The organism is Buchnera aphidicola (Periphyllus testudinaceus), assembly GCF_964059035.1.
In the GTDB taxonomy this organism is placed as follows: Bacteria; Pseudomonadota; Gammaproteobacteria; order Enterobacterales; family Enterobacteriaceae; genus Buchnera_J; species Buchnera_J aphidicola_BN.
The window spans coordinates 403,701-458,468 of sequence record NZ_OZ060380.1 but is presented as its reverse complement, the minus strand read 5'-3'; the positions used below and the strand labels follow the sequence as shown (position 1 = coordinate 458,468).

Annotated in this window: 56 protein-coding genes and 8 tRNA genes (1 of these 64 cut by a window edge); 41 read left to right on the top strand and 23 right to left on the bottom strand. The window is 19.7% G+C overall.

Annotation, left to right across the window (positions count from 1 at the left end):
- Positions 1-104: 104 nt before the first annotated feature.
- Together AB4W45_RS02265 and der are read left to right on the top strand one after the other, a co-directional pair.
- Positions 105-629 (top strand): hypothetical protein, encoded by a 525-nt coding sequence (locus tag AB4W45_RS02265; RefSeq protein WP_367671239.1) that lies wholly within the window; start codon positions 105-107, stop codon positions 627-629.
- A 61-nt stretch (positions 630-690) separates the two neighbouring features.
- The gene (gene der, locus AB4W45_RS02260; RefSeq protein ID WP_367671237.1) at positions 691-2,064 is read left to right on the top strand and encodes a ribosome biogenesis GTPase Der; all 1,374 of its coding nucleotides are present in this window, start codon (positions 691-693) and stop codon (positions 2,062-2,064) included.
- 30 nt (positions 2,065-2,094) lie between these two features.
- On the opposite strand, the gene fdx is transcribed toward der, so the two are convergent.
- From fdx to AB4W45_RS02240, 4 genes are all read right to left on the bottom strand, one after another.
- Complete coding sequence (fdx, locus tag AB4W45_RS02255; RefSeq protein WP_367671235.1) at positions 2,095-2,421, bottom strand: ISC system 2Fe-2S type ferredoxin; 327 nt, start codon at positions 2,419-2,421, stop codon at positions 2,095-2,097.
- Positions 2,422-2,491: 70 nt separating this feature from the next.
- Positions 2,492-2,995 carry a Fe-S protein assembly co-chaperone HscB gene (gene hscB, locus AB4W45_RS02250; RefSeq protein WP_367671234.1) on the bottom strand — a complete coding sequence of 168 codons (504 nt, stop codon included), beginning with the start codon at positions 2,993-2,995 and terminating at the stop codon, positions 2,492-2,494.
- 67 nt (positions 2,996-3,062) lie between these two features.
- The gene (gene iscU / locus AB4W45_RS02245) at positions 3,063-3,452 is read right to left on the bottom strand and encodes a Fe-S cluster assembly scaffold IscU (RefSeq protein ID WP_367671233.1); all 390 of its coding nucleotides are present in this window, start codon (positions 3,450-3,452) and stop codon (positions 3,063-3,065) included.
- Positions 3,453-3,491: 39 nt separating this feature from the next.
- A complete protein-coding gene (locus AB4W45_RS02240) occupies positions 3,492-4,709 on the bottom strand; it encodes an IscS subfamily cysteine desulfurase (protein ID WP_367671232.1) in 1,218 nt (405 codons plus the stop codon).
- A 247-nt stretch (positions 4,710-4,956) separates the two neighbouring features.
- On the opposite strand from AB4W45_RS02240, the gene AB4W45_RS02235 reads away from it, so the two are divergent.
- From AB4W45_RS02235 to AB4W45_RS02200, 8 genes are all read left to right on the top strand, one after another.
- A tRNA-Trp gene (locus tag AB4W45_RS02235) sits at positions 4,957-5,029 on the top strand.
- A gap of 63 nt (positions 5,030-5,092) precedes the next feature.
- On the top strand, positions 5,093-6,955 hold the full coding sequence (ilvD, locus tag AB4W45_RS02230) for a dihydroxy-acid dehydratase (protein ID WP_367671230.1): 1,863 nt from the start codon (positions 5,093-5,095) through the stop codon (positions 6,953-6,955).
- Positions 6,956-7,006: 51 nt separating this feature from the next.
- A complete protein-coding gene (gene ilvC / locus AB4W45_RS02225; RefSeq protein ID WP_367671229.1) occupies positions 7,007-8,482 on the top strand; it encodes a ketol-acid reductoisomerase in 1,476 nt (491 codons plus the stop codon).
- Between the two features lie 319 nt (positions 8,483-8,801).
- On the top strand, positions 8,802-9,134 hold the full coding sequence (gene trxA, locus AB4W45_RS02220; RefSeq protein WP_367671228.1) for a thioredoxin: 333 nt from the start codon (positions 8,802-8,804) through the stop codon (positions 9,132-9,134).
- Between the two features lie 92 nt (positions 9,135-9,226).
- Positions 9,227-10,486: a transcription termination factor Rho gene (gene rho / locus AB4W45_RS02215; protein WP_367671227.1), complete on the top strand. Its 1,260-nt coding sequence runs from the start codon at positions 9,227-9,229 to the stop codon at positions 10,484-10,486.
- 218 nt (positions 10,487-10,704) lie between these two features.
- Positions 10,705-10,778 (top strand) — tRNA-Arg (locus AB4W45_RS02210).
- Positions 10,779-10,863: 85 nt separating this feature from the next.
- A tRNA-His gene (locus tag AB4W45_RS02205) sits at positions 10,864-10,939 on the top strand.
- 57 nt (positions 10,940-10,996) lie between these two features.
- Positions 10,997-11,070, top strand: a tRNA-Pro gene (locus tag AB4W45_RS02200).
- An 18-nt stretch (positions 11,071-11,088) separates the two neighbouring features.
- Here the strand turns inward: AB4W45_RS02200 and cyaY are convergent.
- Positions 11,089-11,439, bottom strand: coding sequence for an iron donor protein CyaY (cyaY, locus tag AB4W45_RS02195; protein ID WP_367671226.1), 351 nt, complete (start codon positions 11,437-11,439; stop codon positions 11,089-11,091).
- Between the two features lie 171 nt (positions 11,440-11,610).
- Between cyaY and dapF the strand changes: the two genes are divergently transcribed.
- Both dapF and AB4W45_RS02185 read left to right on the top strand, forming a co-directional pair.
- Positions 11,611-12,453, top strand: a complete 843-nt coding sequence (gene dapF, locus AB4W45_RS02190; protein ID WP_367671224.1) for a diaminopimelate epimerase — start codon at positions 11,611-11,613, stop codon at positions 12,451-12,453.
- 95 nt (positions 12,454-12,548) lie between these two features.
- Entirely contained in the window at positions 12,549-13,784 is a 1,236-nt protein-coding gene (locus AB4W45_RS02185; protein WP_367671223.1) for an MFS transporter, read from the top strand.
- Between the two features lie 33 nt (positions 13,785-13,817).
- On the opposite strand, the gene AB4W45_RS02180 is transcribed toward AB4W45_RS02185, so the two are convergent.
- Complete coding sequence (locus AB4W45_RS02180; RefSeq protein WP_367671222.1) at positions 13,818-14,492, bottom strand: class I SAM-dependent methyltransferase; 675 nt, start codon at positions 14,490-14,492, stop codon at positions 13,818-13,820.
- 207 nt (positions 14,493-14,699) lie between these two features.
- Between AB4W45_RS02180 and AB4W45_RS02175 the strand changes: the two genes are divergently transcribed.
- Positions 14,700-15,737, top strand: coding sequence for a hypothetical protein (locus AB4W45_RS02175; protein ID WP_367671221.1), 1,038 nt, complete (start codon positions 14,700-14,702; stop codon positions 15,735-15,737).
- Between the two features lie 141 nt (positions 15,738-15,878).
- On the opposite strand, the gene AB4W45_RS02170 is transcribed toward AB4W45_RS02175, so the two are convergent.
- The 3 genes from AB4W45_RS02170 to hslV form a co-directional block, all read right to left on the bottom strand.
- On the bottom strand, positions 15,879-16,631 hold the full coding sequence (locus tag AB4W45_RS02170) for a ferredoxin--NADP reductase (protein ID WP_367671219.1): 753 nt from the start codon (positions 16,629-16,631) through the stop codon (positions 15,879-15,881).
- Between the two features lie 228 nt (positions 16,632-16,859).
- A complete protein-coding gene (gene hslU / locus AB4W45_RS02165) occupies positions 16,860-18,191 on the bottom strand; it encodes an HslU--HslV peptidase ATPase subunit (RefSeq protein ID WP_367671217.1) in 1,332 nt (443 codons plus the stop codon).
- A 9-nt stretch (positions 18,192-18,200) separates the two neighbouring features.
- Positions 18,201-18,731 carry an ATP-dependent protease subunit HslV gene (hslV, locus tag AB4W45_RS02160; RefSeq protein WP_367671216.1) on the bottom strand — a complete coding sequence of 177 codons (531 nt, stop codon included), beginning with the start codon at positions 18,729-18,731 and terminating at the stop codon, positions 18,201-18,203.
- A 233-nt stretch (positions 18,732-18,964) separates the two neighbouring features.
- On the opposite strand from hslV, the gene rpmE reads away from it, so the two are divergent.
- A complete protein-coding gene (gene rpmE / locus AB4W45_RS02155) occupies positions 18,965-19,168 on the top strand; it encodes a 50S ribosomal protein L31 (protein ID WP_367671215.1) in 204 nt (67 codons plus the stop codon).
- Positions 19,169-19,658: 490 nt separating this feature from the next.
- Here rpmE and AB4W45_RS02150 read toward each other — a convergent pair.
- Positions 19,659-19,731 (bottom strand) — tRNA-Gly (locus tag AB4W45_RS02150).
- 81 nt (positions 19,732-19,812) lie between these two features.
- A complete protein-coding gene (gene orn, locus AB4W45_RS02145; RefSeq protein ID WP_367671213.1) occupies positions 19,813-20,394 on the bottom strand; it encodes an oligoribonuclease in 582 nt (193 codons plus the stop codon).
- Positions 20,395-20,570: 176 nt separating this feature from the next.
- Here orn and pgi point away from each other — a divergent pair, with 176 nt between their 5' ends.
- The 8 genes from pgi (at position 20,571) to dut (ending at position 28,339) form a co-directional block, all read left to right on the top strand.
- Entirely contained in the window at positions 20,571-22,226 is a 1,656-nt protein-coding gene (gene pgi, locus AB4W45_RS02140) for a glucose-6-phosphate isomerase (protein WP_367671212.1), read from the top strand.
- Positions 22,227-22,288: 62 nt separating this feature from the next.
- Positions 22,289-23,230: a tRNA (adenosine(37)-N6)-dimethylallyltransferase MiaA gene (gene miaA / locus AB4W45_RS02135; RefSeq protein ID WP_367671210.1), complete on the top strand. Its 942-nt coding sequence runs from the start codon at positions 22,289-22,291 to the stop codon at positions 23,228-23,230.
- 62 nt (positions 23,231-23,292) lie between these two features.
- Positions 23,293-24,600, top strand: coding sequence for an adenylosuccinate synthase (locus tag AB4W45_RS02130; RefSeq protein WP_367671208.1), 1,308 nt, complete (start codon positions 23,293-23,295; stop codon positions 24,598-24,600).
- Positions 24,601-24,810: 210 nt separating this feature from the next.
- Entirely contained in the window at positions 24,811-26,343 is a 1,533-nt protein-coding gene (locus AB4W45_RS02125) for a ribonuclease R family protein (protein ID WP_367671206.1), read from the top strand.
- A 251-nt stretch (positions 26,344-26,594) separates the two neighbouring features.
- Complete coding sequence (gene rpsF / locus AB4W45_RS02120; protein WP_367671204.1) at positions 26,595-26,966, top strand: 30S ribosomal protein S6; 372 nt, start codon at positions 26,595-26,597, stop codon at positions 26,964-26,966.
- A 78-nt stretch (positions 26,967-27,044) separates the two neighbouring features.
- A complete protein-coding gene (rpsR, locus tag AB4W45_RS02115) occupies positions 27,045-27,272 on the top strand; it encodes a 30S ribosomal protein S18 (RefSeq protein ID WP_367671203.1) in 228 nt (75 codons plus the stop codon).
- 67 nt (positions 27,273-27,339) lie between these two features.
- Positions 27,340-27,795, top strand: a complete 456-nt coding sequence (rplI, locus tag AB4W45_RS02110; protein WP_367671201.1) for a 50S ribosomal protein L9 — start codon at positions 27,340-27,342, stop codon at positions 27,793-27,795.
- 88 nt (positions 27,796-27,883) lie between these two features.
- Positions 27,884-28,339, top strand: coding sequence for a dUTP diphosphatase (gene dut, locus AB4W45_RS02105; RefSeq protein WP_367671200.1), 456 nt, complete (start codon positions 27,884-27,886; stop codon positions 28,337-28,339).
- A gap of 168 nt (positions 28,340-28,507) precedes the next feature.
- On the opposite strand, the gene AB4W45_RS02100 is transcribed toward dut, so the two are convergent.
- A tRNA-Ile gene (locus tag AB4W45_RS02100) sits at positions 28,508-28,581 on the bottom strand.
- A 148-nt stretch (positions 28,582-28,729) separates the two neighbouring features.
- Between AB4W45_RS02100 and AB4W45_RS02095 the strand changes: the two genes are divergently transcribed.
- A tRNA-Asn gene (locus tag AB4W45_RS02095) sits at positions 28,730-28,802 on the top strand.
- Positions 28,803-29,075: 273 nt separating this feature from the next.
- Positions 29,076-30,515: an exodeoxyribonuclease I gene (gene sbcB / locus AB4W45_RS02090; RefSeq protein WP_367671198.1), complete on the top strand. Its 1,440-nt coding sequence runs from the start codon at positions 29,076-29,078 to the stop codon at positions 30,513-30,515.
- Here sbcB and AB4W45_RS02085 read toward each other — a convergent pair.
- Both AB4W45_RS02085 and mutY read right to left on the bottom strand, forming a co-directional pair.
- A complete protein-coding gene (locus tag AB4W45_RS02085; protein WP_367671197.1) occupies positions 30,512-30,751 on the bottom strand; it encodes an oxidative damage protection protein in 240 nt (79 codons plus the stop codon). The genes sbcB and AB4W45_RS02085 overlap by 4 nt on opposite strands.
- A 10-nt stretch (positions 30,752-30,761) precedes the next feature.
- Positions 30,762-31,790, bottom strand: a complete 1,029-nt coding sequence (gene mutY, locus AB4W45_RS02080; RefSeq protein WP_367671523.1) for an A/G-specific adenine glycosylase — start codon at positions 31,788-31,790, stop codon at positions 30,762-30,764.
- A gap of 121 nt (positions 31,791-31,911) precedes the next feature.
- Here mutY and trmB point away from each other — a divergent pair, with 121 nt between their 5' ends.
- The gene (gene trmB / locus AB4W45_RS02075) at positions 31,912-32,595 is read left to right on the top strand and encodes a tRNA (guanosine(46)-N7)-methyltransferase TrmB (protein ID WP_367671195.1); all 684 of its coding nucleotides are present in this window, start codon (positions 31,912-31,914) and stop codon (positions 32,593-32,595) included.
- Positions 32,596-32,622: 27 nt separating this feature from the next.
- On the opposite strand, the gene hemW is transcribed toward trmB, so the two are convergent.
- From hemW to dusA, 5 genes are all read right to left on the bottom strand, one after another.
- Positions 32,623-33,756: a radical SAM family heme chaperone HemW gene (hemW, locus tag AB4W45_RS02070; protein WP_367671193.1), complete on the bottom strand. Its 1,134-nt coding sequence runs from the start codon at positions 33,754-33,756 to the stop codon at positions 32,623-32,625.
- 167 nt (positions 33,757-33,923) lie between these two features.
- On the bottom strand, positions 33,924-34,346 hold the full coding sequence (ruvX, locus tag AB4W45_RS02065; RefSeq protein WP_367671192.1) for a Holliday junction resolvase RuvX: 423 nt from the start codon (positions 34,344-34,346) through the stop codon (positions 33,924-33,926).
- Position 34,347: 1 nt separating this feature from the next.
- Positions 34,348-34,923 carry a YqgE/AlgH family protein gene (locus AB4W45_RS02060; protein WP_367671191.1) on the bottom strand — a complete coding sequence of 192 codons (576 nt, stop codon included), beginning with the start codon at positions 34,921-34,923 and terminating at the stop codon, positions 34,348-34,350.
- A 96-nt stretch (positions 34,924-35,019) separates the two neighbouring features.
- Positions 35,020-36,414: a replicative DNA helicase gene (gene dnaB, locus AB4W45_RS02055; protein ID WP_367671189.1), complete on the bottom strand. Its 1,395-nt coding sequence runs from the start codon at positions 36,412-36,414 to the stop codon at positions 35,020-35,022.
- A 35-nt stretch (positions 36,415-36,449) separates the two neighbouring features.
- Positions 36,450-37,418, bottom strand: a complete 969-nt coding sequence (gene dusA / locus AB4W45_RS02050; protein WP_367671188.1) for a tRNA dihydrouridine(20/20a) synthase DusA — start codon at positions 37,416-37,418, stop codon at positions 36,450-36,452.
- A gap of 113 nt (positions 37,419-37,531) precedes the next feature.
- Between dusA and ssb the strand changes: the two genes are divergently transcribed.
- A complete protein-coding gene (gene ssb / locus AB4W45_RS02045) occupies positions 37,532-38,035 on the top strand; it encodes a single-stranded DNA-binding protein (RefSeq protein WP_367671186.1) in 504 nt (167 codons plus the stop codon).
- A 102-nt stretch (positions 38,036-38,137) separates the two neighbouring features.
- Here the strand turns inward: ssb and AB4W45_RS02040 are convergent, their stop codons facing one another.
- On the bottom strand, positions 38,138-38,890 hold the full coding sequence (locus AB4W45_RS02040; protein WP_367671185.1) for an alpha/beta fold hydrolase: 753 nt from the start codon (positions 38,888-38,890) through the stop codon (positions 38,138-38,140).
- Positions 38,891-39,052: 162 nt separating this feature from the next.
- Between AB4W45_RS02040 and AB4W45_RS02035 the strand changes: the two genes are divergently transcribed.
- Positions 39,053-39,625: a NifU family protein gene (locus AB4W45_RS02035; RefSeq protein ID WP_367671184.1), complete on the top strand. Its 573-nt coding sequence runs from the start codon at positions 39,053-39,055 to the stop codon at positions 39,623-39,625.
- A gap of 88 nt (positions 39,626-39,713) precedes the next feature.
- On the opposite strand, the gene ansA is transcribed toward AB4W45_RS02035, so the two are convergent.
- Positions 39,714-40,721 (bottom strand): asparaginase, encoded by a 1,008-nt coding sequence (gene ansA / locus AB4W45_RS02030; protein ID WP_367671183.1) that lies wholly within the window; start codon positions 40,719-40,721, stop codon positions 39,714-39,716.
- A 211-nt stretch (positions 40,722-40,932) separates the two neighbouring features.
- On the opposite strand from ansA, the gene AB4W45_RS02025 reads away from it, so the two are divergent.
- The 3 genes from AB4W45_RS02025 to deoD all read left to right on the top strand — a co-directional run bounded on the left by AB4W45_RS02025 (position 40,933) and on the right by deoD (position 44,661).
- A complete protein-coding gene (locus tag AB4W45_RS02025) occupies positions 40,933-42,537 on the top strand; it encodes a peptide chain release factor 3 (RefSeq protein WP_367671182.1) in 1,605 nt (534 codons plus the stop codon).
- Positions 42,538-42,658: 121 nt separating this feature from the next.
- A complete protein-coding gene (locus AB4W45_RS02020; RefSeq protein WP_367671181.1) occupies positions 42,659-43,918 on the top strand; it encodes a phosphopentomutase in 1,260 nt (419 codons plus the stop codon).
- A 35-nt stretch (positions 43,919-43,953) separates the two neighbouring features.
- A complete protein-coding gene (deoD, locus tag AB4W45_RS02015; protein ID WP_367671180.1) occupies positions 43,954-44,661 on the top strand; it encodes a purine-nucleoside phosphorylase in 708 nt (235 codons plus the stop codon).
- A gap of 54 nt (positions 44,662-44,715) precedes the next feature.
- On the opposite strand, the gene AB4W45_RS02010 is transcribed toward deoD, so the two are convergent.
- Positions 44,716-44,800: transfer RNA gene (locus AB4W45_RS02010), tRNA-Ser, on the bottom strand.
- 250 nt (positions 44,801-45,050) lie between these two features.
- On the opposite strand from AB4W45_RS02010, the gene aroK reads away from it, so the two are divergent.
- From aroK to trpS, 4 genes are read left to right on the top strand one after another with little or no spacing between them, the layout of a single operon-like run.
- Positions 45,051-45,569, top strand: a complete 519-nt coding sequence (gene aroK / locus AB4W45_RS02005) for a shikimate kinase AroK (protein WP_367671522.1) — start codon at positions 45,051-45,053, stop codon at positions 45,567-45,569.
- Between the two features lie 38 nt (positions 45,570-45,607).
- Positions 45,608-46,705 carry a 3-dehydroquinate synthase gene (gene aroB / locus AB4W45_RS02000; RefSeq protein ID WP_367671179.1) on the top strand — a complete coding sequence of 366 codons (1,098 nt, stop codon included), beginning with the start codon at positions 45,608-45,610 and terminating at the stop codon, positions 46,703-46,705.
- 53 nt (positions 46,706-46,758) lie between these two features.
- On the top strand, positions 46,759-47,442 hold the full coding sequence (gene rpe / locus AB4W45_RS01995) for a ribulose-phosphate 3-epimerase (protein ID WP_367671178.1): 684 nt from the start codon (positions 46,759-46,761) through the stop codon (positions 47,440-47,442).
- Between the two features lie 35 nt (positions 47,443-47,477).
- Positions 47,478-48,494 carry a tryptophan--tRNA ligase gene (gene trpS / locus AB4W45_RS01990; protein WP_367671177.1) on the top strand — a complete coding sequence of 339 codons (1,017 nt, stop codon included), beginning with the start codon at positions 47,478-47,480 and terminating at the stop codon, positions 48,492-48,494.
- 66 nt (positions 48,495-48,560) lie between these two features.
- Here trpS and tsgA read toward each other — a convergent pair whose 3' ends face one another.
- Positions 48,561-49,727 carry an MFS transporter TsgA gene (gene tsgA, locus AB4W45_RS01985; RefSeq protein ID WP_367671176.1) on the bottom strand — a complete coding sequence of 389 codons (1,167 nt, stop codon included), beginning with the start codon at positions 49,725-49,727 and terminating at the stop codon, positions 48,561-48,563.
- Between the two features lie 237 nt (positions 49,728-49,964).
- Here tsgA and tusD point away from each other — a divergent pair, with 237 nt between their 5' ends.
- From tusD to tuf, 7 genes are all read left to right on the top strand, one after another.
- Entirely contained in the window at positions 49,965-50,354 is a 390-nt protein-coding gene (gene tusD / locus AB4W45_RS01980; protein WP_367671175.1) for a sulfurtransferase complex subunit TusD, read from the top strand.
- Positions 50,355-50,383: 29 nt separating this feature from the next.
- Positions 50,384-50,743: a sulfurtransferase complex subunit TusC gene (tusC, locus tag AB4W45_RS01975; RefSeq protein WP_367671174.1), complete on the top strand. Its 360-nt coding sequence runs from the start codon at positions 50,384-50,386 to the stop codon at positions 50,741-50,743.
- A 12-nt stretch (positions 50,744-50,755) separates the two neighbouring features.
- Complete coding sequence (gene tusB, locus AB4W45_RS01970) at positions 50,756-51,046, top strand: sulfurtransferase complex subunit TusB (RefSeq protein WP_367671173.1); 291 nt, start codon at positions 50,756-50,758, stop codon at positions 51,044-51,046.
- A 70-nt stretch (positions 51,047-51,116) separates the two neighbouring features.
- Positions 51,117-51,491: a 30S ribosomal protein S12 gene (rpsL, locus tag AB4W45_RS01965; RefSeq protein ID WP_367671172.1), complete on the top strand. Its 375-nt coding sequence runs from the start codon at positions 51,117-51,119 to the stop codon at positions 51,489-51,491.
- A 43-nt stretch (positions 51,492-51,534) separates the two neighbouring features.
- Positions 51,535-52,005, top strand: a complete 471-nt coding sequence (gene rpsG / locus AB4W45_RS01960) for a 30S ribosomal protein S7 (protein ID WP_367671171.1) — start codon at positions 51,535-51,537, stop codon at positions 52,003-52,005.
- Between the two features lie 22 nt (positions 52,006-52,027).
- Positions 52,028-54,136, top strand: a complete 2,109-nt coding sequence (gene fusA, locus AB4W45_RS01955) for an elongation factor G (protein ID WP_367671170.1) — start codon at positions 52,028-52,030, stop codon at positions 54,134-54,136.
- Between the two features lie 46 nt (positions 54,137-54,182).
- Positions 54,183-54,768, top strand: the 5' portion of a protein-coding gene (gene tuf / locus AB4W45_RS01950) for an elongation factor Tu (protein ID WP_367671169.1). Its footprint extends 599 nt past the window's final position; only the first 586 of its 1,185 coding nucleotides appear in the window; it begins with the start codon at positions 54,183-54,185; the stop codon falls past the right edge of the window.

The window sequence follows — 54,768 nt, the reverse complement described above, 5'->3', positions numbered from 1 at the left end:
AATGTTCTTAAAATATTTTTTTTAATAAACTATTGATTTAAAAAATAAAACATATATATTTATTATATAAAAAATTTTAATTTATTCAGGTTTTTAAATTTTCTATGAATTTTAAAAAAATCAAAAATTATAAGTTCTTTTTTTTTATTTTTTTTCTTTTTTTATTTTTTTTAATATCTTTATTTTTTTTAAAAAAAAATATTGTTTGTAATAAAAAAAAAATAGATTTTATTACTTATAAAAATTATATAGACTATGCTAGTAAAAAAAAATTACAAATATTTTTTAAAAAACAAAAAGGAACTTATAAATTTTTATCTTTATTAAAATATACACATAAACATTTAAAAAAAAATGATATACTATATATAGTAAAATATTTTAAAAATAATAAAGTTCTTACAAAAAATAATTTTATAAATAATATTTTATATTTTCGAATTTCTAGAATGCAATTTTTTTTAAAAAAAGATAATTTAGCCTTTGAAAACTTAAAAAAAATAAAAGATTATCCATGGATTAATTTTTCTAAATTATATAGTAAAAATATTTTTAAAAATAAATTATCTCATAAAAAATATTTTTTTTATTGGGTAAAAAATCCAATTTTTAAAAATTTTTTTTATTAAATTTTTAAAAAATCTATTTTTAAAAATTTATATAATCTTAATAATAAATTAGGTTCTATTAATGACTTTAACAATTTCTCTTATTGGTTGCCAAAATGTAGGAAAATCTACAATATTTAATAATTTAATTAAAAAAAAAAAATCTTTAGTTTTAAAAAAATATAAAGGAATTACACGTGATCGACAAAAAAGTTTTTTTTTATTAAATAATTATTATATTAATTTAATAGATACTGCAGGTTTTTTTTTAAATAAAAAAATACTTAAAGAAAAAATTTTATTTCAAATTAACTTATCTATACAAGAATCAGATATAGTATTTTTTATAATAAGTTCAATACATGGATTTAATAATTTAAATTATAAAATTAGTCAAAAAATTAGAAAATTAAATAAAAAAGTTATTGTAATAATTAATGAATTTAATAAAAAAATAGATGATTTTCTTTTAATTGAATTATATAAATTTGGATTTAAAAAAATTTATAAAATATCTGCTATTAATTTAAATGATATTAATTTTTTAAAAAAAAAATTAATTAAATTTATAAAAAAAGATTCTATATTAAAATATAATTTAGAAAATAATCAAAAAAAAATAAAAAAATTTAAAAATATTATTAAAATATCTGTAATTGGAAGACCAAATTCAGGAAAATCTACGTTAATTAATCGATTAATTAAAGATAATTCAAGATTAATTACTTCAAATATTTCTGGTACTACTCAAGATACTATTTTAGTATCTACATTTGATAATAATATAAAATATAATTTTTTTGATACACCAGGAATTAGAAAAAAATCTAAAATAAAAAATTTTATTGAAAAAGAATTTATTAAAAAAACATTAAAAACTTTAAAAAAAGTAGATATAACATTATTAGTGATAGACGCTACTGAAAAAATTATTTCTAATCAAGATTTAATTTTATCAAATCTAATTTTTAAAAATGGATGCTCTATGATTGTTTTAGTTAATAAATGGGATTTATTAAATAAATCAGAAAAAATTATTTTTAAAAAAACTTTTTATTTTCGTTTTCGATTTATAAAAAATATACAATGTAATTTTTTGTCTTTTCTTTTTAAAAAAAAAATAAGAATAATGCTTTTAAAATTAATTAAAAAAATGTATTTATTAACTACAAAAAAATTTAATAGTTCATTTTTAACAAAAGTTTTAAAAGAAGCTGTAAATAAACAAAAACCTTCTATTTGTTCATATAATAAAAATAGAGCTAAATTAAAATATGCGCATTCTGGTGGAATAAATCCACCAATTATTGTTATACATGGAAATAAATTAAATGATTTATCTATTTCATATAAAAAATATTTAAATAATTTTTTTCAATCTAAATTAAATATTTTTGGAATTCCTCTTTTACTACAATTTAAAAATAGTAAAAATCCTTTTATATTAAATAAATAATTAATATTTTTTATATTTTTTTAAAAAAAATTATATATAATTTGTATTATATAAAGGTATTTCTACTTCAATGTCACAATTTCCTAATTTAGCTTGACATGACAATCTACTAGTTTCAGTTAATCCCCATGCTTTATCTAAAACATCTTCTTCTTTTTCTTTTATATTAGATAATGTAGAAAATCCATTTTTTATAATACAATGACATGTACTACAAGAACATGATTTTTCACATGCATGCTCAATATTTATTTTATTTCTTAAAGCAACATCCAAAATTGATTCTCCTTTTTTTCCAAAAAAAGATCCTCCTTTGGGTAATAATTTTTTATGAGGTAAAAATTTAATTTTTGGCATATTAAGAATACTCTTTTATTTTTAAATATTTAATAATATTTTTATATTTTAAAAAATTTTTTTTAAAAAATTAAAATATTTTCTTGATATTTTTTTGAATTTTTTTCAAAAATAAGAGTTTTTGAAAAATTAAAAATGATTTATTCCAAGATTTTTTATTTAATTTTATTTCAATTTTTTTTTGATATTTTATTAATTTTTTTTTAATTTTTTTATAAAATTTATTTATTTTTTTATAGTTATTTTTTTGTATTTTAATTTTTTCTAAAGTTTCATAATATTTATATTGTTTTTTTAAAAAAGATGTTTTTAAGTTATTTTTTTCTTTATTTAATTTAAAAGTATATCCATGTAATTTTAAAATATATTTTATTCTTTTTATTGGATTTTTTAATATTTTATAACCATTATTAATATAAATTGATTTTTTTAAAGCTTTTTTTTTTTTTTTTAATGAGCAATTTATATAAAAATCAGGATGATATTTTTTTTGTAGAGAATAGTATTTTTTTTTTATTTTTTTTTTTTTAATATTAAATTGTAATGGTAAATTAAAATAATCAAAATAATTCATTTATTTCTCATATGTTATATTGAAAATTATAATAAAAATAAATTAAAAAAAGTAAAATTATTTTTTTTTATTTTATATTATTTTTTTTTTTATAATCTTTAATTGCTTCTTTAATGGCACTTTCTGCTAAAATTGAACAATGTATTTTAACTGGAGGAAGATTAAGTTTTTTAGCAATATTTTTATTTTTTATTTTACTTGCAGAATGAATAGATTTACCTTTAATCCATTCAGTTATTAAAGAACTTGATGCAATAGCAGATCCACATCCATAAGTTTTAAAACAAACATCTTTTATTACTCCTTTTTTATTTACTTTAATTTGTAGTTTCATAACATCTCCACATGCTGGAGCACCTACTAATCCATTTCCGATATTTTTGTTATTTTTATCTGAAAATGATCCAACATTTCTTGGATTTTCATAATGATCAATAACTTCTTTACTATATGACATATATTTCTCTTTTTTTTTAAATTTGTTAAAAAATTAATTTTATGTTTTCCAGATTACTTTACTTAAATCAATGCCATCTTTAAACATTTCCCATAAAGGTGATAAATTACGTAATTTTTTTACAGATTTTTTTATTAAATTTATTGTAAATAAAATTTCTTTTTTTGTAGTAAATCTTCCTATAGAAAATCTAATTGAACTATGTGCTAATTCATCTTTTAATCCTAAAGCTTTTAAAACATAAGATGGTTCTAAACTAGCTGAAGTACATGCAGAACCTGATGAAATACCTATTTCTTTTAACGACATAATTAAAGATTCTCCTTCAATATAATTAAAGCTTACATTGAGTATATGGGGAACGCAAATATTTAAATTAAGATTACTATTTAAATTTATTTCTTTAATTGAAGATAATCCATTCCATAAAATATCCCTTAATTTTTTAATTTTTTTAAAATCTTTTTTCATATTTTTTCGAATTAATTTACAAGCTTCGCTCATTCCTACAATTTGATGAATTGGAAGAGTTCCAGATCTTATTCCTCTTTCGTGTCCACCTCCATGAATTTGAGAGCTTAATCGAATTCTTGGATTTCTTTTAATATATAAAACCCCTATTCCTTTTGGTCCATAAATTTTATGTGCAGAAAAAGATAATAAATTTAATTTAATTTTTTTAACATCAATTAATATTTTTCCTATACTTTGAGTTGCATCTGTATGAAAAAAAATGTTATTTTTAAAACATATTTTAGCTATTTTTTTAATATTTTGAATAATTCCTATTTCATTATTAACGTGCATAATAGAAACTAAAATAGTTTTTTTTGTAATTTTTTTTTTTAATTCTGAAAGACTTATTAATCCATTTTTTTTTGGAGTTAGATATGTAACTTTAAATTTTTTATTTTCTAAATATCTACAAGAATCTAAAATTGATTTATGTTCTGTTTTACTTGTTATAATATGATTTCCTTTATTTTTATAAAATTCTGCAATTCCTTTTATTGCTAAATTATTAGATTCTGTTGCTCCAGAAGTAAAAATAATTTCTCTTGGATCAGCATTAATAATTTTTGCTATTTCAAATCTTGAAATATTAACTGTTTCTTCTGCTAACCATCCAAATTTATGTGATCGAGATGCAGAATTACCAAATATTCCATTTATAGTTAAATAATTCATCATTTTTTTAGCAACTATATTATCTACTGGAGTTGTAGATGCATAATCTAAATAAATTGGAAGTTTCATTTTTTTTTTTGCTCTTTATAAAAATTTATTAAATTTTTTTTTTTGATATTTATTAAATTTAAAAAAATATTTTTAAAAAATATTGATATATAAACATTTTACTATTAAAATAACAAATATAATATATTAAATTTTATTATATTATTGATTTTTTAAAAAAATATCTTTATAATTTTTTTAAGAAAATAATTTATAAATATAATTAATTTTTTAATAAATATTTAATTTTATATATTAAATTATAAAAAAGGGTGTAGTTCAATTGGTAGAGCATCGGTCTCCAAAACCGGTTGTTGGGGGTTCAAGTCCCTCCACCCTTGTATTATATATATCATATTTATTTTTTTTATATTATATTATTTTAAATTTATAGGATAAATATTATGCCAGAATATCGTTCTAGAAAAACAACTCATGGAAGAAATATGGCTGGAGCCAGATCTTTATGGAGAGCTACTGGAATGACAGATAAAGATTTTGGAAAACCAATTATAGCTGTTGTAAATTCTTTTACAGAGTTTGTTCCTGGACATATTCATTTAAAAGAAGTTGGAGAATTAATATCAAAAAAAATATATAAAGAAGGAGGAGTTCCAAAAGAATTTAATACAATTGCTATTGATGATGGAATTGCAATGGGTCATTCTGGAATGTTATATTCTCTTCCATCTCGTGAATTAATTGCAGATTCAGTAGAATATATGATTAATGCGCATTGTGTAGATTCAATGATATGTGTTTCAAATTGTGATAAAATTACTCCAGGAATGTTAATGTGCGCTTTAAGATTAAATATTCCAACTATTTTTATTTCTGGAGGGCCAATGGAATCTGGTAAAAATTTAGATGTTAAAAATAAATTTTTAAATCATTCTAAATTAGATTTAGTAGATGCTATAATGAGTAGTGAAAATCCAAATTTTTCTGATTTAGATGTAGATAAAATAGAAAAATCAGCATGTCCAACATGTGGTTCTTGTTCAGGAATGTTTACAGCTAATTCTATGAATTGTTTAATTGAAGCTTTAGGTTTATCTATTCCAGGAAATGGAACTTTATTAGCAACACATTTAGATAGAAAAAAATTATTTTTAAAAGCATCAAAATTAATTGTAAAAATTACAAAAAGATTTTATAATTTAAATGATTATTCGCTTCTTCCTCGTAATATTGCTAATAAAGAAGCATTTAAAAATGCAATTTCTTTAGATATAGCAATGGGTGGTTCAACAAATACTGTTTTACATTTATTAGCTGCTGCTCATGAAGGAAAAATTAATTTTAATTTAAAAGATATAGATTTTTTATCAAAAAAAATACCTCATTTATGTAAAGTATCTCCAAGTACTTCAAAATATCATATGGAAGATGTTCATAGAGCTGGTGGAATTATATCTATTTTATCAGAATTAAATAAAGGTAAATTAATTAATTCTAATATAAAAAATGTTCTTGGATTAACATTAAAAGAAACATTTAAAAAATTTGATATTTCTATTTCACATAATTCTAAAATAAAAAAAATGTTTTTAGCTGGTCCTATGGGTAAAAAAACTAAAAAAGCATATTCTCAATCTTTTAGATGGGATTCACTTGATTTAAATAGAAAAAGTGGTTGTATACGATCAATAAAAAATGCATATAGTAAAGATGGAGGATTAGCGATTTTATATGGAAATTTAGCAGTAGATGGATGTATTGTTAAAACTGCTAGTGTAGATAAAAAAATACAAGTTTTTAGAGGACCTGCAAAAGTTTATGAATCTCAAGAAGATGCATCATATGCAATATTAAATAAAAAAATTAAAAAAGGAGATGTAATTGTTATTCGTTATGAAGGTCCAAAAGGTGGTCCTGGAATGCAAGAAATGTTATATCCTACTACATATTTAAAATCTATTAATTTAGATAAATCATGTGCATTAATAACTGATGGAAGATTTTCTGGAGGAACATCTGGATTATCAATAGGACATATATCTCCAGAAGCTGCAAATAAAGGATTAATATCTTTAGTAAAAAATGGAGACTTAATTGATATAAATATTCCTAATAGAACTTTAAAATTACTTGTTTCTAAAAAAAAAATAATAAAAAGAATGAAATTAGAATTATCTAAAAAACAACCATTTTTTCCAAAAAACAGAAAACGAATTATATCATCTGCTTTAAAATTTTATTCATTTTTTGCTACTAGTGCAGATAAAGGAGCTGTAAGAGATAAAAATAAATTAAAAAATTTTTAATTACTTTTAAAAAGTATACTTTTTTTATCAATCAATAGGAAAATTTTAAATATGCTAAATTATTTTAATAAGTTAAATTTTCGTCAAAAAATTAAAGAATTAAAAAACTGTAAATTGATAAAAAAAGAACATTTTTTAAATGGATTAAAAATTTTAAAAAATAAAAAAATTGTTATTGTAGGATGCGGATCACAAGGTTTGAATCAAGGTTTAAATATGCGAGATTCAGGATTAAATGTATCTTATGCTCTTAGAAAAAAAAGTATAGATCAAAAAAATGAATCTTGGTTAAGAGCTAAGAATAATAAATTTTTTGTAGATACATATGAATCTCTTATACCTACTGCTGATTTAGTAATTAATTTAACTCCAGACAAACAACATAGTTCTGTAGTTAAAAAGTTACAATTACTAATGAAAAAAAATTCTGTATTAGGTTATTCGCATGGTTTCAATATAATTGAAATGGGAACTGTAATTAGAGATGACATTACTGTTATAATGGTTGCTCCAAAATGCCCAGGAACAGAAGTTCGAGAAGAATTTAAAAGAGGATTTGGAGTTCCAGCTTTAATTTCAGTTCATAAAAAAAACAATATCTTAAATCAAGGTCTAGATTATGCCAAAGCGTGGGCATTTTCTATTGGATCTCATAAAGCTGGAATATTATATTCTTCATTTTCAGCAGAAGTGAAATCTGACCTCATGGGAGAACAAACAATATTATGTGGATTATTACAGGCTGGTTCCATAACGTGCTATAAGTATCTTGTAAAAGAAGGTCATGATTCAAGATATTCTGGGAAATTGATACAAAACGGTTGGGAAGTAATGACAGAAGCTTTAAAACATGGAGGTGTAACTCTAATGATGAATAGATTATCTAATCCTTCAAAAATTAGAGCATTCAAATTGTCCCAACGTTTAAAAAAAGTTTTTTCTCCTTTATTTCGAAAACATATGGATGATATTCTTTCAGGAAAATTTTCATCAAAAATGATGGAAGATTGGAATAATAAAGATAAAAAATTAATTTCCTGGAGAAATAAAACTAAAAAATCTATGTTTGAAAATTCTTCTTCTTACAAAGAACATATTGAAGAAGAAGAATATTTCGGACATGGATTATTTATGGTTGCTTTGTTAAAAGCAGGAATAGAATTATCATTTGAAATAATGGTTGAATCTGGAATTTGTAAAGAATCAGCATATTATGAATCTTTACACGAGCTTCCTTTAATTGCAAATACCATTGCTCGTAAAAAATTATTTGAAATGAATGTTGTTATATCTGATACTGCAGAATATGGAAATTATTTATTTTCTAATAAAGCTGTCCCTTTATTAAAAAAATTTATGATTAATTTAAAATATGGAGATTTAGGTAATCTTTTAGTTTCAAATGATATAGATAATTTAATTTTAAAAAAAATTAATGAAAAAATTTCTAGTCATCCTATTGAAAAAATTGGAAAAACTTTAAGAAAATATATGACAGATATGAAAAAAATAAAATTTAATTTATAAAATTATTATTTTAAAAATTTTATTTTATTGTTAGTAATTTTAAATTTTAATTTAATTTATAGTTCTATATTTTTTTCTTATATTATGATTTTTTAAAAATATTTTTTTAAAAAAAAGTTTTTAATTTTTTTTTAAAATTTATTTATATAATATAAGAAAAAAATTAATTTTAGTATAATTTTTTAATATTTTAATAATTTTATATATACTTATTTTAATTGTATGATAAAATTTTTTAGTTATAAAAAAAATTAAATAATTTATATAATTTTTTTAGTAAAATTTTTTTTTAAATAAAAATATAATAGAGATTAATTACATGAAAAAAAATTTTAAAAATTTAACAGATGAAAATTTTAAAAAATATATATTAAATTCTAAAAAAAATTATATTTTAGTGGATTTTTGGGCGTCTTGGTGCGCTCCTTGTCAAGCTTTATCTTTAGTTTTAGAAGATATTTATAATGAATATAAAAAAAAATTAAAAATAGTTAAAGTAGATATTGAAAAAAATTCAAAAACTGTATTAAAATATTCTATTCAAAGCATACCTACTTTAATATTATTTAAAAACAATAAAATTTTAGATAAAAATGTAGGATCATCTACTAAAGAAAAATTAAAATTGTTTTTAAATCAACATATTAAATAATTTTTAATGATTATTTTTTAAAAATTATTATTTAAACAATTTTTTTTTAAATATAAAAATTTCTTTAATTTTTTTATTAAGAATCTATTATTATGAATCTTACTGCATTAAAAAATACATTAGTTTCAAAATTAATTATACTTGGCGAAAATATGGGATTAGAAAATCTTGCTCGTATGAGAAAACAGGGCATTATTTTTTCTATTCTAAAACAGCATTCAAGAATTGGGGAAAATATTTTTGGAGATGGAGTTTTAGAGATTTTGCAAGATGGATTTGGATTTTTAAGATCTTCTGATAGTTCTTATTTAGCAGGTCCAGATGATATATATGTTTCGCCAAGTCAAATACGTCGTTTTAATTTAAGAACAGGGGATACAATTTCAGGAAAAATAAGACCTCCAAAAGAAGGAGAAAGATATTTTGCTTTATTAAAAGTTAATAAAGTAAATTATGATAGACCTGAACATTCAAGAAGTAAAATTTTATTTGAAAATTTAACTCCTTTTCATGCAAATTCTCGTTTACGTATGGAAAGAGGAAATGGATCTACAGAAGATTTAACAACTCGAGTTTTAGATTTAGCATCTCCAATAGGAAAAGGTCAAAGAGGATTAATTGTAGCACCTCCAAAAGCAGGAAAAACTATTCTTTTGCAAAATATTGCTCAAAGTATTGCTTATAATCATCCGTATTGTTTATTAATGGTTTTATTAATTGATGAACGTCCAGAAGAAGTAACAGAAATGCAAAAATTAGTTAAAGGAGAAGTTGTTGCATCTACATTTGATGAACCTGCTTCGCGTCATGTTCAAGTAGCTGAAATGGTTGTTGAAAAAGCAAAAAGATTAGTTGAACATAAAAAAGATGTAATTATTTTATTAGATTCGATTACTAGATTAGCTCGTGCATATAATACTGTTGTTCCATCGTCTGGAAAAGTTTTAACAGGTGGTGTAGATGCAAATGCATTACATAGACCAAAACGTTTTTTTGGAGCTGCTAGAAATGTTAAAGAAGGAGGTAGTTTAACAATAATAGCTACTGCATTAATTGATACTGGTTCTAAAATGGATGAAGTAATTTATGAAGAATTTAAAGGAACTGGAAATATGGAATTATTATTATCCAGAAAAATTGCAGAAAAAAGAGTTTTTCCAGCAATTGATTATAATCGATCAGGTACTAGAAAAGAAGAATTATTAACATCTATAGATGAATTGCAAAAAATGTGGATTTTAAGAAAAATTATACATCCAATGTCAGAAATTGATGCTATGGAATTTTTAATTAATAAATTATCTATGACTAAAACAAATGATGAATTTTTTGACATGATGAAGCGTTCATAAAATTTTTATAAAAATATATTTTTTTAAAATAATTTTTTTATTTAAAGCATAAATATTAAATAATTTAAAGTATAATATTTTAAAATATTTTTTTATTAATTTTTTAAATTTTTATAGAATATATTTACATTAATTTATTATTTTTTTTTTTATAAAAAATATTTTTTTATAATTTTTTATTATATTTTTTTTTAAATATTCAATAAATTACATAAAAAGCGTCTGTAGCTCAGTAGGATAGAGCGCTATTTTCCGAAAGTAGAGGTCTCAGGTTCAATTCCTGTCAGGCGCATTAAAATAATATAAATAAATTTTTTATTGATAAATTTTTAAATTTATAATATATTTAAATAAAATTAAATATAAAAAATTATTTGGTGGTTATAGCTCAGTTGGTAGAGTCCTGGATTGTGATTCCAGTTGTCATGGGTTCGAGCCCCATTAACCACCCCATAAATTTTTTATATTTTTTTAATAAAAGAATTTTAATATTTTAATATAAATTAATATCGGCGAATAGCGCAGCTTGGTAGCGCAACTGGTTTGGGACCAGTAGGTCAGAGGTTCAAATCCTCTTTCGCCGAATATATTTTTTATAAATATTACAGTTTAATTTTATTAAAATTTTTTAATATATTTGTTCCAGTTTTTTTTTTAAAGAAGTTTTTTAAAAAAGAAAAAATTTCACATTTGTTTCTTTTACAAAACCATTTATTTTTATAGTATTGAAAATGATATCCTTTATATTTTGTAGCTATCCATATTTGTTTTAAAAATTCCTGTCTACTAATAATAATTTCATTTTTTAAGTTAATTTGAATTTTCATTATATTATTATAAGATTCATAATCAATATCTATATTTCCTGAATAATTATCTAAAGATTTTTCTAATTTATAAATTATTTTGTTAACTATTTTATTAAATTTAAATACATTTTTATGTTTATTCATATTTCTTTTATTTAATTTAGTTAAAAGATAAATTTTTTATGAGTAAATATTTAATTTTTTGAAAAAATTTTAAATATATTAAAAATTTTTTTTAATAAAATAAAATAAATTTTATTCTTTAAAATAGTGTATTAGAAATATTATTTAATACAAGAGATATATTTGTATAATATGAAAAAAAAAAATAAATTAAGATTTTCTAAAATGCATGGATTAAAAAACGATTTCATGGTAATTGAAACGTTAACTCAAAATTTTTTTTTAACTAAAAAAATTATTCAAAATTTTTCTAATAGATATACAGGAGTAGGTTTTGATCAATTATTAGTAGTAGAAAATTCAATAATAAAAAATACTGATTTTAATTATCGTATTTTTAATTCTAATGGAGATGAAGTTGAACAATGTGGTAATGGAGCAAGATGTTTTGCTAAATTTGTATATGATAAAAAATTTATAAAAAAAAAAAAAATTGTTGTAAGTACGAAAAATAGAATTTTAATTTTAAAAATTAAAAAAAATAATAAAATATCTGTAAATATGGGAAAACCTGAATTTAGGCCGAGTAAAATTCCTTTTTTATGTAATAAAATAAAAAAAATTTACAGTATAGATATTAATTTAAAAAAAATATTTTTTGGAGTTGTTTCTATAGGAAATCCTCATTGTGTAATTCTTGTTCAAGATATTTCTAAAGCGCCTGTTTTAAATATAGGTTCTTTTTTAGAAAGTTATTATTTATTTCCAAAAAAAGTAAATGTAGGTTTTATGCAAATAATAAATAAAAATGAAATATTTCTTCGAGTTTTTGAAAGAGGAGTAGGAGAAACGCAAGCATGTGGAAGTGGAGCATGCGCAGCAGTTGCAATTGGAATACAACAAAATAAATTATCAAATTTGGTAACAGTAAATTTAAAAGGAGGAAAACTCATAATTAAATTTAATTCCAAAAAAAATTGTATGTATATAATTGGTACTGCGAAAAATATATATGATGGATATATTTGGTATTAATTTTTTAAGAAAAAAATATGTTCTATTTTTTTTTTTTTTTTTTTCTTAAAAATAAGATTAATATATATTTTAATTAATAACTAAAGGTATATATCATGCTTATAAAAAAAAAAATAAAAAATAAAAAAGTAAAAAATATATCTACAAACAATTATATACAAAATCGTACAAAAGATTTCTATAAAGTTGTTATTTCTTTATTTTTAGTTGGATTTTCTACTTTTTCAATTTTATATTCTATACAACCAATTTTACCAATTTTTTCAAAGAAATTTTGTTTAACTCCTTCTCAAAGTAGTTTAGCTTTGTCTGTTTCTACTATTTCAATGGCTTTTGGGATTTTGTTTATAAGTCCAATTTCTAATTTTTTTGGTCGTAAAAAAATTATCTTATTGTCGTTATTTTTAGCATCAATTTTAACTATTATTTGTTCTTTTTGTCGTACTTGGCCTGAAATAATTATTATACGAGCTTTAATTGGTTTATCGTTAAGTGGAGTAACTTCTATAGTAATTATTTATTTAAGTGAAGAAATGGATTCTGAAATTTTACCTTTTTGTATTGGATTGTATATTAGTGGAAATACAATTGGAGGTTTTTCTGGAAGAGTTTTTAGTAATATTATTGCTCGTGTATTATCATGGAATTTAGTTTTTTTAGTAATTGGATGTATGTCTTTGTTTTTTTCATTTTTATCTTTAATTAATTTACCCAATTCTAAAAATTTTAAAAGAACTTCAGTAAATTTTAAAATTTTAATAAAAAATTTTATTTTACCTTTTAAAATTAAAACGTGTAAAACTTTATTTTTATCTGGATTTTTTTTTATGGGTAGTTTTGTATCATTATTTAATTATATTAGTTATAGATTAATTATGAAGCCTTTTTTTTTAAATCAGATATTAATTTCTTTTTTATCAGTTATATATTTAGTAGGAGTATATAGTTCTCCTAAAGCTAGTTTTTTATCATCAATATATGGAAGAAAAGCAGTAATACAATATTCTTTATATGTTATGATTTTTGGTGTTTTTTTAACATATTTTAATAATTTGTTTTTGATTATATTAGGTTTATTTCTTTTTGCAATAGGGTTTTTTATTGCTCATTCAACAATGAGTAGTTGGATTAGTTTTTTAACTAAAAAATATAAGTTAGAAATTTCTTCGTTATATTTTTTTTTTTATTATTTAGGTTCTAGTTTATTTGGAAGTTTTACAGGAATATTTTGGTTTTATTGGGGATGGAATGGAATTTTTTATATTTTAACTTTTTTTCTTGTTTTGAGTTCATTTTTTATAAAAAATTTATCGGAAGAAACTAAAAAATAAAGTATATAAATATAAGTAAATTTTTTTAAAAATTTATGTATTATATATATCAAATCTATAATTTTTTCCATATAAAATGTAATTAGGTTTTTTTTTTTTTAAAAAAGATTGATTTAAATATCTTTTAACAACAACTTTTTTTTTTGCTAGTTTTATTGCTGGTTTTAATAATTTTTCTTCATTATTTGTGTTTTTTAACAATTTTTTTAATAAAAACATATCTTTTTTTGGTTTAGATTTTTTTTTATTAAACATGGGATCGATATAAATAATATCAGGAATAATTTTTCTTTTTTTGAAAAAAATTAAGCTATCTGAATGAAATAATATCATTCTTTTTTTTATCCATTTTCCAATTTTTTGGTCTGTATAAGCTCTTTTAAGTCCATTAGATAGTAATTTATAAATAATTAAATTTTTTTCTATCATGAATACTTTAAATCCAAAAGATGCTAAAACAAAAGAATCTTTACCAAAACCTGCAGTACTATCTAGAATAGTGATATTTTTTTTTGATTTTGTTCGCATAGCTTTTATAATAAGTTCTTTTTGTTTGTTATATTTTCTTCTAAAGTTATATGTTCCTGATAAAAAATCAATAAAAATTGATTCCATAGTTTTGTTTTTTATTAAGTTTATTCTATATAATTTTAGTACATTTTTTTTTTTTAATAAAATTATTTTGTATTTGTTTTTAATAAAAATCATATTTTTGCAAGTTTTTTATTTAAATTTTTAATTAATAATTGTTTTTTTTAAAAAAATATCATTATGATATAATAAAGTCAATAAAAAAAATTTATGAATTATTTTTAAATTTTTTTATAAAAGTAAAGAATTTGTTTTATTAAAATTTACATAAAATAAATAATATAAATTATTATTTTATAAATAAAAAATACAAAGGAAATTAATATGATGTCTATTTTGGATTTTAAAAAAAAAAATTATATGAATTTACATAATAATTTAAAATTTTGTTCTATAAAAAATAATGAAAGCATAAAAAAAAATATTTTATTAGAAAAAAATACATTTATGAATATGAATCAATTAAACAGTTTATTTTTTAAACATCTTAAAAAAAAAATGGAAAGTAGTTCTTTGAGGAGCACTGTTAATGTTATTACAAATGATAAAAATTATAAAAAAGTTCATAAAAACAACGTTTTAGAAAATTCTTCTTGTATGAATAAAAATTTTAAAAAAATAAATAAAGAATCAACAAATAAAAATTTTATAAATAATTTTTTATTATCAAAGAATTCATCTAATAATGATGTATCTAATAATATAAGTTCGATTGATTCAGAAAATAAAGACGAACATTCTAATGATTATTATTTAAAAAGTATTAAAAATAGTTTATCAGAAATGTCAGAAATTACAGATCAAGAATCAGATAGTGATGGTTTAGATATAGATTCTAAACATATTACATGGAAAGTTTTAATAAAAGTAATTCATTCAAAAGAAAATATTGATTTATTATCTGGTTTTCAAGATTCTTTTAATGATTTAAAAAAAACTTCTAATTTAAGTGAAGATTTTGATATTGAAGATCCTACATCTTCTTTTCAATTTAATTCATCTCCTGTTTATAAAAATTCTAAAGAAGAAATTTTAAAAAATCTTGAAAAATTTTTTCCAAATTTAGAAGATCGTCAATTAATTTCAAATTATGCAAATAGTGATATTTTAATTGAAGCTCGTAGAGCTTTTTTAAGAAGAACATCAAATATTATGAATTTTTCTCCAATTCATTCGCATATAAATTATTTAATAGATAAATTGCCAGATGGAAATATTCAATTAATTGTAATTTATTTATCTGATTTAGCTCAAATAAAGTATGATTCAAGTGAGTTTTATAATACTTTTGGTCTTCGCGCAAAATGTATTTTATATAAAGATAAAATACCTGATGTAAAATACGCATATTTTGTTAAATAAATTTTTAATTAAATTTAGTAAATTTTATTTTTTAAATAAAATTTATATATTTTTTTAACAGTTTTAAACAGAGTACATATGAAAAAATATTTTTTGTACTCTGTTTATTTATTTTTTTAATACATATATTTTTATGTAAAATTACCAGTAATTTTCTCTTGTAATATTTCCAGGTTTTTTTCTAAGATTTTTTGTCATTTTTTTTTCATTAATTAAAATATTAAACATTTCTTTTACCATAAAAGGATTTCCACATAACATGACATTAGAATTTTTATTTGTCATGTTTATTCCTATAAATTTTTCAAGTGTTTTATTTAGAAATAGTTTTGTAATTCTACCATACAAAAATTTATTTTTTTTTTCACGACTAATTGTAATAGCGACAATTAATTTTTTTTTATATTTTTTTTCTAATTTCTTTATTAAATTTAAATATTTTAAGTCAGAAAAATAACGAACAGAATGAATTAAAATAATTTTTTTAAATTTTTTTGTTTCGTTATTTTCTTGTAAAATTGATAAAAATGGTCCAATAGCAGTTCCTGTTGAAATCATCCATAAATTTTTAGATGGTTGAATTTCTTTAAGAGTAAAAAAACCAAAAGAATTTTTTGAAATAAAAATTTCTTCATTTTTTTTTAAAAGCATTATTTCTTTGCTCATTTCTCCTTTTTTTACAAGAGTAATAAAAAACTTTATTATTTTTTTTTTTGGAGGATTTACAAATGAATAAGCTCTTTGTATTTTTTTATTTTTACTAGAATTTTTAATTAATATTTTAGAAAATTGTCCAGCAATAAATTTGTTTATAGGTGCTTTTAGTGAAATTTTTAATAAATTATTTTTCCAGTATACAATTTTTTTAATTTTAGCTTTTACCCATATAGTCATATATATCCTATTAAAAAAATTTGATCAGTATTAATATTTTTTTAATTTAATTTAAATAAATTATTAAATTTATATTTTTTTTTTAAAATATTATATGATAATATTTTTTTTAAATAATTTATTAATTGTAAATAATTATTTTAAAATATTAATATATAATTTCATTTATATATTAATATTTAATATTGAATGTATAATTTTTATAATATTTTTTAATTTTTTTCAAAATTATAATATAAATTTATTAAGATCTTCTTTTGAAATTAATTCATTTAAGTGTTTTTTTACATAATTAGAATCAATATCAATTTTTTTTCCAATATTTTTATCAGAATTAAAAGAAATGTCTTCCATTAATTTTTCTAATACAGTATATAATCTTCTTGCTCCAATATTTTCTATACTTTCGTTTATTTTCCAAGAAGTTTCTGCAATTTTTTTAATTCCATCTTTTGTAAAATTAATTTGTATATTTTCTGTACTTAATAATGCTTTATATTGCATAGTTATTGAAGTTTTAGGTTCAGTTAGTATTTTTTCAAAATCATTTATTGTTAAAGCTTTTAATTCCACTCTAATTGGAAGTCTACCTTGAAGTTCTGGAATTAAATCTGAAGGAGATGATATTTGAAAAGCTCCAGATGTTATAAATAAAATATGATCTGTTTTAACTGCTCCATGTTTTGTAGATACTGTACATCCTTCTATTAATGGTAATAAATCTCTTTGTACGCCTTCTCTTGAAACATCAGGTCCAGATGTGTTGTTTCCTTTACATATTTTATCTATTTCATCAATAAATACTATTCCGTTTTGTTCAACTGAATTTATAGCTTCTTTTTTTAGTCTTTCAGGATTAATTAATTTAGATGCTTCTTCATCTATTAAAAGTTTCATTGCATCTTTTATTTTTAATTTTCTTATGTTTTTTTTTGGTCCACTTAAATTTTGAAATAATGATTGTAATTGATTAGTTAATTCTTCCATTCCTGGAGGAGCCATAATTTCTATTCCCATTGTGGAACCTAAAACGTTAATTTCTATTTCTTTATTATCTAATTTTCCTTCTTTTAATTTTTTACGAAAGCTTTGTATAGTTTTTAGTGGTCTTTCGTTTTTTTTATCTTTTTTTAAATGTTTTACTGCTCCTGGAACTAGTACATCTAAAATTCTTTCTTCTGCTAATTTTTTTACTTTTTTTCTATTTTTTTTTATAGTTTTTATTCGAATCATTTTTACTGATATGTCTGTTAGTTCTCTTATAATTGAATCTACTTCTTTTCCAACATATCCAACTTCAGTAAATTTTGTGGCTTCAACTTTTATAAATGGAGCATTAGATAATTTTGCTAATCTTTTAGCAATTTCAGTCTTTCCAATACCAGTGGGTCCTATCATAAGAATGTTTTTTGGAGTAATTTCATTTTTTAAGTTATTTTTTAACTGCATTCTTCTCCATCTATTTCTTAATGCTATAGCTACTGCTTTTTTTGCTTCTAATTGACCAATAATAAATTTATTTAATTCTTTAACTATTTTTTTAGGCGTCATGGAAGCCATTTTTTTTCCTTAATTTTTTATTGATAGTTCTTTTATAGTAAAAGAATTATTTGTATATATACAAATGTTTGCTGCAATCGTTAATGATTTTTTAACAATATTTAAAGCATTTAAATTTGTATTATTCAATAAAGCGTATGCAGCTGCTTGAGCATAACACCCACCTGATCCTATGGCTATTATATTATTTTCCGGTTGAATAACGTCTCCATTACCTGTTATTATTAAAGAATTTTTTTTATCTGCAACAGCTAATAAAGCTTCTAATTTTCTAAGTATTCGATCGTTTCTCCAATCTTTAGCTAATTCAATAGCAGCTCTTTTTAATTGACCTTGATATATTGAAAGTTTTTTTTCAAATAATTCGAATAAAGTGAATGCATCAGCTGTGCTTCCAGCAAATCCAGCAATGACTTTTTTATTATAAAGTGTTCGTACTTTTTTTACATTGCTTTTCATTATAGTATGTCCTAAAGTAGCTTGTCCATCTCCACCGATTACTACTTTATTTTTTGTTCTTATACTTAATATAGTTGTCATTTTTATATCTTTTTAGTTTATATTAATAAATTTTTAAAAATTTTTTAATAATTATAATTTTTAAAAAATAAAATTATTTAAAATTTTTGTTATTAATGTTTATGAGAATAAGTATTGAAATTTTTAAAATAACTAAAATTTTTTTATTTTTAATTTTTTTTTAAAAATAAATATTTATTTTTTTTATTTAATATATTATTATTAATTATATTTATTAAATAATAAGAGTTGTTATGAAAAAAAACATTCATCCTAAATATTTTTCTAATTCAGCAATTTGTTCTTGTGGAAATAAAATTAGTTTTTTTAGTACGTTATCTAAAAACATTAATTTAGATGTATGTTCAAATTGTCATCCGTTTTATACAGGTAAACAAAGAATAGTAGATACTGGAGGGCGAGTTGAATTGTTTAATAAAAGATTTAATATTTCTTAAAATTTATAAAAATATTATATAAAAAAGTTTTTTTAATAAAATTTTTTATTTTATTTTATTTTTTATAATTAATTTAATTTTAAATATATTAAATTATTTTTTTTAAAAAATTTTTTTATTTTTATATAATGTTATAAATATAAAATTTATTTAGAAATAAAATTAATATTTTTTTGAATATTTTAAAAAATTTTATAAAAATTAATTTTTTTTTTTATTATTTTTATAAGATGTTTTTAAATTAAATTTGTATATTTCATAAAAAAATTTTAAAAAAATAAAAGTAATATTTTTTTAAAAAAATAAAAAACATATAATTTTTATATAAAAATTTTATTTAAAATTTTTAATATATTTTTTTATTTTTTAAAAAAAAATATTATTAATATTTTATTTAAATATTTTTTAATTTTTATAAATATAAGTGATTTGTTAATTAATATTTTATGTGAAAAAGATGTATTTTTAAACAAATTGCATTATGTTAATTAGCGGGAAACGAGTCTCGAACTCGTGACCTTAACCTTGGCAAGGTTATGCTCTACCAACTAAGCTATTCCCGCATTTTTAATAAATTTTTATTTAATAATTTTTATTATTTATTAATAATATTATACGACATAGATGATATTTTCAAGTTTTCTTTAAAAATATTTTTTTTTTTTTTTTAAATTAAAAAAATTTTTTTTATAAAATAAAAGTTCTTTAATGGATTGTTTAATATCATATAATGCAGAATGTTTGTTTTTTTTTTGTGTTGTGGGTAAATAATTAGATTTCCATCTATAATATAATTCTTTAATGGTGCTAATATCTAAATTTCTATAATGTAAATGCTTTTCTATTTTTGGCATGTATTTTTTTAAAAATTCTCGATCTTTCCAAACTGTATTTCCACATATAGGTGATTTTTTTGGAATTGTCCATTTTTTTAAAAATTTTAGGATTTTTTTTTCAGCAGAAAATTCAGTATATTTACTTTCTCTAACTTTTTTTATTAATCCGCTATGAAAATGTGTTTTTTTATTCCAATCATTCATTTTTTCTATTTTTTTTAAGGATTGATAAATGCATATTACAAAATCTTCTGTTAAAATTTTTAAATTTTTATCTGTAATTACTACAGCAATTTCAAGTATTCTATTTTTTTTATAACATAATCCAGTCATTTCTAAATCAATCCAAATTAAATTGTTTTTATGTAACTTTTTTTTATTTATTTTCATATAATATTTTTATAAGATGTGATTTAATTATTTAGTTTTTAGTATAATATATTTATATGTAATATTTTATTTTAAATATTTTTTTAAAAAACTTTTGAGTATTTATAAAAATATATTTTTAATAATATATAAATTTTAAATTTTATTATTTTTTAAAAAATGAGAGAAATTTGATAATGAAAAATATAAATCCTATAGAAACAAAATCTTGGAATAAATTACAAAAACATTTTTTAAAAATAAAAGATTTTCATATAAAAGATTTTTTTAAAAAAGATCCTGATCGTTTTAAAAATTTTTCTTTAAATTTTGATGATTTAATTTTATTTGATTATTCAAAAAATAGAATTACTCAAAAAACAATGTCTTATCTAATAAAATTAGCTAAAGAATGTTTTTTAAAACAATCTATTAAATCTATGTTTAATGGAAATTTTATTAATGTTACAGAAAATCAACCTGTTTTACATACTTTATTACGAAATTTTTCAAAAAAAAATTTTTTTATTGATGGAGAAAATCTTTCTTTAAAAATTAATAAAACATTAAAAAAAATACAATCGATATCATTTTCTATTATAAATAAAAAATGGAGAGGATATACTGGAGAACCAATTACTGATATTGTAAATGTTGGAATAGGAGGTTCTGATTTAGGTCCATTTATGGTTACTGAATCTTTAAAACCATATAAAAATCATTTAAATATGCATTTTATTTCAAATATTGATGGAACACAAGTGATAGAAGTTTTAAATAAAATTAATATAAAATCTACTGTTTTTTTAATTGCTTCAAAAACATTTACTACGCAAGAAACAATAACTAATGCAAAGACAATTAGAAATTATTTTTTTAAAGAAAAAAAATTTTTAAAATCAGATATATCAAAGCATTTTATTGCGTTATCTATGAACAAAAATGAAGTAAAAAAATTTGGTATTTCAGAAAAAAATTTTCTTCCTTTATGGAATTGGGTTGGTGGAAGATATTCTTTATGGTCAGCAATTGGTTTATCTATTGCATTATCTATTGGGTATAAAAATTTTCTTTTATTATTAAAAGGAGCAAAAAGAATGGATGATCATTTTTTAAATGCTCCTTTGAAAAAAAATTTTCCAGTTTTATTAGGTTTAATTAGTATATGGTATAATAATTTTTTTTTATCAGAAACAGAAGCAATTCTTGTATATGATCAATATATGCATAAATTTTCTTCTTATTTACAGCAATTAAGTATGGAATCTAATGGGAAAAGTATTGATAGAAATAAAAAAAATATATCATTTCAAACAGGACCAATAATATGGGGAGAACCTGGAACAAACGGACAACATTCTTTTTATCAATTAATGCATCAGGGAACAAAATTAATTCCATCAGATTTTATTATTCCTATTCATTCTCATAATAATTGTAATAATCATCATATAAAGTTGTTATCTCATTTTTTTGCACAAACTCGATCTTTAGCTTTTGGTAAATCTTTAAAAGAATTAAAAAAAGATTTAAAGAAAAAAACAAACAAAAAGTTAAATAATAAAAAAAATAATTTTTTAATGTATCAAGTGTGTTTAGGTAATCAACCTACAAATTCTATGTTAGTAAAAAAAATTACTCCATATACTTTAGGTTTATTAATTTCTTTATATGAACATAAAATTTTTACTCAAGGAGTGATATTTAATGTTTTTAGTTTTGACCAATGGGGAGTTGAATTAGGTAAAAATGTAGCAAAAGATATTTTATCTACATTAAAAAAAAATGATTTTTGTTCAAGTTATGATTCTTCAACTAATGGATTAATAAATTATTATAAAAAAAATAAGTAATTTTTTAATTTTTTTATATAGTATGAGATTCTTTTAATAATTTAAAATAATTTAAAATATTTATGAGTAAAAATAAAAAATTAGTAATATTTTTAATGGGTCCTACAGCATCTAATAAAACAGAATTAGCAATACAATTAAGTCAATTATTACCAATTGATTTAATTAGTGTAGATTCTGGTCTTATTTACAAAGAATGGAATATTGGAACAGCTAAACCAAATAAAAATGAGTTAATCATTGCTCCACATAAACTTATAAATATTATAAATATTACAGAAAATTATTGTGTAGGTACGTTTAGAAAACATGCTTTACAAGAAATTAAAAATTCTATATTAAATAAAAGAATTCCTATGTTAGTAGGAGGAACTATGTTTTATTATAATTCTTTATTAAATGGTTTATCTGATTTACCTTCTAGAAATAATAAAATGAGAGAGCTTATTTTAAAAAAATTTTCTATTAGACCCTTAAACAATTTATATAAAGAATTAATTTTCGTAGATCCTATTTCGGCATTAAAAATTCATCCAAATGATACACAGAGAGTTTTAAGAGCGTTAGAAGTATATTATTTGTCTGGAAAGAAAATTAGTGATTTAATAAAATTTAATAATTATAAATTTCCTTATCAAGTTTTAAAATTTATTAGTATGCCTAAAAATAAAGATATTTTACATAGAAACATAGAATTAAGATTAAAAAAAATGTTAAATTCTGGTTTTCAAGATGAAGTAGAAAGAATTTCTTTAGATAGTTCTTTTTATAAAAATTCCCCAGGAATGAAATGCATTGGTTATAAAAATATGTATAATTATATTTTAGGAAAAATTACTTATCAAGATATGGTGTCTCAAATATTGATATCTACTAAAAAATTAGCAAAGCACCAATTAACTTGGTTAAAAAATATGAAAACATTTTTTTCTATAAATAGTGAAAAAATTAGTTCTTCTGTTACTTTCATGTATAATAAAATTCGAGAGTTATTAAAAATATAGTGTATATTTTTATAAATATTTTTTAAAGAAATTAATTTTTAAAATATTTGGAGTAGTATATTTTGATTAAAAATATTGTAATTTTAGGGGTTCAATGGGGAGATGAAGGAAAAGGAAAAATTGTTGATTTGTTTTCTAAAACTTCAGATTATGTTGTAAGATATCAAGGTGGAAATAATGCAGGTCATACTTTATTAGTTAATAAAAAAAAAATAGTTTTACATTTAATACCATCTTGTGTTTTATATAAAAAAACAACAGCAATTCTTGGAAATGGAGTTGTTGTTTCATTAATAGACTTAATTAAAGAAATAAATTATTTAAAAGAAAAAAATATTTTTATTAAAGATCGTGTTATATTATCTCATTCTATTACTTTAATTTTTGAATATCATATTTTTTTAGATAAAGCACGTGAAGAAAGTAATTTAAAAAGCTCTATTGGCACTACTCGTAAAGGAATAGGTCCTGCTTATGAAGATAAAATTGCTAGGAGAGCTATACGAATAAATGATTTAAATAATGTTCATTTTTTTTCAAAAATGTTAAAAAAAAATGTTCAATATTATAATTTTCAATTAAAAAATATTTATAAAAGAAATATAGTTTCTTATAAAAAAATATATAATGAATCTTTAAATTCTTTTTTAGAATTAAAACATATGATTCAAGATGTTGGGCTATTTTTAAATAAAAAAATTAAAAAAGGTTTTAAAATTGTTTTTGAAGGAGCTCAAGGATCTCTTTTAGATATTGATCATGGAACATATCCTTATGTTAGTTCTTCAAATAGTACTATTGGTGGAGTAATTACTGGAACAGGTGTAGGAATTAAAAATATTGAATATATTTTAGGTGTATCGAAACTGTATTCTACTAGAGTAGGAAATGGACCTTTTCCAACAGAAGTTTTTGGTAATATTCATAATCATTTATATAAAATTGGAAAAGAATTTGGATCTACTACTGGGAGAATTCGAAGAACTGGATGGTTAGATTTAGTATTATTAAAACGAATGATTCAAATTAATTCATTATCAGGAATATGTTTCACGAAATTAGATGTATTAGATTATTTACAAACGATCAAAGTTTGTATAAAATATATTAATAAAGATTCTAAAAAAGAATTAAAAATTTTTCCATCTAATGAAATAGAATGGAAAAATGTTATTCCAGTTTATAAATCTTTTAAAGGATGGAACCAATCAACTAAATCAATTGTTTTATTTAAAAAGTTACCGAAAAATGTAATAAAATTTATTAATTTTATACAAAACTTTATTAAAATTTCAATAGATTTAATTTCTACTGGTCCAGAACGTAGTGAAATTATTATATTAAATAATTTTTTAAAAAAATTTATATAAGTATAAATTGTTAAATTTTTGTTTAAAGAATTTTTTATTTATAAATTTTTTTAAATATAATTTTTAAAAATTATAATTTTTTTTTAAAAAATTTTATAAATATATAAAAATTTTTATAAAATGTTATATGTTATATTTTGTATATTTTATAAAAATATTTAGTTGTAAAATAGGATAATTAATATAAAAATATTTAAAAAAAAAATAAATGTGAATAGTGTTTTAAAAAAAGCTTTAAAGAAATATAAAATTCCTTCAGTTTGGACTGAAAAAGTTCTTAATGCGGTAAATTTTATAAAATCTCAACAATACAAATTTGATAAAAATATTCGTAAAGATTTAAGAAATCTTCCGTTTATTACAATTGATGAAGAGGATTCATATGATTTTGATGACGCTATTTATTGTTATAGGATTAAACACAATGGTTATTGGAAACTCTTAGTTGCTATTTCAGATGTAAGTTTTTATATTAAAGAAAAATCTTCTTTAGATAAAGAAGCGTTTAATAGAGGAACTTCTATATATTTTCCATTAAAAGTTGTTCCAATGTTTCCAGAAGAATTATCTACAGATATTTTTTCTTTATTACCAAATAAAGATAGATATTGTTTTGTATGTGAAATGACTTTATCGAAGATAGGAAATTTACTTTATTATAAATATTATGAAGCAATAATTAAATCTCATGCAAGATTAACTTATTCTAATGTTATGAAAATATGGAATAAAGATATATTTCTATGTAAAAGATTTATAAAAATTAAAAAATATATAAAAAATTTATATTTTTTAAATAATATTTTAATAAAAAATAAAAATTTAGAGAAAACTATTTTTTTTAATAGTGATGAACCTTATTTTATATTTGATTCTAAATTTAGAATAAAATCAATAATTTTAAAAAAAAGAAATTTAGTTCATAATTTTATTGAATTTTGTATGATATTAGCCAATAAATCTGCTGCATTATTTATTGAAAAAAATAAAGTTGTATCTTTATTTAGAAATCATGAATTTCCTACTCTTTCAAAAATTATAAATTTTAGAAAGGTGTTAAAAAAATTTAATTTAAGACTTACAGGAGGAAAAAATCCTGTTATTAAAGATTATTTTAATCTATATAAGAAAATAAAAAATAAACCTTATAAAGAAATAATAAATTTAGCATTGTTAAAGTCTACAAAAAAAGCATATTATAGTGAAAAAAATTCTGGTCATTTTGGTTTAGCAGAAACACATTATACTCATTTTACTTCTCCAATACGGCGTTATTCAGATTTAATAGTTCATCGTACTATTAAATTTATTTTAAAAAATAAAAATAAAAAAAAAAAAATTATAAAAAATTATTTTTTAAATAAAAAATTTTTTCATAATATAATTTTAATGAAGAAATTTTCAAAACAGTGTGTAATAACTGAAAAAAGAGCTGATAAAGCTTATAAATTTGTTTTAGATTTATTAAAATTTGAGTTTTTAAAAAAAAAAATAGGAAGTGAATTTAATGGTATTATTTCTCATATTACAGAGTTTGGATTTTTTGTTAAAATAAATAAACTTTTTTTAGATGGTTTAGTTCATGTATCAAAATTAAGAGATGATTATTATTTTTATAATAAAAAAAAAAATTTTTTAAAAGGTAAACGTTTAAAAAAAGTTTTTTCTATTGGAGATTTTGTTAAGGTAAAAATTTTATCTATTAAAATAAAAAATAAAATTATTAATTTATCTTTAATTTAAAAATTTAAAATTTTTGTTGAAAATTTATATTATAAATTTTTTTAGTTTTTTGTATTAATATATTATTATAATATTGTTTTAAAAATAATTATTATATATAAAATATGTTTTATTTTTTAAAATTTTTTATATTTTTATAAAATTAATTTATTATTTTATAAATTTAAGTTTTTAATATAAATATATTTTTTATATTTTTAAAATTTTATATAAAACATAAAATTATTCTTTTTATAAGGAGTTTTTTTAAAGTGCGTTATTATGAAATTGTATTTATGATACATCCTGATAAAAGTGAAAATTCTAATGAAATTGTTTTACGTTATAAAAAATTAATTTTTAATTTATCTGGAAAAATTCATCGTTTAGAAGATTGGGGAAGACGACAATTATCTTATCCAATTAATAAGTTAAATAAAGCTCATTATATTTTAATGAATATAGAAATTTCTCAAAAAAATATAAAAAATATAGAAAACGCATTTAAATTTGATGATTCTATTATAAGAAACATTATTTTTTGTACAAAAAAAATAAGTGTTGAAATGTCTCCGATATTAAAAGAAAAAACTGAAATAAAAGATAAACGATCAGAAGTTGTTATTAAGAAAATAAATATATAAAATTTTTTAGAAATTTTTTATTATAATAATATATAATAGTTATTTTTAAAAATATTTATGCATAGGAAAAATAAATATATGACTCGTTATTTTAGACGAAGAAAATTTTGTAGATTTACATCTGAAGGAATAAAACACGTAGATTATAAAGATATTTCTATATTAAAAAGTTATATTACGGAAAGTGGTAAAATTGTTCCTAGTCGAATAACTGGAACTAAATCAAAGTATCAACGGCAATTAGCAAAAGCTATAAAAAAAGCAAGGTATTTATCTTTACTTCCATATATGGATCATCATAAATAAGTTTTATTTAAATTTTATAAAAAATAAATATTTTTTTATTTTATAGTATCAAGTAAAGAGGAGATTTATGAATGTTATATTGTTAATTTCTTTTAATAAATTAGGAAAATTAGGAGATATGATCCAAGTTAAACCTGGTTATGCAAGAAATTTTCTTTTTCCTAAAGAAATTGCTATTCCAGCAATTAAAAAAAATATTGAATATTTTAAAAATTATAAAAAAAATTTAAAAAATAAATTAGAAAAAAAGTTATTTATATCACGTTCTCGTATAGAAGAAATTAAAAAAATAAAAAATATAGTTATATTTTCAAAGTCAGGAAAAAAAGGAAAATTATTTGGATCTATAGGTGTTCGTGATATTTCACGAAAATTAAATGAACTGGGAATTAAAGTTAAAAAATCTGAAATAAAATTAAAAAATGGATTATTGCGTTCTTTAGGTGAGCATATAGTATTATTTCAACCTCATAAAGATATAAGTACTAATATTAAAATTATTATATCTTCTGAAAATAAATAACATTTTTATTTTTTTCTTTAAATATTTTTTTATAAATATTTATAGAAAATTATAAACCAACATTTTAACAATTTTAAAAATATTTACAATGAAAATTGATATTAAAATATTAAATAAAAATTTAAAAAAGAAAAAATTTTTTCCAAAATATTCCACTACTGGTTCAGCAGGAATAGATTTAAGAGCTTGTATTTCTAAAAAAATAAATATTAAAAAAAATGAATCTTTTTTATTTTCTACAGGAATTTCTATATATATTAATAGTTTAACTTTATCTGCTTTTATAATTCCTAGATCAGGTTTAGGGCATAAAAATGGAATTATATTAGGAAATTCTGTTGGATTAATTGATTCAGATTATCAGGGAGAAATTATGGTATCTTTATGGAATAGAAGTAATAAATTATATTGTGTTAATCCGTATGATAGAATTGCTCAAATTGTTTTCGTTCCTATAAAAAAAGTAACATTTAATGTTGTAAAAAATTTTTCTGAAAAGAGCGAACGAGGAATTTTTGGTTTTGGTCATACAGGAAAAAACTAAAATTATTTTAAAAAATTTTTTTATATTTATTTCAATAGAATTTTAAATTTTTTTATTTTATTAAAAAACTTTATTTTTTAAAATATATATTTAAAAAATATATAAATTATTTTATTTAAATATAAAATTTTTTTTAAAAATTTTATATTTTAAAATTTTATTTTATTGTGGCCCTTGCTGGATTTGAACCAGCGACCAAGCGATTATGAGTCGCCTGCTCTGACCGACTGAGCTAAAGGGCCAAAAAATAAAAATATAAAAATATTTTCTTATAAAACAAATTATAATAGAATTATAGATAATAATCTAGTAATCTTTTATAAAAAATTTTTTTAATATAAATCTTTAATAAATTTTTTTTTTTAAAAAAATTATGTTATAATTTAATTTTCCTCTGTAGTTCAGTTGGTAGAACGGCGGACTGTTAATCCGTATGTCACTGGTTCGAGCCCAGTCGGAGGAGTTTATAAAAAATATAATTTACATAAAAAATATTTTTTATTTTTTTTTTAATTTATTTTATTTTTAGTTTTTTAATTATTTTTAACATTATTATATTATTATATTTTTATTAAATTTTATTTTATTTTAAAAAAATAGTTTTATTAAAATAATTTGTTTAAAAATATAAAATATATTTTAATTTTTATATTATTTATTTTTAAAAATGTTTTGAATATTTTTTATATATAATATATTTTATTATTTATAATATTTTTTTTATAAATGATAAATTATGAAAAATAAATTTTCTACAAATTTTTTGTTTTATGATTACGAAACTTTTGGAATTAATCCAATATCAGATAAACCTGTACAATTTGCTTGTATTAAAACAGATTTTAATTTCAATTTAATATCTAAACCAATTGTATTATATTGTTATCCACCTATTGATTATTTACCGGATCCAGAAGCGATTCTTGTTCATTCAATTACTCCTCAATATTCTAAAAAATATGGATTAAATGAATCATTTTTTTCTAAAAAAATTTATGATATATTAAATTTTCCTAATACTTGTATTTTAGGATATAATAATATTAATTTTGATGATGAAATTACTAGAAATATATTTTATAGAAATTTTTTTAATTCATATAATTGGCATTGGAAAAATAATAATACGAGATGGGATGTTTTAAATTTAATAAGAGCTTTTTATGCTTTACGTCCTACAGGAATTAATTGGCCAAAAAATAAAAAAAATTATGTTTCGTTTAAATTATCAGATTTAACTAAAATAAATAAAATTCATCATTATAAAACACATGATGCTTTATCTGATGTATATGCAACTATTAATTTATTAAAATTAATTAAAAAAAATAATAAAAAATTTTTTAATTTTTTATTTTTTATAAGAAAAAAAAATAATTTATTAAAATTAGTGAAAAAAAATTATTTAAAACCATTAATTTATATTTCTAGTTATTTTGGTTCTAAAAAAAATAATTTTGGTCGAATTATTCCTTTAATTATACATCCACAAAACAAAAATATTTTAATTACTATGGATTTAGATAAAAAATATTGTTTTAAAAATTTTATTAAAAATTTTAGTAAATTTTTAAATTTCGATATAAAATATTTATTTTCTATTGGAATTAGATTTATTTATTTAAATAAATGTCCTATTTTACTTCCTATTGTTTCTTTACGAAATAAAGATATTTTAAGATTAAAATTAGATCAAGAAAATTTTTTTAAAAATTTATGTTTTTTTAAAAAATTTTTTAACATAGATGTAATAAATAAATTATCTAAAATTAATTTTAAAAAAAAAAAATATAAACACATTGATTTTAAATTATATAAAAATTTTTTTAGTTTTACAGATCAAGAAAAAATTAAAAATTTTCGAAAATTAATTGATAAAAATATTTTTAAAGAAAATTACTTAGTTTCTGATAAGAGATTTAAAGATCTTTGGTTTTTTTTTAAAGCAAGAAATTTTCCAATATTTTTGAATGAAAAAGATAAAAATCGATGGAAAAAATATTTAATAAATTTTTTTAATAAAGAAAAAATTTTTATTTATATAGAAAAAATTAATTTTTTAAAAAAATTATATTTTAGTAATTCAAATAAAATATATTTATTAAATAAAGTTTTAATGTATTTAAAATATTTAAAAAATCAATTAAAAAATATATTAACAAATAATTTATTTTAAATTTTTTTTTGAAACAAAAATTTTTTCATTTTTTTTTTAATAATTTTTTGATCAGATATTTTTAACATGCTTAATTTTTTTTCATTAATTAGTATAGTTTGTTTTTTTATCCATTTTTTCCAAGCTTTTTTAGATATATTATTATAAATTTTTTTTCCTAGTTTTCCAGGGTATACTTGGTAATTTAATCCATTCATTTTTTTTTTAAAAAAATTACAATATATTTTTTTTTTCATAATATTTTTCTTAGATTTTATTTTTTTTATATATTTTAAAAAATATTTTTTTAACAATTATTGGTATTCCTATTTTTTTAGGATTATTAAAATTAAACCAAATTTTATTATTTTTTATTTTTTTTATTTTTTTTATTTTTATTATAATTACTTTTATTAGTAACGAATAATGACTAAAATGATGTAAAAATTTTTTTAATTTTTTTTTATTTTTAAAGTTAATTTTTTTTTTTTTTATCCATTTAAGCATTTTTTTTTTTTTATAAAACATAGGAAAATAATATAAATTATTCCAAATAGTATATTTTTGTTTTTTTAAATAAAATAAATTTTTGTATTTTAATATTATAAACCAACATTTTTTTATTTTTTTTATTTTAGATTTTTTATTTTTTTTAATATCAATTTTTTTTATATATGTAAGACATTTTTTTTTTAAAGGACAAATTTTACATATTGGTTGATGAATTTTACAAACGATTTTTCCTAAATCCATCATTGATTGATTAAATTTTTGAGAATTATGGATTGGTGTTAAAAAATTTATTTTTTTCCATAGTTTTTGTTCTAATTGATATTTTTTTTTTATATTATAGAATCTTTTTAAAATTCTTTTTACATTTCCATCAAGTATTGGAAAAAAATAATTAAAAGTTAAAGATAAAATAGCTCCAGCAGTAGATTTTCCAATTCCTGGAAATTTTAATAAATGATAAAAATTGTCTGGAATAATGTTATTATATTTTTTTTTTATTATTTGAGATGTTTTATAAATGTTTTTGGCACGATTATAAAAACCTAATCCGCTCCATAAAAAAAGTATTTCATCTAAAGAACTATTAGATAATTTTTTTATATTAGGAAATTTTTTTATAAATTTTTTAAAATAAGGAATAACAGTTTTAACTTGAGTTTGTTGTAACATAATTTCAGAAATCCAAGTTTTAAATATATTTTTTTTAATTTGCCATGGTAAATTTTTTCTTCCGTGTTTATGAAACCAATTTATTATTGTTCTAGAAAAATTAAATTTATAGATCATAATTTTTTCTTATATATTTATAAATTATAATTTATTATTTTTTATTTTTTTTTTAAATATAGTTTTTTTTTCATTTTTAAAATATAATAATTTAAATAAAAAATATAAAATAATTATAATGATTAAAAAAAATATTAATGTAAAAACTTTTAGATTAAGATATAGAAAATTAACTAAAAACAAATTTAATATAATAGATTCTTATTGGCCTCTTATTGGAATAAATTTACATAAAAATAAATTAAATCTTGATGAATATTTTAATAATAAAAGTCCTATAATTCTAGAAATTGGATTTGGATTTGGAGAATCTTTAGTAAATTGTGCTAAAAAGTATAAGAATTTAAATTTTTTAGGAATTGAAGTATATATTCCTGGAATATGTTTTTGTTTAAATAATATTTATTCTTTAAATTTAAATAATGTAAAAATATTTTATGGAAATGCAATAAATTTTTTTGAATATAATATTAAAAATATTTTTTTTAACAGAATTAATATATTTTTTCCAGATCCGTGGCCAAAAAGAAAACATCATAAAAGAAGAATAATACAAAAAAAAATTATTAAAAAAATTTCTAAAAATTTAATTTTAAATGGTTTTTTTCATATTTTAACTGATTCTTTTTCTTATTTTCAAAGTATACAAAAAATATTTAATAAATTAGATCAATTTAAAGATGAGTCAAAAATTATGAATTTTTATTTTTTTAATAAAAATACATTTTATACACGATTTTTAAATAAAGCAAATATAAAAAAAAAAATGATTTATAATTTAATTTATAAAAAAATATTTTAATTTTTTATTTTTTATATATATTTCTATTTATTTTTTAATAAATATTTCTAATAAATTGTTTAAAAATAATTTTCCTAATTTAGTTGTTTTCCAGTATTTTTTTTTTTGAATAATATATTTTTTTTGAATAGCTTTCGATATTTCTTTTTTTATATATTTTTCATTAATTCCTGTAAAATTTTTAAAGTTTTTTCTTGAACAAGGTTTGTTTAATCTAAAATTGTTCATAAAAAATTCTAATAGTCTATCTTCTTTATTTATAAAAGAAATTTTTTTTATATGTTTTCCATTTAAAAATTCATATATGTTTTTATTTTTATATGTTCTTATTATTTTTTTATTTGATAATGTAATTTTTCCATGAGAACCGCATCCTATTCCTATATAGTCTCCATATTTCCAGTAATTTATGTTATGTTTACATTGATTATTTTTTTTTGAATAAGAAGATATTTCATATTGATAAAATTTATTTTTTTTGAGAATTTTTTTTCCATTTTTTTGCATTATGTTTATTTTATTTTCTTTAGGTAAAATTGGTGTATTTTTGTAAAATGGAGTATTTTTTTCTATACATAATTGATACCAAGATATATGTGATGGTTTTAAAGAAATAGCTGTATTAATATCAAATTTAATATGTTTTAATTTTTGATTTGGGAGTCCATACATTAGATCGAAATTAATATTTTTAAAATTAATTTTTTTAATAATTTTTATTTTTTTTATTAAATTTTCATATGAGTATTTTCGTTGAATATTTTTTAAAATTTTTTCATTAAAGCTTTGAATTCCTAAAGATATTCTATTAATTCCTGCTAATTTATATTTAAAAAAAAAATTTTTATTTATAGATTCTGGATTAGATTCAAGTGTTATTTCTATGTTTTTAGAAAAAATTGTTCTTTTTTTAATTTCTTTTATTAAAATTTTAATATATTTTGGTTGTATTAGATTAGGCGTTCCTCCTCCAATAAAAATCGAATATATTTTTCGAGATTGAGCAAATTTAAGATCTTTTTCTAAGTCTAATATAAGATTTTTTATATATTTTTTTTCTGGTATTCTTTTTTTTATAGATTGTGAATAAAAATCACAATATGGACATTTTTTTAAACACCAAGGAATATGAATATATAAACTTAATTTTGGCAATTTCATGTATTTTCTCTTTTAATAATTTTATTTTTATAAAATAATTAATTTTTGAAGGTTTTATTTAAATATTTTTTTTGTAAAGAAATTTTTTTATATAAAATTATTTTTTTAAATAAAAATTTTTAATTTTTATTTTTTTTTATAAGTATTTTTAATATTTTTTTTTTATTTTATTTTTTATATTTTTCATTAAATTTTTCGTAAAACCAACTTTTTAAAATAATTTGAGCAGAAGTAGAATTAATTTTATTTTTTGTTAGTTCTTTTTTTCCTCCTTTTGTAAATAATAAATTTTTTGCTTCAATAGTAGTAAATCTTTCATCGTGCAATATAATAGGAATTTTAAATTTTTTAAGTAATTTAGATGAAAATTTTTCTACTTTTTTAGTGATTTTTTGTTTTTTTCCATAAACATTTAATGGAAAACCAACAATTATTTTTTTTGGTTTCCAATAATTTATAATTTCTTTTATGTCTGTAATATAGTTTTTTTTATTAGAAATTGTTTTTAAGATTCGAGTAGAATAAGTAATGCATTCACCTATTGCTATACCGATTTTTTTTGTTCCAAAATCAAAAGATAGAACTATCATTTTATATATTTCCAGTTTCTATATTTAATCTATAGGGATTTGTAATTCCTATTTTTTTTAGTGATTTTTTCCATTTTTTTTTTAGAGAAGTATGAAATAAAATTTCATTATTAGAAGTTGTTAATAGCCAATAATTATTTAATATTTCATATTCTAATTGATTTTTTTCCCATGAACAATAACCTAAAGAAATTAAAGTTTTTTTATATTTTTTTTTTTTAATTAAATATTTTAAAATGTCTTTTGAAAATGTAATAGAAATTGATGGTGAAGAGTATATATTTGATAAAAAATTTTTTTTAAATTTGTGAATTATAAATCCTTTATTTTTTTCTAAAGGCCCTCCAAATAGTATTGGTTTTTTATTTTTTTTAAAAAAATTTTTATTTTTTTTATTTATTTTTATTTGTTCAAAAATTTTTTTTAGTTTTAGATTTTTTATTTTTTTATTTATAATTATTCCTTTTGTTCCAAATTTGTCGTTTTGATATATATATATTACTGTTTTAAAAAATATTGTATTATTTATATTGGGCATAGATATTAATAAATGATTTCTAAAATTTTTTATTTTCATAAATTTTTTATATGGATTTTATTACATAATAAATACGTAATAAAAAAATTAATTGAATTAATATTAAAATTTTAATTTTATAAAAATTTTAAATGTTTATTTTGAACTATAATCATCATATAAGTTGTCAGCATAATTATCAAATCTAGAAAAATTTCCGTTAAAAGTTAAATTTATTTTTCCTATCGGTCCATTTCTTTGTTTACCAATAATTACTTCAGCTATTCCTTTTAGAGTAGTATCTTGATTATATACTTCATCTCTATATATAAACATAATTAAATCTGCATCTTGTTCTATTGATCCAGATTCTCTTAAATCAGAATTCAGAGGTCTTTTATCTGATCTTTGTTCTAAGGATCTATTTAATTGAGATAAAGCAATAATAGGTACTTTTAGTTCTTTAGCAAGTGATTTTAAGTTTTTTGATATTTCAGCTATTTCTAAAGTTCTATTTTCAGAAAAAGATGGAACGTTCATTAATTGTAAATAATCTATCATTATTAAACTAATACCATTATTTTCTCTATATATACGACGAGCTCTTGATTTAATTTCATTTGGAGTTAAGTTAGAAGAATCATCAATATATATATTTTTTTTTTTTATTAAAATTTGTATTGTACTAGATATTCTTGACCATTCTTTATCACTAATTTGACCTGTACGTATATTTGTTTGGTCAACTCTTGATAATGAAGATAGCATTTTTATCATTATTTGTTCACTAGGCATTTCTAAACTAAAAATTAAAATTGGTTTTTTATAAATCATAGATGCATTTTCACATAAATTCATTGCAAAAGTAGTTTTCCCCATAGATGGTCGAGAAGCTATTATTATTAAATCTGATTTTTGTAATCCAAAAGTTTTTTTATTTAAATCTTTATATCCTGTGTCTATTCCTGTAATTTTTTTATTTGGGTTTTTTAATAGTTTTTCTAGTTGAGAAACAGTAGTATTTAAAATTTCTTCAATGTTTTTAGGACCATCTTGATTTTTTCTTTTTTTTTCAGACATTTTAAATATTATAGATTCTGCATAATTTAATATTTCTGAACTATTTTTTCCATTTGGAAAATATCCTAAATTTTCAATTTTATTTGCAGTAATAATTAGTTTTCTCATTATTGAATGTTCTCTAATTATTTTAGAATATTCTAAAATGTTTGAGATACTAAAAGTATTTTTAGATAATTCAGCTAAATAAGAAAATTCTCCAATTTTTTTTAATTTCTTTTTTTTCTTTAATGATTCTGATAATGTTATTAAATCTATTGGTTTTCCTTTATTTATTAAATTTTTCATTTCGTTAAATATAATTTTATGTGAAGGATTAAAGAAATCTTTATTTGTTATTAATTCTAAAATTTCATCCCATTTTTCATTATTTAACATTAATCCACCTAATACTGATTTTTCTGCTTCTATCGAATAAGGAGGAATTTTTTTATTATTAAATAAATATTTTTTTTGATTTTTTATATACATGAAATTTTGTCTCTATAGATATTTTTTAAGAAAAATTAATTTTTGCATGAGAAATATATTTTTTTGAAATGTTTTTTTATATTTATTATTTTATTTTTTTTATTTATATTATTTAGTTTATTTTTCCATTTTTTCGATCCTTTTTTATTATAAAATATTCCGTTCATATGACGAATTATTGATTTTATTGATGTTTTTTTTTGTATTTCTTTTTCAATATATATTGACATTTTTTTAATTATTTCTTTTCTTTTTTTTTTTTTTTCATGAAATATTTTAAAATCAATTTTATTTAAAAGAAATGGATTTTTATAAATTCCTCTTCCCATCATAACTCCATCAACTTTTTTAAAATGTTTTTTTATTTCTAAAATTGTATTTATTCCTCCATTGATAATAAATTTTAAGTGAGGAAAATCTTTTTTTAATTTATATACATATTTATATTTTAGTGAAGGTATTGTTCTATTTTTTTTTGTACTAAAATTTTTATTTAGAATAGCGTTTCTTGCATGAATAATAAAAATTTTGCATAATTTATTATGTGATGTTTCATGAATGAAATCTTTTAAAAAATTATATGTATTATTATTATTAAATCCTGTTCTTGTTTTAATACTAATTGGAATAGGTGAAGAATTATAAATTTTATTTAATGCTTGAGTAATAATTTTAGTGTGTTTCATTAAAGAAACTCCTAAATTATTTTTTGTCATATAAGGTGATGGGCAACCGATATTTATATTAATTTCGTTATATTTTTTTTTATATGCTATGTGTGCGCATTTTGCTAAATTTTCTGGATTATTTCCAATAATTTGTAAAGAAACTTTTTTTTTTTTATCTTTATTTTTAAATAATTTAAATTTTTTATTTAGGATATTTTGAGTGGAAATCATTTCAGTATATAAAAATGCATTTTTTGTTAATAATCTATGAAAGTATCTACAATGTCTATCTGTATATTTAAACATAGGAGCAACGCAAAAAATTTTTTTTTTCATAAGTTTTTTAAAATTTTTATTGTATAAAAAGTTATTTTGTTTTTAATTATAAAGCATTTATGTTTTAAATATAGTACTATTAAAATAGTTTTTATATATTTTAGAGAAAAAATATGGCTAATCGAGGAGTAAATAAAGTTATTTTAATAGGGTATCTTGGACAAGATCCAGATATTAGATATATGACTAATGGAGCAGCAGTAGCAAATATTAATATTGCTACTTCTGAAAATTGGAAAGATAAGAATACAGGAGAAATGAAAGAAAAAACAGAATGGCATAAAGTAGTATTATTTGGAAAATTAGCTGAAATTGCAGGAGATTATTTAAGAAAAGGATCACAAGTATATATAGAAGGTTCATTAAAAACTAGAAAATGGACTGATCAAAATAATTTAGATAGATATACTACAGAAATTGTTGTAAATATTAATGGTTCTATGCAAATGTTAGGTAATCGATTAAATTCTAGTTCTTCAGTTGAAAATAATAAAAAAAATTCTTTAAAAAATACACATTTAAAAAAAAATAAACATTCAAATTCATTTAAAAATGTTAATAAAAAATCATTACTTGATGAATCGAATATAGATTTTGAAGATGAAATTCCTTTTTAATTTATTTATTTTTTTTTAAAATATATAATTTTTATAAACTTTCTTTTTATTAGATTTTATTTTTTTATTATCTAAATAAATTGAAAGTTTTATAATATTTTTTTATAAGTTTTTTGGAACATTTTTTTTAATGCATTTTATAATTATTTTATAACAATTTTCTAAATGAGAAATAAATGGAGCATGATTTGATTTTTTTATAATATAAGATTTTTTTTTTAAAAGATTATCTAAAATTTTAGATATTTTTATTGGAACTATGTTATCTAAACTTCCATATATTCGAATAATTGGTATTTTAATTTTTTTTAACATATTTCTTAAATCTATTTTTTTTAATATTTTAATATTAAATTCTAATGAAGAATTATTAATTTTTTTCATATGTATTAATTTTTCATAAAGAATTTTAATTTTTTTTTCATTTTCATTATTTTTTTGAAAATTTATAAAATTTTTTATAGAATTTTTATAATTATATAATAATTTTTTTTTCATTTGATCAATTTGATAATTATTTATTCCAGGCCAATTTTTTTTTTTTTTAAAACATGGAGAAGATGCAATTGTAATCAATAATAAAATTTTATTTTTTTCTTTTAAACTTATTAAAGTTGCTATAATTCCTCCAATAGACCATCCTATTAATATAGAATTTTTAGGTATTTGAGATATTTTATTTTTAATAAATTTTTTAAGTTCTATATTAAAATTATTTTTTTTATATGGTGTATGAAGATTTAATGTATTGATTAAAAATTTTTTTTCAAATTTTTTTTTAAAAAAATACCATATTTTTTTATTAAATCCTAAACCATGTATAAATATTAAAGTTATTTTTTTTTTTATGATCATTTTTTTTATTTATTAATAAAAATTTTTTATTAAAATAAATGGTTTTTTATTATAATAATAAATTTTTTTTTAAATTTATATTAATTAATTATATATTTAAATAATTTTTTCATATAAAATTAATTTATTAATTAATACATATAATTTATTTAAATAAAAAAAATGATTAAAATTTCTATAAATGCTCAAGAATATATTTCACGATTATTATCTAAAAAAAAAATGAATACACATATAAAAATTTTTGTCAATAATCCAGGAACAGAAAAAGCTTCTTGTGGAATTGAATATATATATTTTAAAAATATTACGAGTATGGATAAAAAATTTAAATTTAATAATTTTAATGTATATATTAAAAAAGAAGATATTCCTTTTTTGAAAAAATCTAAAATTAAATTAGTAAAAAATAATTTAAATTTTGAATTAATGTTGCATTCGCCATATATTAGGTCTTTTAAAAAGAAAAGATCTGATTTAGAAAATAAAATTTTATTTTTTATAGAAATTAATATTAATCCATTTCTTTTATCGCATGGCGGAAAGTTATTTTTAAAAGAAATAAATAAAAAAAAAGAAATAATGATTGAATTTCAAGGAGGTTGTAATGGGTGCTCTATGGTTAATTCTACTTTAAAAAATATGGTTGAAAAACGTTTATTAAATAATTTTCCTCAAATTTCTAAAGTCATTGATGTTACTTTACATAAACCTAATTCTTTTTCTTATTATTAATATTTTTTAATATATTTTTAAAAAATAACTTTTAATTTAGAATATTTTTTAAAAAAAATTTATAATAAAAAATTTTAAAATTAGTATTTTAATTAGTTATTTCGCCTCTTAAATTTTCTTGAATTTTTTTTTTTATTAAATTTATTGGAATTTTTTGACTAAATAAAAAATGAAGTTTTGTGAGAGTTGCTTCTATTGTAAGATCTTTTCCACTTATTACTCCAGAATTAGATAAAGTATTTCCAGTAGCATAGTTTTTCATATTTACTTTTCCTGAAATACATTGTGTTAAATTAATAATAATTATTTTTTTTTTATTTGCTTTATTTATTTCATCTAAGAACTCTTTATTTTGAGGAGCATTTCCTTTTCCATAAGAACATAAAATAAGGCCTTTTACTGGTTTTAAAAAAAAATTTTTCATTATTTGTTTTGATATTCCAGGATATATAGTAATTATACTAATTGGTTGATGTTTTATATTATGAACAATTAGTTTTTTATTTTTTTTTAATATTATATTTTTTTTTGAATATTTTATTTTTACTCCTATTTTTAATAAAGGAGGTAAATTTGGAGAAGAAAAAGCATTTAATCCGTCTGCATGAGTTTTTGTGGTTCTATTTCCTCTATATAATTTATTATTAAAAAATAATGTTACTTCATGTATAGGAAAATTAGAAGCGATTAATAAAGAATTTAATAAATTTTGTCGGCCATCAGATCGAATTTCATATAATGGTATTTGAGATCCTGTAATTATTACTGGTTTATTTAAATTTTCTAAAATAAATGATAATGCAGATGCAGTATAAGACATTGTATCTGTTCCATGTAATATAATAAATCCATCATATTTTTTATAATTTTTTTTAATGTCGTTTGCAATTTTTTTCCAATCTTTCGGAGTCATATTTGATGAATCAATTAATGGATTATATTCATTAATAGTAAATTTTGGCATTTCTTTTTTATGAAATTCTGGCATTTTTTTTAGTTGTTTTTGAAGAAATCCAGAAACCGGAATATAACCAATATTAGATTTTTTCATACCTATAGTTCCTCCGGTATATGCAATATAAATATTTTTTTTCATTAGAAACTCAATTTAAAATAAATAATATTATATTATAATAAATTATTAAAAAAGTATCTTATCAATAAATTTAAATTTTAATGTTTTTATTTTTAAATAAATTTAGTTTTTAAAAATTATATATATTATATATTTTAAATATATATAATATTTTTAAAAATTAATATTTTAAATAATTTTACATCCATTTTAAAGAGAAAAATTTTATTTGATGAATAAAAAAATTTTAAATCAAAATAGTATTTTAAAAATAAAAAAAAGAAGAACTTTTGCTATTATTTCTCATCCGGATTCAGGTAAAACTACTATTACAGAAAAGTTTTTATTATTAGGAAAAGTTATTCATGAAGCTGGAACAATAAAATCTAGAAAATCTAAAAAATATGCTAAATCAGATTGGATGGAAATTGAAAAAAAAAGAGGTATTTCGGTAACTACATCCATTATTAAATTTGTTTATTTAAAACATCATTTAAATCTATTAGATACTCCTGGTCATGAAGATTTTTCAGAGGATACATATCGTGTTTTAACTGCTGTAGATTGTTGTATAATGGTTATAGACGCATCTAAGAGTGTAGAAAAAAGAACAATAAAGTTAATGAAAGTAGCTCGTTTAAGAAAAATTCCAATTATTACTTTTATAAATAAATTAGATCGAGATTCTCATGATTTTTTTAAGATTTTAGATGATATTGAAAATAAGTTAAAAATTATTTGTATACCTATAAATTGGCCTATTGGGAGTGGAAGAAATTTCAAAGGAGTTATTAGTATAGATAAAAAAAAAGTATCTTTATATATAAAAAATACTTTAAAAGAAAATAATAAATTAACAGAATTTATTTTTTATTTAAAAAATAAAACTTTAAACAAATATTTTAAAAAAAATGAAATTTTTAATCTTAAAGAAGAATTAGATTTAATTAAATCTTATTATACTAAATTTAATAAAAAAAATTTTTTAAAAGGAATAGAAACACCTATTTTTTTTGGAAGCGCATTAAGTAATTTTGGAATTGATCATGTTCTAAAAAGTTTAGTAGATTGGGCTCCTTATCCAAAATATAGATATAGTTTAACAAGAAAAATAAAATCAATAGAGAAAACCTTTTCTGGATTTGTATTTAAAATACAAGCAAATATGAATTTAAAACATCATGATAGAATTGCTTTTATTAGAATTGTTTCAGGAAAGTATAAAAAAGGAATGAAATTTTATCATGTAAGAACTAAAACTAAAAGTATTATTAATAATGCTGTAAATTTTATTGCTGGTAAGAGATTTTTAATAGATAACGCTTATCCTGGAGATATTATAGGAATATATAGTAAAGGAAATATTAAAATAGGAGATACATATACAGAAGGAGAAAATATTAGTTTTTCTGAAATTCCAAAATTTTCTCCTGAATTATTTCGATTAGTTTATTTAAAAGATTCGTTTAAGCAAAAAAAATTATTACGTGGATTAAATCAATTATCAGAAGAAGGAGTTGTTTATTTATTTAAACCTTTTTTAAATAATTCTTTAATTTTAGGAGTTATTGGTAGATTACAATTTGATGTTGTTTTAGAAAGATTAAATTTTGAGTATAAAGTATTAGCAAATTATAAAAAAACAAATATATCTTGTATTCGATGGATTTCTTCTAATAATAAAAAATTTTTAGAAAAATTTAAAAAAGAAAATTTTTCTTCTTTAGCATATGATAATAATAATGAAATAGTTTATTTTTCTACTAGTATTTTTAAATTAAATATAATTATTTCAAAATATAAAAATATAATTTTTTCAAAAATAAAACAAATTTAAATATTTTAATATTTTTTTATTTTTAATAAACGTAATTTATTTATATTTTATAAATAAATTACGAAAAAATTTATATGTTTTTAAATAATAAAAAAATTTTTATATAAAAATGAGAAATTTTATGAAAATAGTATTTTTGTTAGTTTTAGATTCATTAGGTATAGGTTCTTCAAAAGATTCATATAAATTTAATGATGAAGGGTCAAATACTTTAGGAAATATAGCAAAATATTGTTATAATAAAAGAAAAAAATTAAATTTTTTTAATAAAAAATTACAAATTCCATTGTTAACATCTTTGGGTTTAGCAAAAGCAACAAAAAAATCTTGTGGAAATTTTCTTAAAGGTTTTGAAAAAAATCAAAAAATTATAGGAAGTTATGCTTATGCTAGTGAAATTTCTACTAGTAAAGATACATGTTCTGGGCATTGGGAAATTTCTGGATCTCCTGTATTTCATAAGTGGAAATATTTTAAAAATTTAAAAAATAGTTTTCCAAAAAATATTTTAAAAAAAATATCTCAAAAAACAGGTATATTAAATTTTCTTGGAAATATTCATTCTTCAGGAACTGATATTTTAAATTTATATGGTAAACAACATATTCAAACTAAATATCCTATACTTTATACTTCATCTGATTCTGTTTTTCAGGTAGCTTGTCATGAACATTATTTTGGTTTAAAAGAATTATATTCTTTGTGTCAAGAAATTAGAATAATTTTAAATCAAAGTAAATATAATGTGTGTAGAGTAATTGCGCGTCCATTTTTAGGAACAGATAAAAATTTTTTTCGTACTCGAAATAGAAAAGATTATTCTTTAAAACCAAATAGTATTACTATTATGGAAAAATTTTTAAAAGAAAAAAATGGTTTAGTTATATCTATAGGAAAAATTTCTGATATTTTTTCAGGATTAGGGATTTCTAAAAAAATTCTTGTATATTCTATTAAAGATATTTTTAAATCTTTAAAAAGAGAAGTTTTAAGTCTTAAAAAAAAACAAAAAAAAAATGTGTTTTTTTTTATAAATTTTGTTGATTTTGATTCTATGTGGGGTCATAGAAGAGATGTAAATGGATATATAAATGAATTAGAATTATTTGATAAAGAATTATTAAAATTTATGACTTTTCTTACTCAAAATGATTTATTAATTATTACTGCAGATCATGGTTGTGATCCAACTTGGAAAGGAACAGATCATACAAGAGAAAATGTTCCTATTTTATTATATAACAAATTTATTAAACCAAGATATTTAGGACATCGAAAAACTTTTTCTGATATTTCTCAAACTATTGCAAAATATTTCAAAATGTCTAAAATGGATTTTGGTAAAAAAATGATATTAAATTTTAAAAAAAAAATATTTTAATTTTATTATAAGTTTTAATATAGGGCGTTTAAAATATGATTACTCCGCACATGAATTCTAAAATTTCTGATTTTTCAGAAGTAGTGATAATATCAGGAGATCCATTAAGAATAAAATATATAGCTAAAAATTTTTTAAAAAATTCTATTAAGATTAATAATGTTCGATTAATGTTGGGTTATACTGGATTTTATAAAAATAAAAAAGTTTCTTTAATGAGTCATGGAATGGGAATACCTTCTTTATCTATTTATATACGAGAGTTATTTTTTAATTATAATGTTAAAAAAATTATTCGTTTAGGGACGTGTGGAAAAATTAGTAAAAATATTAAAATGCGAGATATCGTAGTTGCTATAGGAGCATCAACTGATTCTTCTATGAATCGATTACGTTTTAAAAATTATGATTTTTCATCTACTGCTACTTTTAATATGTTGAAAAATACTTATAATATTGCAAAAAAATATAATTTTAAAATTCATATTGGAAACATTTTTTCTACTGATTCTTTTTATGGAAAGAGTGATTCTTTTTATAATTTAATAAAAAATTTTGGAATTCTTGCAATAGATATGGAAACATCTGGTTTATACAGTTTATCATCTGAATTAAATTTTCAAACAGTATCAATTTGTACAGTTTCTGATTGTATTTTTAGCAAAAAAAGTATTTCTTTTAAAGATCGAGAAAATACTCTTAATGATTCTATTATTTTAGCTTTAGAATTGTCTATTAAATAATTGATATAAAATAAAATAATAATTATATTGTTTTTAATATTTTTTTATTATATTTGGTGAAAAAGGGATTCGAACCCTTGATACGTTTCCGTATACACGCTTTCCAGGCGTGCTCCTTAAGCCACTCGGACATTTCACCATTTTTTTACAATTTTATTATTATTATTTTAATAAAAAAAATAAAAACGTCAAGTTTTTTATAAAAAATAAACTTAATTTTTGGTTTTTGTAAATTATTCTTATTAAAGAATATAAATATTTTTTAAATATTTTTAATTTTTTAAAATTATTTTTCATAAAATTTATTTTTATTTTTTAACAATTTTCTTATTTTTTATAATAAATTTAAAATAACAAATTATTATTCACTTATCTATTTTTATAGAAAAATTAATATGAAAAAAAATTTATTTTTAGTAGGTCCGATGGGAGCAGGAAAAAGTACAGTAGGAAGAAATTTAGCAAAACAACTTAAAATGAAATTTTATGATTCTGATGAAGAAATTGAAAAAAGAACTGGAGCAGATATTAATTGGGTTTTTGATGTAGAGGGAGAAAAAGGTTTTAGAAAAAGAGAATCTAGAATTATTTATGAGTTAACTCATAAAAAAGGAATTGTTTTAGCTACTGGAGGTGGTTCTGTGATTTCTAGTGAGAATAGAAGATGTTTAACTTCATATGGAATAGTTATTTATTTAAAAATAACAATTCAAAAACAATTAATTCGTACAAGAAAAGATAAAAATAGGCCATTATTACATACTAAAAATTCTTTAGAATATACTTTAAAAAAATTAAAAAATGAACGTAATCATTTTTATAAAAATATTTCTGATATTATTATTAATGCAGATAATTATAGCGCTCAGACTATTGTTAAAAATATAATTAAATCATTAAATTTATAATGATTTATTTAATAAAACAAACTTTTAAGTGAAAAACTATGTTAAAAAAATTTATTATTCCTCTTCAAGAAAAAAGTTATCCAATTATTATTGGTATAGATATTTTTAATAATAATGATATATTTTCTTATTTTAAAAAAAATAAACGATATATTTTAATAACGAATTCAACTTTATTAAATATTTGGGTAAAAAAAATAATAAAAATTTTTAAAATACATAAAATTTATATTGAAATTATTTCTATACCTGATGGTGAACGTTTTAAATCTTTAAAAGAAGTAAATTATATTATTACAGAACTTTTAAAAAAAAATTGTGGAAGAGATACAGTTTTAATTGCTTTTGGAGGTGGAGTAATCGGTGATATTACAGGATTTGTTGCTTCTATTTATCAAAGAGGTATAGAATTTATACAAATTCCTACTACTTTACTTTCACAAGTAGATGCTTCTGTTGGTGGAAAAACTGGAGTAAATCATATTTTAGGAAAAAATATGATTGGAACTTTTTTTCAACCTAAAAATGTTATTATTGATTTATTATTTTTATCTACTTTACCAAAAAAAGAATTATTTTCTGGTTTTTCTGAAGTTGTAAAATATTCGATTATTTTTGATAAAAAATTTTTTTTATGGTTAGAAAATAATTTTCTTAATTTAATAAAATTAAATAAAAAATGTTTATTTTATTGTATTAAAAGATGCTGTCAATTAAAAGCAAAAGTTATTTCTATAGATGAAAAAGAACATGGTTGTCGAGCATTGTTAAATTTTGGTCATACTTATGGTCATGCTATTGAATCATATCTTGGTTATAAAAATATATTACATGGAGAAGCTGTATCGATTGGAATGGTTATTGCTTCAAGAACTTCAGAAATTTTTGGATTTTTGAATAATAAAAATATTAATAGAATTATTTCTTTATTAAAGAAATTTAATTTACCTGTGATTCCTCCATATGATATGCCTTTAAAAAAATATATTTTTTATATGAAGAAAGATAAAAAAAATATTTTTGGAAATATACGTTTAATTTTGCCTTATAAAATAGGCGTTGTAAAAATATATGATAATGTTACTGAAAAAATAATTTTTTCTGCAGTAACAAATTCTTTAAAAAATAAAATTTAAGTAGTTTTTAAATTTTTTATGATTAATTATATTTTAATTGGTTGTTAAAAGATATGAATAAAGTTCTTTTGTCTCCTTCTATTTTATCGGCAAATTTTTGTATTTTAGGAAAAGAAATAAAAAATGTTTTAAAATTTGGCGCTGATATGATTCATTTTGATGTTATGGATAATCATTATGTTCCGAATTTAACTTTTGGACCTATGGTTTTAAAATCTATTAGAGATTATAATATTTCTTCGCCAATTGATGTACATATTATGGCAAAACCAGTAGATAGTTTAATTCCTTTATTTGCGAAATCAGGAGCAAGTATAATAACTATTCATCCAGAATCTACTTATCATCTTAATAGAACACTAGATCTTATTAAAGAAAATGGATGTAAAGTAGGTGTAGCTATTAATCCAGCTATATCAATTGATTTTCTTGATGATATTATAGATAAATTAGATATTATATTAATAATGTCTGTAGACCCTGGGTTTTCGAATCAAAAATTTATATCTAATACTTATAAAAAAGTTCAAGCAGTAAAGAAAAAAATATTGAGAAGTAATCGAAATATTTCTATTTCTGTTGATGGAGGTATAAAATTTTGTCATATTTATCCTTTATTAAAATTAGGTGTGAATATTTTTGTTATTGGATCGTATATATTTCGTAATTCAAGTTATAAATCTGTTATTCATAAAATAAAAAATTCTATAATTGATTTTAAGAATTTAGTTGTATAATTTTATATTTTAAAAAATTTTGAGATCTTAAAATAATGAATAAAAAAAAATTAACAGTATTTAGTGCCATTCAACCTTCGGGTCATTTAACTATAGGGAATTATATTAGTGTTTTAAGACATTGGAAAGAAATGCAAAAAAAATATAAATGTATTTTTTGTGTAGCAGATTTGCATTCTTTAACGTCTCTTAATAAAGAAGATAATTTATATAAAAGAAAATCTATTTTAGATACTTTAGCATTGTATTTAGCATGCGGAGTAGATCCACATAAAAGTATTATTTTTATACAATCATCGGTGCATGAACATTCTGAATTAAATTGGATATTAAATTGTAGTACGTATTATAAAGAATTGTTAAGAATGACTCAATTTAAAAATAAATTAACAAATGTTACTAAAAAAATTAATGCAGGATTATTGAATTATCCTACTTTAATGGCTTCTGATATTTTGTTGTATCAAACAGATCTAGTTCATGTAGGAAAAGATCAAAAACAACATATTGAATTAACTAGAAATATAGCTATACGATTTAATTCTTTTTACAAAAAAGTATTTAAAATTCCTAATGTATTAATACACAATTTTGGTTCTAAAATTATGTCTTTAATTGAACCAAATAAAAAAATGTCAAAATCTGATTTTAATAAAAAAAATGTAATATTTTTATTAGAAAATCCAAAAGAAATTTTTAAAAAAATTCAATCTTCTATTACAGATTCTGATTCTCCTTCTAAAATTATTTTTGATACAATAAATAAACCAGGAATTTCAAATTTATTAGTAATTCTTTCAACTTTAAGTGGAAAATCTATATGTAAATTAGAAGAGTATTTTTTAGGAAAATCTTATATATATTTAAAAAAAGAAGTATTTAATATTTTAAATAAGCATATTATAAAAATTCAAAAAAAGTTTTTTATTTATAGAAAAGATGAAGAATTTTTAAAAAATATATCTTTTAAAGGAGCAAAAAAAGCTTCAAAGATAGCTAAAAAAACTTTAAATAGTGTATATGATAGTTTAGGTTTTTTAGAAAAGTTGTAATTTTTTTATCTTTATATATTTTAATAAGTATTTATTAAAATATATAAAAATATCTTTAAAAATTTTTTATTCTTTTATTTTTTTATATTTAAATAAAATAAATATTAAAAAAATTAGAAAATAAAAAATATTAGAAGCAATAAGTGCTGATTTAACTCCTTGAAATTTTACGATTGGGGAAGTTACAAGGAATGTTAGTAAGGTTCCAATAGTTCCAAAAAGAAGAGTAAAATTAATAATTTTTGGAGAAGGTTTTATAGTTTGAATAGAAGCAAGAGTAATTATTATTCCATAAATAGGACTAGAAAAAAATCCTAATAAAGAAATTAAAAATAATGCTAGTGGATAGTTTGTATTTTGAATAAAACAAAACATAATTAAAGTAGAGATTCCAGATAAAAAAATAATAATTTTTTTAAAATTATAAAATTTAAGAAAATAACTAAAGAACCACATTCCAATCATATAACTAAACCAAAAACTACTAATTATTTTACTGGATTGTTTCATATTTATATAAAGATATTTTGCAGAATATTCAGGAATCCAAGATAAAAATCCTAATTGTCCTAAAATATATATTAAAGCTGCAATATATAAAAGAAATATATTTACATTTAATTTATTTGATTGATTATTTATATGATATGCTTGCATTTCATTTTTCATAAATTCAGGCAAAATCATAAGTTTTGAAAAAATAAAAATTATGAAATAAATGCAACCAATTAAACAATATATATAGTTCCATGGAATATTATGAGCGATGAAAAAGATGTTAATAATTGGAAAAATTATTCCTGATATGCTAAAAAATGAATCAGTTAATAGCATTTTTTTAGCTCTTTCTTGTCCATGATATAAATTTGTTATTAAAAATGTGCCTATTGATAAAACCATACCACTAACTAATCCAAAAAATAATATACTAATAGAAAAAATTATTAAATTTTTAGATAAAATTGATAAAATAATTGCCAAAGTAGTTATAATTAATCCGTAATCAAATTGTTGTTTTAGTGGAAATAATTCAAGAAACCACGAACTACAGAATATTGATATTAAAATTCCAAGATTTAAAAAATTAAAAACCGTGCTTGCTTCTGAAATAGGAATTTTAAATTGAGAAGAAATATTTTGTATGACTAATCCAGTAACAGTTATTAATGCACCCATTAAGGCATATGAGAGAAAACTAATGCAAGTTAATTTAATACGATTTTTATATATCATAGTTTTTTAAAATAATTTCGTTAATTTGAATGTTTATTTTTATTTTTAAGATTAGTATATTTTTTATAGATATTTATATATAAAATATACAAAATTTAATTTTATTAAAAGTTTTTATATAAATATTTTTATAAAGAATTTTTTTTAAATTAGATTTTTAAATTTAAAAAAACATTTTTTTTTAAATATATAAAATTTTATATTAAATATATAACATATTTATTAGGAGATTTTTTTTTGATTTATACTATTATTGTAAAAAGCTCAGCATATGGAAAAGAAAATTCTATAAGCGCTCTTTTGTTTTCTCGTGCTTTAATTTTAAAAAATTCACATTTTATAAAAAGCGTTTTTTTTATTAGTAATGGTGTTTTAAATGCTAATAAATTTTTATCTCCTGATGTTCATGAATATGATATAAGAAAAAAATGGAGAATTTTTAGTTTAAAAAATAAAGTTAGATTAAATGTTTGTTTTAGTGCAGCGTTAAGACGTGGTATTATTGGTGTAAAAGAAACATGCAATCAAAAAATTTTAGAAGGAAATTTAGATATTTTTTTTAAAATTTCCAGTTTAGAGAAATTATCTAGAGATATTCAAAAATCTGATCGCGTAATACAATTTTAATTGTTTAAAAAAATTTATTATTTTTTATTATGAAAACTATTGCTATTATTTTTTCTCATTCACCATATGGAAATATTTTAGGTCAAGATGGTTTAGATTGCGCTCTTTCTTTAACATCTTGTACTAAAAAAATAGAGATTTTTTTTATTGGTGATGGAGTATTTCAAATATTAAAGTATAAAAATCCTAAATATATTAAGATATTTGATTATACAAAAAAATTTAAAATGTTAAAAATTTTAGGTGTAAAAAAATTTTATTGTGATCAAATTTCTTTACAAAGTAGAGGTTTATTTAATATTTATAATTTTTCATTTACTGTAAAGATTTTAGAAACAGATATTTTATTTAAAAAATTATCAAATTTTGATCATATATTAAATTTTTAAGGATGATAATTTATGTTACATACATTGATGCAATCTCCATTTAAAAGTAATTTAATTTTATTAAAAAATATTTTTACAAAAAAAGATGATTTTCTTGCTTTACAAGATGGAGTATTAATTTCGGTAAAAAAAAATATTTTTTTAAAAAATAAATTTCTTAAAAAAAAAAAAAATTATGTTTTGTTAAATGATTTAAAAGCTCGTGGTATTTTATTTTCAAAAGTATCTAAGTTTTTTATTCCTATAAATTATAAATATTTTGTTTATTTAACAGAATATCATAAACAACAAGTTGTTTGGTAATTAATAAAATAATTTTCATAAAGATATATTTAAAAAAAAATTAATATATTCATAGAAAGGGATATAAATTATGGTAACTATTAATCAATTAGTTCGTAAAAATAGATTAAAAAAAAATTTAAAAAGTAATGTTCCAGCTTTAGGAAAATGCCCACAAAAAAGAGGAGTATGTTTAAGGGTTTATACCACTACGCCTAAAAAACCAAATTCAGCTCTTAGAAAGGTTTGTCGGGTTAGATTGACAAATGGATTAGAAGTAACAGCTTATATAGGAGGAGAAGGTCATAATTTACAAGAACATTCTGTAATTTTAATTCGTGGAGGTAGAGTAAAAGATTTACCAGGAGTAAGATATCATATTGTTAGAGGGGCTTTAGATTGTTCAGGAGTAAAAGATAGACAAAATGGTCGTTCTAAATATGGAGTTAAAAAGAAAAAAACTTAATTTTTATTAAATTTTTATAAAAATTTTTTCGAGGAAAAAAATTATGCCACGTCGTAAAGTAATTGGTTCAAGAAAAATATTGCCGGATCCAAAATTTTCTTCTGAACTTTTAAGTAAATTTATTAATATATTAATGGTTGATGGAAAAAAATCTATTTCCGAAGTTATAGTTTATAGTGCTTTAAAAGAATTATCGAAAAAAACAGGAAAAAATTCATTAGATTCTTTTGAAAGCGCACTTGAAAAAGTTCGTCCTGTTGTAGAGGTTAAATCTAGAAGAGTTGGAGGATCTACATATCAAGTTCCTATAGAAGTTCGACCAGTACGAAGAAATACATTAGCTATGAGATGGATTATAGAATCTGCTAGAAAACGCACAGATAAATCTATGTCTATTAGATTATTTAATGAACTTTATGATGCTTTATCAAATAAAGGAAATGCTGTAAAGAAAAAAGAAGAAGTACATAAAACAGCAGAAGTTAATAAAGCTTTTGCTCATTATAGATGGTAATTTAAAAATAAGGAAAATTAAGTTGCGTTTTACATCGATTGAAAACTATAGAAATATTGGAATTAGTGCACATATAGATGCTGGTAAAACAACTACAACTGAAAGAATTTTATTTTATACAGGAGTAAATCATAAAATAGGAGAAGTTCATGATGGAGCTGCAACTATGGATTGGATGGAGCAGGAACAAGAAAGAGGAATCACTATTACTTCTGCAGCAACTACAACATTTTGGTCTGGTATGGCAAATCAGTTTTCTTCTCATAGAATAAATATTATAGATACTCCTGGTCATGTAGATTTTACAATAGAAGTAGAAAGATCTATGAGAGTATTAGATGGTGTTGTTATGGTGTATTGTGCTGTTGGAGGAGTTCAACCTCAATCTGAAACGGTTTGGAGACAGGCTAATAAATATAATGTTCCAAGAATTGCTTTTATAAATAAAATGGATAGATTAGGAGCAAATTTTTTAGAAGTAGTCAATCAAATTAAAGTTAGATTAGGAGCAAATCCTATTCCAATTCAGTTATCTATAGGATCAGAAGAAAATTTTGTTGGAATTATAGATTTAATTAAAATGAAAGCAATACATTGGAAAGAAGAAGATCAAGGAATTTCTTTTATTTATAAAAAAATTCCTTCTCATTTATTAAAAGAATCTAAAAAATGGAATCAAAAAATAATTGAATTAGTGGCAGATTCAGATGAAAAATTTATGGAAAAGTATTTTAATGAAGAGCCTTTTACTGAAGATGAAATTAAATTAGTGTTAAGAGAAAAATCTTTAAAAAATGAAGTTGTTTTAGTTACTTGTGGTTCTGCTTTTAAAAATAAAGGAGTTCAAGCTTTATTAGATGCTATTGTTGATTATTTACCATCTCCTATAGATGTAAATTGCGTAAAAGGTATTTCAAATATTAAAAAAAATTGCGTGATTACAAGAAAATCTAAAGATACAGAACCTTTTTCTGCATTAGCTTTTAAAATTTCTACTGATCCTTATGTTGGAAATTTAACATTTTTTAGAGTATATTCAGGTATGATACGTTCAGGTGATACGATTTTAAATTCTATAAAATGTAAACGTGAGCGTTTAGGAAGAATTGTTCAAATGCATGCTAATAAAAGAGAAGAAATAAAAGAAGTATATGCAGGAGATATAGCTGCTGCAATTGGTTTAAAAGATGTAGTTACAGGAGATACTTTATGTGATAAAGAACACCCTATAATTTTAGAAAAAATGGAATTTCCAGAACCTGTTATTTCAATTGCTGTAGAACCTAAAACAAAAGTTGATCAAGAGAAAATGGGAACAGCATTAAATAGATTAGCAAAAGAAGATCCATCTTTTAAAGTATGGACAGATCAAGAATCTAATCAAACAATTATTGCAGGAATGGGAGAATTACATTTAGAAATTATTATTGATCGCATGAAAAGAGAATTTAGTGTTGATGCAAATATTGGAAAACCTCAAGTAGCATATAGAGAAACTATTGGAGCAGAAGTAAAAAATATAGAGGGAAAGTATATTAAGCAATCTGGAGGAAGAGGTCAATATGGGCATGTTGTAATAGATATTTTTCCTTTAGAACCAGGATCTAAAGAAGGATATGAATTTATTAATAATATTAAAGGAGGTGTTATTCCAGGAGAATATATACCAGCAGTAAATAAAGGAATACAAGAGCAGTTAAAATTTGGTCCATTAGCAGGTTATCCAGTTTTAGATGTTGGAATTAGATTACATGATGGATCTTATCATGATGTAGATTCTTCAGAAATTGCATTTAAATTAGCAGCTTCTATTGCTTTTAAGAATGGATTTAAACAAGCTAAACCAATTTTATTAGAACCAATGATGATTGTTGAAGTAGAGACTCCTGAAGAGTATATGGGAGATGTTATCGGTGATTTAAATCGTCGTCGGGGAATTATTGAAAGTATGATTGATAAAGATTATAGAAAATTAATTAAAGCATTAGTACCTTTATCAGAAATGTTTGGATATGCTACAGATTTACGTTCTCAAACTCAAGGTCGTGCATCGTATTCAATGGAATTTTTAAAATATTCAGAAACTCCTTATAACATTTCTAAAGATATTATTGAAAAAAAAAATAAGTAATTTTTTGAAAAATATAAAATTTTAATTTTTATTACAAGGTTAAATTATGTCAAAAGAAAAATTTAAACGTTCAAAAGTTCATATTAACGTTGGAACAATAGGTCATGTAGATCATGGAAAAACTACTTTAACAGCAGCTATTACTACTGTTTTATCAAAAACTTATGGCGGATCTGCTCGTGCTTTTGATCAAATAGATAACGCTCCAGAAGAAAAAGCTCGAGGAATTACAATTAACACTTCGCATGTTGAATATGATACAAAAAATAGACATTATGCTCATGTTGATTGTCCAGGTCATGCAGACTATATTAAAAATATGATTACTGGAGCAGCTCAAATGGATGGAGCAATATTAGTTGTTGCTGCTACTGATGGTCCAATGCCTCAAACTAGAGAACATATTTTACTTGGAAGACAAGTAGGAGTTCCTTATATAGTTGTATTTTTAAATAAATGCGACATGGTTGATGATGAAGAGTTATTAGAATTAGTAGAAATGGAAGTAAGAGATTTATTAACTCAATATGAATTTCCAGGTGATGATACTCCAATTATTAGAGGTTCCGCTTTAAAAGCTTTAGAAGGAGATTCAAAATGGGAAGAGAAAATAATTGATTTAGCTAATACAT

What these genes read in the sequence shown, in the direction of transcription:
- dnaB (WP_367671189.1), bottom strand. Translation starts at nt 36,414, where the DNA reads ATGTATATAAAAAATCAAAAAAAATATTTATTTAATAATAAAAAAATT.
- tusC (WP_367671174.1), top strand. Translation starts at nt 50,384, where the DNA reads ATGAAAACTATTGCTATTATTTTTTCTCATTCACCATATGGAAATATT.
- AB4W45_RS02035 (WP_367671184.1), top strand. Translation starts at nt 39,053, where the DNA reads ATGATTAAAATTTCTATAAATGCTCAAGAATATATTTCACGATTATTA.
- tsgA (WP_367671176.1), bottom strand. Translation starts at nt 49,727, where the DNA reads ATGATATATAAAAATCGTATTAAATTAACTTGCATTAGTTTTCTCTCA.
- AB4W45_RS02025 (WP_367671182.1), top strand. Translation starts at nt 40,933, where the DNA reads ATGAATAAAAAAATTTTAAATCAAAATAGTATTTTAAAAATAAAAAAA.
- rpsG (WP_367671171.1), top strand. Translation starts at nt 51,535, where the DNA reads ATGCCACGTCGTAAAGTAATTGGTTCAAGAAAAATATTGCCGGATCCA.
- pgi (WP_367671212.1), top strand. Translation starts at nt 20,571, where the DNA reads ATGAAAAATATAAATCCTATAGAAACAAAATCTTGGAATAAATTACAA.
- fdx (WP_367671235.1), bottom strand. Translation starts at nt 2,421, where the DNA reads ATGCCAAAAATTAAATTTTTACCTCATAAAAAATTATTACCCAAAGGA.
- rpmE (WP_367671215.1), top strand. Translation starts at nt 18,965, where the DNA reads ATGAAAAAAAACATTCATCCTAAATATTTTTCTAATTCAGCAATTTGT.
- hslU (WP_367671217.1), bottom strand. Translation starts at nt 18,191, where the DNA reads ATGGCTTCCATGACGCCTAAAAAAATAGTTAAAGAATTAAATAAATTT.
- rpe (WP_367671178.1), top strand. Translation starts at nt 46,759, where the DNA reads ATGAATAAAGTTCTTTTGTCTCCTTCTATTTTATCGGCAAATTTTTGT.
- dut (WP_367671200.1), top strand. Translation starts at nt 27,884, where the DNA reads ATGAAAATTGATATTAAAATATTAAATAAAAATTTAAAAAAGAAAAAA.
- dapF (WP_367671224.1), top strand. Translation starts at nt 11,611, where the DNA reads ATGAAAAAAAAAAATAAATTAAGATTTTCTAAAATGCATGGATTAAAA.
- hslV (WP_367671216.1), bottom strand. Translation starts at nt 18,731, where the DNA reads ATGACAACTATATTAAGTATAAGAACAAAAAATAAAGTAGTAATCGGT.
- miaA (WP_367671210.1), top strand. Translation starts at nt 22,289, where the DNA reads ATGAGTAAAAATAAAAAATTAGTAATATTTTTAATGGGTCCTACAGCA.
- aroB (WP_367671179.1), top strand. Translation starts at nt 45,608, where the DNA reads ATGTTAAAAAAATTTATTATTCCTCTTCAAGAAAAAAGTTATCCAATT.
- AB4W45_RS02265 (WP_367671239.1), top strand. Translation starts at nt 105, where the DNA reads ATGAATTTTAAAAAAATCAAAAATTATAAGTTCTTTTTTTTTATTTTT.
- AB4W45_RS02185 (WP_367671223.1), top strand. Translation starts at nt 12,549, where the DNA reads ATGCTTATAAAAAAAAAAATAAAAAATAAAAAAGTAAAAAATATATCT.
- AB4W45_RS02180 (WP_367671222.1), bottom strand. Translation starts at nt 14,492, where the DNA reads ATGATTTTTATTAAAAACAAATACAAAATAATTTTATTAAAAAAAAAA.
- AB4W45_RS02175 (WP_367671221.1), top strand. Translation starts at nt 14,700, where the DNA reads ATGATGTCTATTTTGGATTTTAAAAAAAAAAATTATATGAATTTACAT.
- dusA (WP_367671188.1), bottom strand. Translation starts at nt 37,418, where the DNA reads ATGAAAAAAAAAATTTTTTGCGTTGCTCCTATGTTTAAATATACAGAT.
- orn (WP_367671213.1), bottom strand. Translation starts at nt 20,394, where the DNA reads ATGAAAATAAATAAAAAAAAGTTACATAAAAACAATTTAATTTGGATT.
- hscB (WP_367671234.1), bottom strand. Translation starts at nt 2,995, where the DNA reads ATGAATTATTTTGATTATTTTAATTTACCATTACAATTTAATATTAAA.
- deoD (WP_367671180.1), top strand. Translation starts at nt 43,954, where the DNA reads ATGATTACTCCGCACATGAATTCTAAAATTTCTGATTTTTCAGAAGTA.
- trpS (WP_367671177.1), top strand. Translation starts at nt 47,478, where the DNA reads ATGAATAAAAAAAAATTAACAGTATTTAGTGCCATTCAACCTTCGGGT.
- rpsL (WP_367671172.1), top strand. Translation starts at nt 51,117, where the DNA reads ATGGTAACTATTAATCAATTAGTTCGTAAAAATAGATTAAAAAAAAAT.
- rplI (WP_367671201.1), top strand. Translation starts at nt 27,340, where the DNA reads ATGAATGTTATATTGTTAATTTCTTTTAATAAATTAGGAAAATTAGGA.
- AB4W45_RS02240 (WP_367671232.1), bottom strand. Translation starts at nt 4,709, where the DNA reads ATGAAACTTCCAATTTATTTAGATTATGCATCTACAACTCCAGTAGAT.
- trmB (WP_367671195.1), top strand. Translation starts at nt 31,912, where the DNA reads ATGATTAAAAAAAATATTAATGTAAAAACTTTTAGATTAAGATATAGA.
- der (WP_367671237.1), top strand. Translation starts at nt 691, where the DNA reads ATGACTTTAACAATTTCTCTTATTGGTTGCCAAAATGTAGGAAAATCT.
- tusB (WP_367671173.1), top strand. Translation starts at nt 50,756, where the DNA reads ATGTTACATACATTGATGCAATCTCCATTTAAAAGTAATTTAATTTTA.
- ilvC (WP_367671229.1), top strand. Translation starts at nt 7,007, where the DNA reads ATGCTAAATTATTTTAATAAGTTAAATTTTCGTCAAAAAATTAAAGAA.
- hemW (WP_367671193.1), bottom strand. Translation starts at nt 33,756, where the DNA reads ATGAAATTGCCAAAATTAAGTTTATATATTCATATTCCTTGGTGTTTA.
- AB4W45_RS02085 (WP_367671197.1), bottom strand. Translation starts at nt 30,751, where the DNA reads ATGAAAAAAAAAATATATTGTAATTTTTTTAAAAAAAAAATGAATGGA.
- rpsR (WP_367671203.1), top strand. Translation starts at nt 27,045, where the DNA reads ATGACTCGTTATTTTAGACGAAGAAAATTTTGTAGATTTACATCTGAA.
- AB4W45_RS02170 (WP_367671219.1), bottom strand. Translation starts at nt 16,631, where the DNA reads ATGACTATATGGGTAAAAGCTAAAATTAAAAAAATTGTATACTGGAAA.
- trxA (WP_367671228.1), top strand. Translation starts at nt 8,802, where the DNA reads ATGAAAAAAAATTTTAAAAATTTAACAGATGAAAATTTTAAAAAATAT.
- ansA (WP_367671183.1), bottom strand. Translation starts at nt 40,721, where the DNA reads ATGAAAAAAAATATTTATATTGCATATACCGGAGGAACTATAGGTATG.
- rho (WP_367671227.1), top strand. Translation starts at nt 9,227, where the DNA reads ATGAATCTTACTGCATTAAAAAATACATTAGTTTCAAAATTAATTATA.
- cyaY (WP_367671226.1), bottom strand. Translation starts at nt 11,439, where the DNA reads ATGAATAAACATAAAAATGTATTTAAATTTAATAAAATAGTTAACAAA.
- sbcB (WP_367671198.1), top strand. Translation starts at nt 29,076, where the DNA reads ATGAAAAATAAATTTTCTACAAATTTTTTGTTTTATGATTACGAAACT.
- ssb (WP_367671186.1), top strand. Translation starts at nt 37,532, where the DNA reads ATGGCTAATCGAGGAGTAAATAAAGTTATTTTAATAGGGTATCTTGGA.
- AB4W45_RS02020 (WP_367671181.1), top strand. Translation starts at nt 42,659, where the DNA reads ATGAAAATAGTATTTTTGTTAGTTTTAGATTCATTAGGTATAGGTTCT.
- AB4W45_RS02060 (WP_367671191.1), bottom strand. Translation starts at nt 34,923, where the DNA reads ATGAAAATAAAAAATTTTAGAAATCATTTATTAATATCTATGCCCAAT.
- iscU (WP_367671233.1), bottom strand. Translation starts at nt 3,452, where the DNA reads ATGTCATATAGTAAAGAAGTTATTGATCATTATGAAAATCCAAGAAAT.
- AB4W45_RS02040 (WP_367671185.1), bottom strand. Translation starts at nt 38,890, where the DNA reads ATGATCATAAAAAAAAAAATAACTTTAATATTTATACATGGTTTAGGA.
- ruvX (WP_367671192.1), bottom strand. Translation starts at nt 34,346, where the DNA reads ATGATAGTTCTATCTTTTGATTTTGGAACAAAAAAAATCGGTATAGCA.
- ilvD (WP_367671230.1), top strand. Translation starts at nt 5,093, where the DNA reads ATGCCAGAATATCGTTCTAGAAAAACAACTCATGGAAGAAATATGGCT.